Source organism: Pedobacter agri, assembly GCF_032678665.1.
GTDB classification, from domain to species: Bacteria; Bacteroidota; Bacteroidia; order Sphingobacteriales; family Sphingobacteriaceae; genus Pedobacter; species Pedobacter agri_A.
In genome coordinates this window covers 1-57,671 of the sequence record NZ_JAVTSH010000011.1, presented here as the reverse complement: position 1 = coordinate 57,671, position 57,671 = coordinate 1, and the positions used below count along the sequence as shown (strand labels likewise).

The window sequence follows — 57,671 nt, the reverse complement described above, 5'->3', positions numbered from 1 at the left end:
CCTAAACCTTGGTCAAGAAGATGCTTTTGGGAGGTTGCCAGATTTTGCCACTATCTGGACCTGGGATATGACCTTCTGTATAATGGAAAAGATCATTTTTGACAATTATTCTAACCGCCTTCTCAAAATAATTTAAAGTCGATACAGGAATTGCGGGCGTTAAAAAACTACTCATGTCAATATTTTTGAACGGTAGCTGATCATCTCGCTCCTGATCATTATCAGTATGTGGTATAGAATTATAATGATCGTAAACGAATCCGAAAAAACTTAGGTTTTGATTGAGCTGCTTGTGCTCGTTAAAATGTTGAAAAAGCACAGGAAGCTTTATTAATTCCCTGAATTCTGTAGCGGAAAATAAATATAATAGCAGAATAGTAAAGGTGATACGCTTTTTCAATTCGCCAAAGTTAGCCAAAAAGTATTAACGACAAAAAATTCGTTTCCCACTTTTGTGTTACAACAGTAAATATTATCTTTTACTAGTTACCAATCCTGCTATTTAAAATGATTTCCAGCTGTAAGTTCATCCCAACAAATTATGCAGAAGTGGAAAATATCCCACGAAACACAGAAGCCATTTATAAACCCATCGAGGTGGCAATCTGAAAAACGGAAATTAACAATCACTTACATCATGTCTATTAAAAAATCATACTATACTTAAGAGATTGCTTGAGTAAATTCTATAAAAATCCTATAATAGCTTATTACGCTATATTGGATATATTATCCATGTGAAAACACCTGGATATGCTGTAAAGTAAATTGATGCTGGATACGAATCTGTCTCTGGCAAACAATTGAGCGCACGTATATTAATATACTATTGATATGATGGCGGGGGTCCGCTAGGTGGTGGCGATGGCACACTTAGCAAAGTAATTTTTGGCCCGTTCGCTTCAATCACGCAAAACTCTCCTTTTTTACCATATTTTTTAACGCCTTGCTCCGGAGTTAATATGATCATGTAATCCGATCCCTCCAGCCCTCCGATCGTTCCTGGCTCCATAGCTTTCCCGTTCACTACAATTAATCTTTTCGACATTGGCATGGCCTTCTTTATCGAGGAATCATATTTATAGCTTAAAGTAATCCTGCCTGCTTTAGCAGTATTGACGCCCTCGAGCACCATTCCAACTTTAAGCGTATCACCAGTTTGCTGTATTAAAGGATTATAATAATTGAAGTCATTGCTGGAATCATTTTCATAACTTATAGTAGCTTTCGCTAGACAATTTGCAGCAGCCGAAATTAGAAAGAAAATAAGCATTGCAACCCGCTTTGTGTTTGAAGTTATTTTTGCCATAAATTTGAGTTTAGATATGCAAGTAATTTAAAGATATTTTAGATTATAAGCAACAAAGCATAAGTTTATCAGTTTATCATAAAAAGCCTCTAATCTGGACCGTCAAAACAAAAGATTGATTGATAAGCATTCCTCCATAGCAGTTGTCCAGGCAAAAAGGCACTTAGCGCAATTCTAAGTTAATATCTGCAAAAGATTTTTCAATCCATATTCAAACCAGACAAAGTTGGATACTTTAACAAATGAATACATGTTCAAAGGCAAAAACGGATGTATATTGAATTATCGATTTAAATTTAGCCTTAAAAATCCGCGATTGACCATTAGCTTAATAAAGAAGGTATCATTCACTTTGCTATTTTCCATCTATTATATCAACAACAGCAATGTCTCAATGATGGTTGAAAAATCCCATCATTGTGTTTAATGAATTTTCACCGTGCATTTTATCACCATTTTCCAGTGATTTCCTCGCTGCATTTGCTGCCCTTTCCCACATTTTTATTTCATAAGATGAAATAGCCTCCTGTAGAGAACTATACCCTACCGAAGTCAGACATTCACTTAATTCAAGAGCGTCAAGCATCGCCATATTTGCTCCTTCTCCTGCAAATGGTGGCATTACATGCGCAGCATCACCGATGATGGTCAAATTCGGAAGTGTTTTCCAGTTTTGGGCCAATGGTGCGCAATAGATCGGACGGGGAATAAATGGAGTCGCTGCTTTCTTAAATATTTCATACCAGACATCACTCCAGTCGGAATATTCTGTTTTAAACCACTTCAGCACAGCGTTACGGTCTGAAAGGTCAATATTGCTATCTTTTGACCAGGTTTCATCGACTTTGAAACTCAGATAAAATCCAAGATCACCTCCCCCTTTCTGTCCCATCAGAATATTTTTTTCGTTTCCGAAAGCCATGATTTTTCCGCCGTTAATTAGCGAATACATTTGCGGAACCGCCTTCTTAGCATCATAAACATTACCTTCCAGCATGGTTATCCCAGAATAAAACGGCTTGATATCTGTGAGGTAAGGGCGGATTTTAGAATTGGCACCATCAGAGCCAATGACCAGATCTGCATAAACCGAAACACCGTCTTTGAAATGTAACATCCAGCCTGCTTTATGCGGTTCCATAGTAATAAAATGACTGTTCCAGACAACAGTTTCTGGTTCCAAAGAGGCTAACAATATTTTTCTCAACACACCACGATCAATTTCAGGACGGAAATGTTCGTTACCGAAATCTTCTTCTATATTCTTTTCATGATCACTGAAAAAAACCTTTGCTTGTTCATTTAAAATTAACGTTTTATCTGCACCCGGCATAAAATGAGTTTTGAATTCGGCTAACAGACCAGCTTTGATCAAAGCTGCCATCCCAGATGTTTCATGCATATCGAGTGGTGCGCCTTGCACGCGTGCATCCTTATTGATATCTCTTTCGTAAACCCGCACATCAGCTCCTTTAAGCTGTAACAGCCTGGCCAAAGTCAGTCCACCCGGACCACCGCCGATGATTGCTATTTTTTTATCATTGATTTGCATATCCTTAATCGTTTTGAATGATGCAAAATTATGTTGACCTGAAGGAAGATAATAGTATAAATCGGTCGTTTTTATTTTTAAAAAGTTCTTTGGGAACTACCCCGGAAAACTTTTTTATTTCTTTGATAAAATGGGTTTGATCTGCGAAATTAAGCTCCGGAAAAAGTTTTCCCTTTGCAATATGTTCCAGCGAAGCCCGGAAGCGGAGTAAATTGCAGAATAACTTTAATGAAATGCCGAATTGCTGATTAAAATACCGGTTCATCTGTCGGCTGCTCCATCCAGCTTTTTCAGAGAGTTCCTTTACGGTAATAGAACCATGCGTTTCATGGATAAAATCAAATAATTTCTTTTTGCGAAGATCAATTTCTTTTGGAATAAGAGATTTTATTTTGTGTGATGATTTTTCGCAAAAACTTTCAAAGCTATCGAGATCATCAGCACTCATATCCCAAAAATCATGAGACAATATCTTCCCGTTATCGACAATATCCGAAATGCTTTCCTGAAAAACATATTCTACGGCAAGCAGCTTAAAGCTTACGGCAAATCTCAAACTCTTAGCGGGGATTAAGCCTTCAGCATGGTATTGCGTACCTAAACCAAGAAGCACAATTTTGAAAGGTTGGTCATCTGACTTTATGAAAAATAAATCAATTCTTCCGTCCGGTAATCCGACAGTCTCCTTATCATTTTCCGAATCATTGCGCAGCAACCAAAAACTCTCCACAAAGTCTGAAAGTAATTCATCGGGTTTAACTTGTGTATAATAGATGCCGCTGGTCATGGTCTGTTTTGAGTAGTCTTCAGATACTAAAGTGCTTTTTATTTTGAATACCATTCAAATCTAACATTTTCAAAAAGCGAAAGAACCAATCCGGGCCATTTTTTATCGCTTTAATTTTCAGATTAGAAATGATAGACAGAAAAGCTTAAAAAAACGTTGGGCTGTAGTCAAATTATTGAAGTTGCTCGCAATGACATTTAACGGATTTGATAAAGGACGTAGCCCTGTGAGCGAAAAATTAAAACTTATCCGTTGAAGCCAGTGTTAAATAAAAACTAAATACTACGATGGAGACGCTTTTAAAACATTCAGAGACGCTTTTTTGCATTCCACCCAATAAGAATCTTTTGTTGACTGTTGTGATTCCAGTTAAAGATGAGGCGGAAAATATTGAACAAACGCTAGATGCATTAAGACTTCAAATAAATTTTTCAGGTCAACCGGTAGATCCTATGATGTACGAGGTATTGGTCCTCGCCAACAATTGCACGGACGAAAGTTTTCAACTTTGCAGAGCGTACATGAAGCGATACCCGCTATTCCAACTTCATTTAGAATGCATTAACCTACCTGCTCCGGATGCCCATGTGGGTGCTGCCCGAAGAATACTAATGGATGCAGCATATCGGAGGTTGATGAGGGTACGGGGTAAGCAGGGCATCATCGTCTCAACAGATGGTGATACTACAGCAGATGCTAAATGGGTAATACATATCCTTGACGAATTTTTGAAAGGCGCTGAGGTTGTAGGTGGACGAATTTTACCGCAAAACACACCCATCAATGCAAAAATACATCATTTGCGGGATGTTACTTATAGATTATATGTTACCAGATTGGAATCTATAATAGATCCCTGCCCCTCTAATCCCTGGCCAAGACATTTCCAGTGCTATGGACCAAGCCTTGCGGTCAGCTGTGAATGTTATGAACGTGCCGGACGGATCCCACCAATCCCCTATCTAGAGGATGAAGAATTCCGAAAGGCATTAAAAAGAGTTGATGCAAAAATCAGACATTCGCCAAATGTTAAGGTATTTACATCTGCCCGGATAGTTGGTCGCGTGGCGTATGGGTTTTCGGTTCAGCTTGGAAAGTGGGAAGAAATGAATTCAATTGGTGAAAAACAGATAGTAGACTCCATACAGGAACACATTTTCCGTTTGACGTTAAAAAATAAACTAAGGAAAATCTGGCAAGCTGTAAAATTCCAAAGTCATTATCAACCCACCCTCCAACAATTGGCAGATGAATTAAGCATCGACCTTACCAAATTGATAGATAAAATTATATTGGGTGAATATTTCGAATCGCTATGGGAGTGGACAGAAACACAGATTAGCCACCAAAATCCAGTAAAGTATGGAAAACAACCAATCGATGAAGCTATTCAATCATTCAGGTCATACTTTAGGGAATTAGAGTTGCCCAATTGATTTTTAATAATTGTATGATTTACCAAACCTTTTTTTAATAATGGACAATAAACCTTTTATTGTCAGGCGTTTGCTAAAGAAAATTTTCCAATGCTGACAGTATCAATTTCGGTATCATTGATCAGGTCTTTCCAATCATAATAAACCCTTAACCCCTGGTAGTCCATGAGAACGTTGCCAGTTTCCGCAATGGCAAAGACTTTAAAAAAATTTATCTTATTAAACCAGTGGTGAAGAAATTTACCAAACCCGCCGTAACCGATTATACCAATACAATAGGTTTTCATTTTTCTTAATTTATAGCTTTGATCCTATCTGACCGTTTCAATTTCTAAGATACAGGCATCTGGATGTATCAGCTCAGTTTCATTGTATCGCGCACTTGCCATGTAACCTACTTAAAACCTATTAGCCAAACCAGACTTCAAAATATATAATAACATTCCTTCAACTTCTAGTCATATGAACGAATGGTATTGAAATTGTATGCCAATGGCCTATAAATGTCAGACACAAGATCCTGCTCCTTTGGTATTACTAAGATATTGTCCAATAATTCTGTAAACCAAGGTAAATCAGGAAAACTTATTTGCGTTAAGTAGAACACATCATTTCCTTAATTGTAAGTGATTTGAGCATTCATTCTACATCAGGTTAGGGCGACGTTTGTATTTACGACCAACATCAATCATAAGCATCGTCCAACTTTCATTGATCACCATTATTCCGAAAGATCCTTTAAAACCGTAGTTGGCATATCCAAGTGTTTTCTTTTTTTTTAAGTGTTGCAATTTTCTTCGGATTTCCAAACTATTTCAAATTTTGAGTTTCCTTTAAGTTTTCTCTCAAAGCAGGTAATTTCTGCTCAGCCCAGTTTCGTACCATTCCATCAGAAACACCGCTGCTGGAAGCAGCTTTCACATGCAAAGCAATCATAACCTGATCGGAGTCTATTAGCGCCTTTAGTAGCCCCACTTCATCTCTAGTTCCGGACTTCTGATCTATTACCTGTAATGCTTTAGCTTGCTGAGCTGAAAGCGACACTTGCAAGGGAGGACTGGAAAGTTTTAAACTGTTTAGCTCTAAAATATAGTCTGCTGAAAACTTTCTTCTAGCATTAACCATTTGTTCTATTTTTTGGCTTGAGAGATTTTTGGCCAGACGTTCGGCCAAAGCCATTTGATAGGTCTGCTCCTGGAATACATTGACCATGAAATCCTGAGGTAGGTAGGCGTAATTGTCAGCATCTTCTTTATGGCAAGCACAAATACACAATACGCAAAGGATACCTACCTTTAGTGAAATAATCCTATTATAGAATATCGCTCCCATTCTCTATACTGCTTTTAAACACAGATCTTATTAATATTTCCTAGCGGTGCCTCCCGGGTTCACTTATTTTGGCCCTGAATGGAATCTTTTTTTACAGTATCATCCAAATCTTTTTAATGGTTTCCTTTTTCTGGATTATATTGAAACAACCCATAAGTGCCATCGTGATAACAGTGGGGCAAAATAATTCTGACTTTTCATCTGTTGATCGATCACGTAAGCGAGTACATAAATATCTGCAGTTTCATAAAACCACTGATTTTATGAAACTAACATGCACCTCAATAAGTTTGCAAAATACTAGAAAGGTTAGAATAAGCAGTATATATACGTACGATATTGAAGTGACTTGTATGAATAACGTCTACTTAAACCTTAGCCTTTATAATTGCTAATGCCTTTCCAGCAATCCTCCGGTAACTTCTGAGATTAAAGTACGTAGCTACCCGCAACCATTGAGTAAACAAAATTATTATTTTATTAAATTGCCAACCTAAAGGCGATAGTAACAAGCATAAACATTGATAGTGTGAAAACTATGAACCTAAATCCCCGCAGCGCGTATATACGACAAGATCAATTGAGTCCACCTTTCATCGCTATAGGTTAAACGAATCTTTTTATTTAATTGTCAATTGCCTTTGCTGAAAGTGCAACTGGGATAAGACTAAGCGCAGACTTCTCCATGACTGAGAATGCAGAAGTCTTTTTTAAAGGAGATAGTGTTTGTATGATGCCTTCGTTAAGGAAGATCTTTTGGGAATAGGCCCTGAATTGTTTGAAAAGTAAACCATGAAAAAAGAATATTTTTAGATCAGCCATAAAGCTTGCGGATAGTACCTGCTTTTCCATTTACCAATTACAGCATAGTCTGTAAATTCACGTTTCCAGGCAAATCTGTGTCAGCTACAAATGATCAAGTCAGCCAGATAATTGGCGTAAAAAGCTGATCAGCTGCTACCAAAAATGATGATGTGTGCAGTGAGTTTGACAGAAAACCTCTTTTCGAGGACAATGTAGTTCCTATTCAATTTAAGGATACTAACTCTGAGTGGGAAGATAGCCAGAAACAATCACTATAGATATTAATCAGGCTATGTTTGAAATAGTTAAGCTTAATAATTTTGCAATCAAAACAAATTAACAGCTCAAGAACCAGCAAAGTGCCGTGAAACTAACGCGTCCTTTAATATTTAAAATATTTTTTAAAGTTAGAGCTCATCGGTTATTTCTCCCTGAATGTTAGCAGATCTTTTTTTAAGTATTTTTTCATGAATTATTTTCTCGGATTGGTAATATCTCCCTGCACACGACTTAAAAAAATACAAACAAACACCGTTCTGTTTGAGCCTGGTATCGCTAGCTATGGTTATGTTTTGCGGGTTTCCTACCTTTGTCTTTAACAAAATGATACGCTAGGGCTACCCCAATGGCAAATAAAACATGTGCAGGAACCCGCTGTAAATAAAACCGGCGATAATTCATAAAAGGTGTTAGGGGATGTACTTTGAAGGTTGCCTTCCAAATCAGTGATCCGGCCACTCCGCTAACCAGACCTAAAAACGCTGCGTTTTTACCATCTGGCTTTAAAAAATTGTTTCTCCATAGATAGGTATAGACTAAAGAGAACGCCGTACCCATAGCATAATGTGCGCCCCAGCCTAAGCCATTACAAAGAGATTTTGAAATAAATGGTGCCAATCTTTTCATTAGTTTACCAAGTTGTGCCGGTTCCCTGAACTCCTGTCCTATGGTCGATGACATAATTGCACTTGATAAAGTCATTAAACTTGTTCCCGAAAGGCTACATGCCAAAGCTTTTGTTAACTTATTCATAATATAAATAATTTTATGAAACAAACACGGGTTGCTCCTGTATTCCCGACGCAATTTTAAATTCTGAACTAATTCACAATTATAATCACAAAATGAGCATGTGGCGTTTTTTACGATCAAGCACACGTGTTCATCAAAACTAACCATATTTATAGCTTAATCTTTTTGAAAAAAGCCGAAAATATTCCAAGATCAGTCAGCTGATCGACAAGTGTTTGTAACGTCTCAGAACTTTTCCAACTCGGTCTGGAGTACCTCAGGATAGCTACCCGTCAATGTCGCCTAAAGGCCATTTAATAAGTGAACATTAGGTAACTCCTTCTCGATATCTGAAATGAAAAATTCGAGCCCATCATTTGCAGTCCACTGGGTACTTTATAACTTCATGCTGCCTAACCAACCCGCATATTTACTTTCCTTATGACCAACTTAGCAATCTCCACTGAAACCCACCATTACTCAATAAGCTGTTTATCAGAGGTTTTTTTAAAAAAAAATCTTTCTATAGGTTGGCCGTCACGGTAGTACGGACTTGTTGAGTCAAATCTTTCTTTAATTTTTTTACGTCCATAGATCAATAAAATTGAAACAACTATAATAGCAATGCCACCTGCAAAAAATAATTCCAAAAGATAACTCATTAGACCCGTTGAGAAATTTCTATTCAATAGGCCCTACCTGTTAACACCCAATTTTATAATAGGTTTTAATAATTAGGATTAGAAATAATTACAAAAGCGGTGTCGGGAAGAGACGATCAACATCTGTATATCAATTCCTTGGCAAAGTCCGCAAGGGAGAAAATCTACCGTTTTCTTTCAAACCACTGATCGCGTTGAAATCGTATAACTAGTTGTTTTGCAAATACTGAAAAATGTAAAAATAAGGGGTATATATACTTGTTCGGACGTGCGTAATGACACCCAACACATAAGTTATCCAACTTAAATATAATAAAGCAATCCTGTACCGAAATAAATTTTGAGGTTTTTCGCAATAAAACCCGTATTTATCCGGCAAACTATGCTCCAACAAGGTGTGTTGTTTAATTGGTTAGCAACTCACAGATGAAAGAAAAAGATTGCTACTAATGATGTTACTAACCATGCTGTTTGGTGGCAAGCACAAAGTGGAACAATTAGTACAACCCCGCACAGGTATTGAAGGACTACTTTAACAAAATTGCAGACAATAGTCCAGTGCCCAAAAAACAATTAGCATTTAAAACGTAGTATTTGAGAAAGTCGGAAATGAACGATCGAAAATAAAACATCACCAAGACTATGAAATCAACAAACATGAACCCGCGCAGGGCGTTTCTTTCAACCACTATTAAAAGCAAACTATTGATTGCCGCTGGAGGCGGTTTTGCCGAAACAATTCTAAACCCTATTGCTATAATGGCTCAAACTACAGATAGCACTTTACAGGCAAAAATTGCTGCATTGGGAACAACATCCCTTCAAACGAGTAGGCTGGCGCTAAACAAAGCATCAAATGCTGAAGTGAACATGTTCGCGAAGTTTGAGGCCGCTGAACAGGAAGTAATGGGTAAAATCCTAAAAGACCTAGGCGATATAACCCCTGCGTTAAATGAGCAAACAAAAAGTTTACTTATAAGCTAGAGTCATCGAACGGTCCGGCTTTTGACAAAGCATACATGCAAGCCCAGGTTGATACACACCTGTTACTGAAGGAATCTGTGTCTGCACTCCTGTCCGCCAGTAGTCATAAGCATGTAAAGAATGTAGCGAACTTAGCGTTGGCAACAATCCAGGAACATACCGAAAGGAGTCAGTCGATATTGGCTAAAATTTAGCGTAGTTCCTCCTGTTAAGAGCAAGGATGTTTTTTCTAGAATTTTTAATTGCTAATTCATATTAATTTTAAATCATGGATAAGTTAACCAAAAAAAAACAGGCTACTACCGACGCACAGGAACCAGAGCCAGATTATCGAGGCATTGGTGGCAAGGCCAGCCTAAACGCCAAGAAAGCAAATATTAAATTTGTTAACACTCAGACTGAAGAAAATAAACAAGATGAGGAAAGTCCCCTTATCCGGGGCATCTGAACTGATTAGTTTTAAATAAATAATGAGCAAAAATTTAAATAAGATAGGTAGACTTCTGATCGAAAAAAAGCTCAGTATCGCATTTGCCGAAAGCGCGACTGGTGGCCGGCTGAGCACTGATTTTGCAATGATTGAGAACGCTGGCACATTTTTAAAAGGCGGAATCGTGTGTTATGACGCGAGCGTAAAGGAAGATCTTTTAAAAGTCGACCATGAATTGATTGAGACATTCACCCCTGAATCGTTTGAGGTGACCAGAGCGATTACCAAAGGTGCCAGTCAAATGATTCCTGCAGACATACATATTGGGGTAACTGGGCTTACCTGCCCGGGGGGAAGCGAAACCAAAGAAAAACCAGTTGGTACTATGTTCCTATATGGTCAACGGGGAAGTACAACGATATTTTCAGAACGTTTCAGATTCACCGGAAGTAAAAAACAGATTGTTGAATCTACGGTTGATGCCTGTGGGAAATTGCTACTTTCCTATTTGCAAAAGTTGGATAAGATGAGTTCAAGAAACCATTCAAACATAAAATAAAATACAGGCCCTAAACTAAAAATGATTTTAAATGATAACTATGGTCTTCCAAAATATAACGTATCGCACCATAGGGTGTTTACAAGAAAAAGATGTTCCAGGTGGAAACTATCGAATTACCCTTCATTAAGATAAGTTAAATACGTAGATGGCAAACCGGGCGATCAACTTACCTCTATCCCGCTACTAATAAGTGGATATTTTATATCCCATACATTTGATAAATTAAAATAAAATAAAGATGAGCATATGTATTGAAATATTTAGCAGGCTAGTATTAATGTATATCTTTTTGAAATGGTTTTTACACCTCGCTAAGGTTAAATCTTTGAGTGATTTAAATTTCGTTCAATTTGCATTGGTGGTAGCTCTTTGCTTTAGCCTCATGAGTTATGATTACCAGGGACCATCAGCCATTAAGCCATCAATATTCATTTATGCCATTGTATTATTTAGTTATTGGTTGATTATAGCTTATCTAAAGAAACGAATGAAGGGTAAAGAAACTAAAAAAGACGATTGTAGAAAATATGCTCTAAAAGATAATAGAAAGTAAAAAATTAAATTCCATTTTTTCATAAGGAAACTATAAATGGAAAATGAACAAAACCTTTGTGAAAAAGTAAGGTTGTAAGAAAGAAAGGAGAATGAATATGATGAAGAGATCAGTTAAATTGGATATAGTATCCAAAGGCAATTCAGACCCAGAATACGCGATGAAGGTTCACTCCCTAATTGGAGTAATACCTGCCGGCAACCAAAGTAAGACCGCGATAATGCGAAGGTTGACAAACACGAAGCCCATAATTAAAGGTGAGATAAAAGGGCTGTCTATACCTGTACCGAAAAATGGTCTCAACGGACTGTTGTAAAAAATTGGGCATTGAGTGCCAATTTTTTGCCATATAATAATTCAAGAAGTTTGAACTTTAACACCTCTGTCTACACAAGCTCAAAGCCTTGAGTTTAATAGGATAATTTAACAAATCAAAAGGGTTAAAATCTAATATCCTCTATTAGATCAATTGAAAGCACATGCCCGAAATCAACTTTCCTGGTACACGTTCATGAAAATATTGGTTCATCAACGATCAAATACCCTCACTAGCCTCTTCTCGGTCCTTTAATATTGAAAATGCGCCGTGAGATAACATTCTTCCCTCATCCCTCCTTTTCAATAAATCCAGTTATCAGTTCATCTAGCTCTTGGTGAGAAAGCTGGATAGCTAGAATTGTGGCACATCGAATAGCGTTTTTAGGATTTCATTTGCACCAAAACAAAACCCATTATACATCCTACGGCCATTTACTTACCTTTATCCCAAGGTATATCTAACTCTAATTCAATACATACCCATCTGTCTTAGTAAGTCAGTAGTTTTGAAGCAAAGACTTTCCCTACATCCTTAAGCGTGGCATGAAGATTTTCATAAATCCGACCCATGTGTCCTTGGATATTTGTAATGATAGTAGCAGGAATTTCATAGGTTAAAATCGCATATCCCCGGACAGCCTCTAATGAATACTCTTTTACTTTTACCTCGGAGAGATACATTTGCGATGGTTATTTGTCTACCTCACAATGTTGCCGCAGCTGCTTAGGTCCTTGTGGCCAAATATATGAGGTCGTTTGCTTTTTCCAGCCAATGCTTTTATAAAATCTGTCAGCACCAGGAGCGGCGGTAAGGTTAACAAAATGATAATCCACTAACTGATCATTAAGCGCCTGAACCAAATATTTACCAAGTCCTTGACCCTGGTAATCCGGATCGACAACAATATCGGCCAACATCGCATAGTATCTGCCATCCCCCACCACGCGGCCGAAAGCAATAATTAGCCCTTTATGATAAATAAAAATAGTGGCTGTACTATTTCTGAATGCGTTTTCAATCTCAACAGCTTTCCTGTGCTTCCATTCAACAGCTTTAAATAGATATAAAATGCGTTGCCAGTCAACTTCATTGAGATCGATGTTCAATTTATATTGGTAATCTGTATTCGGAAAGATCGTGGCCATGATAGTATATAAATTCAATGCAAACAACTAGTTTTTGATTGATAAAGTTTTGAGGATTTATACTGGATTTTATACATTCCGGTCGTTGATGCCTAATTTTTGATCGAATCCAGAACATGGTAAACGAAACATTTGATACCATTACTTTATAAAACGAAATCCATTTTTCGATTTTTTGGTAATAAAAGCAATCAAAACGTTTCAAAATATAATTTCCATTTAAGACAACTCAGAATCAAAATGATCAAGGTTGCTGTTCCGTTTTTAGTTTGGGGATAGGATGAAAATGGTCGGACATTAATATAGCTGTATCAATAGGCTTGGGAAACTTAAAAAGATTGATTAGGAGGTAGAAATGGGCACTATTTTTCCTCATGACAGGCATAAACTAGTCACGTATCGAAAAAAGAGTTACGGCAATGCTCAGGCTTTTTGTTATAATAGCAATGTTGCCTAAATAACTATATCAGATTTACATAGTCTTTAAGAATATTTGACCGCTTAAGAAATGAACTGTTTCGTTTACCTAAAATTCATACGGTTTTATCAGCATTTAAGGATTGTATCTGCTTCAGTTATTGTAAAACGTGTTTTGAATTTAGCTTGGATAATTACGATAAAATAAAAACAAATCCGCGGACTTAAGGTTGTGCAGTAAACAAATCACCTTAAAATGAACAATAACTCAAATATAGTCGTCGCCATCATTGCAGGACTTGCAGCGGGTGCTGCCCTTGGAATGTTATTTGCTCCCGATGAAGGCGGAGAAACGCAGGATCGTCTGTCGCGTGCACTGAACGATCTGAAGGAAAAGATCATGGATAGCGCTATGCAAGGAATCGATACACTGGCCGCTACCAGAGAAAATGTGTCACGCGAAATCGAAAACAAGGGTTTTGACCTGAAGGAAGAAACACAAAAGGAGTTTAATAAAAAAATAGCTGACGCATAATTCTCACTTATGACAGGTTTATCCGAACAAATTTCAGCGCTTTTAGAGAATGGGAAGCTAAATATTGAGCAACGGCTGGAATTATTGCAATACCGTTCGCTCATCTTCGTGTCCAAACTGGCGGCTAATCTGGTAACCAATATTATCATGTCGGTATGTATCCTGCTTGCCTTCCTCTTTGGCACAATAACATTGGGCTTTTTATTTTCAGATTTGTTCAATAGTTATACAGCGGGGTTTGGGGGACTTACCATCTTCTATCTGATCATCGCCACTGTCGTATTTTCCAAAAGAATCTCATTTATTGAGAAAATGTTGATCAATATTTCTATCAGAAAACTTATGCATAAATATTTTGATGATGAGCTTAAAAGTAAAGAACTTTAAAACATTAGAAGAACTTGAGGAGTACAACGTTGCGCTTGAAGATGATATCGCTTCAGGTGCATCAGAAATAAAGTATGGTGTGATAAGCCTGACCAAGCATCATCCGATTGAATTCGGGAAGGAAGTTTTGAAAACTGGTCTGGATAAAAGGATCGATCAGTTGAAAGACCCTAGAGGGAAGCTTATCCCAGATCTTGCCGCTTCGTTGCTTCAAAATACGGTACTTAAAAAAACCGGCTTTATCAGTAGATGGTTACTGACGCTGGCCGCAAAAAAACTAATCAGAACAACACTTAAAACTAAAACTACTGGCCGCGATAGCGATGATGTTAATCAGAAGCCAGCTATTCCTGCGTCAAAGCCCTACTTCAAAACACTTGAGCAACCTGCTGGCGCGGAAGTTTCCCAGGTAAAAAATTCTACTAAAAAAGAAAAAATCACCTTAAAAGGAATATGGGCCGTATTGAAAACTTCTTTCACTGGTTTTGGTGATCACAAGGTGACCAAAATGAGTGGTTCACTCGCTTACTACACTGTTTTCTCCATGGGGCCGCTACTGGTTGTCATTATCGCGCTTTGCGGAATATTCATGGAAAAAGAGGCCGCGGAGGGAAAAGTATTTGATCAGCTAAAAAGTTTTTTAGGATCAGAGTCCGCGATGCAGCTGCAGGAAACGATTAAAAGCGCTGGACTTGGGGATAAGGGAACGATCGCTTTTATTATAGGTCTTGGAACCCTACTCATTGGAGCCACAAGTATTTTCGCAGACATTCAGGATTCCATCAATACCATCTGGGGGATAAAGCCAAAACCTAAGAAAGGATGGCTGAAAATGTTACAGAACCGCTTCCTGTCCTTTTCCGTGATCGTTTCACTTGGATTTTTACTTCTTGTTTCCCTGGCTATAACAGCTGTACTTGATGGGTTTAGCGACAGACTGCAAAGTCGTTTTGATGATGTGTCTGTAATTGTTTTTTATGTCCTGAATACAGCGATCACCTTGACTGTAATCTCCTCAATCTTCGGCGTAATCTTTAAAGTCCTACCCGATGCCAATATCAAATGGCGGGATGTTATATCAGGGGCGATAGTAACAGCCGTGTTGTTTATGATAGGAAAGTTTGCCATATCCGTATACATATCGAAAAGTGATATTGGAGGGACTTATGGCGCTGCAGGATCACTCATCGTACTTTTACTGTGGACCTACTATTCCTCTATGATATTATATTTTGGGGCAGAATTTACCAGGTCTTACGCGATTGCCTATGGCTCGGAGATTCATCCCAACCATTATGCCGTGACCATTAAGGAAGTAGAAGTTGAACAGGCGAACAGGTCGTTACAGCAGGTTGACCGCCAATAAAAAACGTGATGGCGATTGAGCTCTTCCCTCGGCCCATGCAACCAATATCTTACTATTTATGACACCAGCGCTATCCCCGGAAAGCGCAGCTTATATCATACACGCATCTGTTAAATCGGTGTCATCCTGAGACAAGCCAAAAGTATCAATGACTTCGCGTTTGTAATCCCAGACAAACAAATTTCTTATATTTTAGATTTTTCCTTTCATTAATCGGTTGGTTACAGAAAAATGATTCGCTATTTTTGATTTAGTAAATGGTATTAAATTTCCCCTGCCATATCAATAACAGGGGATAAGCTTTCCTCGCGAAAGATGAGAATCGTCATCCATTGATTCTCAAGACACCATTGTCTACGCAATATTAAAAATTCCCATTAATAAAATCAAACTTCATATAAGTAAATATCTTCGCAATAAGCCGCCATCTTACTAGCTTGAAGAATCGTATGGGTAGTCATCAAACTTTAGGCATAGAAAAGAGATAGTATAGGCCAGAAAAATTACATGGAGTTTTGCTATTACCTGAAACAAAGCAATGATTGAAAATAACTATTTTCACCCACTGTTTATTCGTTTCTTAGTTATTGATAGACTTAGTAACTGCATAACCAAGGAGATTTTAACTAATTTCCCTTTCAATCAGAACCTGTCTCAGGACAACCTATGTCAAGTACAAAAACGAAAAAGGAAATTTCAGAATACGCATTTATTAATCTGAAAACCTGTCCAGCAAAAATCAAAGAATCAATCTGTTTAAACTACAACAATTCACAATAACTTTTGTTCAGTAAATATATGGGTGTGTTAAAAGTAAATTCAGAAAAATTTTCTCCACTGACAAAAAAACAATTCGATGTTTTACAGTTAGTTTCTGAGGGATTAACAAATTCAGAAATTGGAAATAAGCTTTTTATAAGTTGCCGAACTGTTGAAGGGATAAGGGCAGATTTATTGAGAGTCACCAGAACCAAAAATACCGCAGCTTTGATAACACATTGTTTTAGAAACGGTATTCTGGTATAAATGCAGATAGAATCAACTATCTGCATTCTATAAAGATGATATTGTATTTGTTTGGATGTGATCTAAACCAACTTAACATTTACAGCATTTGCCCCTCTTTTACCTTGCTCAATATCAAATGTCACTTCATCACCTTCACGCAGTTCGTTCTTTAAAGCTGATGCGTGAACGAATACTTCCTCACCGCTTTCCGTTTTAATAAATCCGAAACCTTTGGTTTCATTAAAAAATTTTACTGTACCTGATGCCATTGTGTTTTTTATTTAAAACTAAATATTTTTTTTTAAAAAAAGTCTATAAAAAAAACTGAAATATTTCCATCATTTCATAGAACTAGCCATTTTTTGCGATGTTTATTGATTAAGTCCAGAAAATTGAAACTTTTTTATGAATTGAGAAGTATAGCATCGATTCCAATACTAAAGTAATCTTTATAGTTTCAACGTTTCCAGACAAGCTATTTGCATGAAGATGCATGTTCAAAAGACCCAGTCGTTTTTGGGGAGATAAACGGTATGCCAAGATCAGCAGCGCGTAGCACAAATAGAATCCCCAGGACCAACATGAACCATGGAATTAATTGTTGGGAATTGAAGCGGATGTATTTTTTAAGATAAATTCCACCCATAGAAACCATCATCATCAGTGGTGTTGTCCCTAAACCAAAAAGAAACATAAATGTTCCTCCCGAAATTACATCCCCTGTATTTAATGCTGTTGCCAAAGCTAAATAAACCATTCCGCAGGGGATGAGCCCATTTAACATCCCAGCATATAAACCCCAGATCTTTAGTGTAAAAACAGCAGACATTAACCTGCTGACAGGAATGAGCAACATATTCTGGATTTTAGAGAATCGGGATTGACACAGCTTGCTGAAACGCAAAGCGCTAAATATTAATATTATCAATCCAACAATTAAACTCAGTATTTTCTGATTGCTGAATACCTTGATACTACTCCCCAATACACCAACCCCAAAACCTAAGATCATATAAATCAAAACACGTCCGAACTGATAAAGTAAAAGTTGTAGTGATGATTCCAGAAAACTCTTTTTCTGAAATGGCATACCAAGCATAATCGGCCCGCACATTACCGCGCAATGCAGGCTACCAAAAAGTCCCATTAAAAAAGCCAGCGGGAGAATATTCATCATAGTGAGAGATTTTTCCTGAATAGGAAGTCTTTTCCTTTCACGCTCCATTGAAGTTTCAAAAACCACAAACCACTTGGGAAATCGATGCGTTCAATCAGAATTAGATTTGACGGCCCAACCGTCGAACCATTTAACGTTTTATCATCCTTATCATTTGATGCCCGTTTTAAATTGAGATGGTAAGTGGCCGAATCCTTTAATTTTATGATGATCTGACTGGGCGAAATAACAATTTCAGGCACGGCATTGGCATCTAACATGTTCCTGGTCGCGTTAAATTCAGTATTATAATTCATTCCTTGCTCATAATAATCGTCTTCAATTAATGCATCCCGACCATGGACGTAAAACATATAACTAACCATCGCGATAATAAAAAGCATAAAAGTGATCATGCCCATAACTATTTTTGTTCCCCAATTCATTGTCTCATTTTTTGACTATAGCGCCCCACCCGGACCAGGAATCCAGCTATCCTTTTTTTTACTCTGGTTGCGCAAAAAAACTGGTACTGGCCTCACTAACTACTTTTCCATTTACCAAAACCTCAAAAACAGCTTCCGACTTATATTCTTTTATGGTTTTATTTTTCCTGATTAGAAAAAAAGTAACCTGAGTACTCCCCTCCTTTGGCAAAATTCTGGCATCCTGGATAAACTCAATTTTGTCATTAAGATTTTTTGATTTTAACTGAAATTTAATATCCCTATTTGTTTTATTCACCAGTTGTGCATTGTAAAGATTGCTGGTTTCCTGATTTTTTCGCTCTTGAAATAGCGTTCCGCTAGCTCTTAAGACCGTTGTCTCTATGTCTTCTCTCTTATAAATTAGCGATGAAAAAACAATTATCACCAGAAATAAAACAGCTGCATAGCCATAGGATTTAAACCCGATTTGATAGGCTTTACGATCTTGCAAAAACTCCTGGTTATAGAACCCGATCAGCCGTGACGGTTTGTTAATTTTAAGCATCACTGCGTCGCAGGCATCGATACAGGCGGTACAATTTATACATTCAGCTTGCGTACCGTTTCGAATGTCAATACCTGTCGGACACACCTGAACACAGAGCCTGCAGTCTATACAATCGCCTTTATGCGTGCCAAAACTTTCTTTACGCAAACTACCTTTTGGCTCTCCCCTTAAGAGATCATAGGCAACAACCAGGCTTTGGTTATCAAGAAGCACACCTTGTAATCTACCATATGGACAGATTACGGTACAAACAACCTCTCTAAAGTGCGCAAAAACCGAGTAGAATATTATCGTAAATAAACAGATAGAAATGAATCCAGAGATGTGTTGCCTTATAGGTTCCGTAATAATTGTAAATAACACTTCAGAACTGATCATATAAGCTAAAAAAGTATTGGCAATCGAAAAGGAAATCATTAAAAACATTACATGCTTGATACCTTTTTTTAAAAACTTTTCCGCGTCCCAATCCTGGGCATCTAATCTCTTTTGTTTATTGGCATCACCCTCAATCCAGTATTCTATCCTTCGGAAAACCATCTCCATAAAAATAGTTTGAGGGCAGGCCCAACCGCACCATAGCCTGCCCAAAACAACTGTAAAACAAAGTATAAATATGGCAAAAACAAGCATTGCCACTGCAAACAAATAGAAATCATGAGGAGTAAATATCAATCCAAAGAATACAAATTTGCGTTCTAAAAAATTGAGTAAGACCAACTGATCTCCATTGAACTTCACAAAAGGGCAAGCGAATAATAATACCAGTAACGCATAGCTTAACCATTTCCGCCGGGTATATAATTTACCCGACGGTTTTTTAGGGTATAAAGATTCCTTTGCTTTTATTTTAATTTTTTGTTGCATCTGAAGCGCTCAAACTATCTCCAACACTTTTCATTTCATTATCCTGAGGACTCTTCTCTTCATATTTGTCACCTTGCGGCGCCTTTGCCCCGGCAGGCTTGCTGTCTTTTAAAGACATAATATAATTGGAAACAGCACTGATCTGCTTGGGACTGAGCATTTTTTCCCAGCTGATCATCCCTTTATCCGGAACACCATATTTTATGGTCTTGAAGATATTGTTGATCCCACCACCATGAAGCCAAAATTCATCAGTTAAATTGGGACCAATAATTCCCTGTCCTCTATCTCCATGACAAACCACGCAATTGGTATTAAAAATGCCCTTACCTTCTTCCAAAACCGTTTGCGTATTGTCAAATTTTACCGAGTTTTCATCGATTGTATTGGATGATTTTTCCAGGAATGCAGCTTTCTCTTCCTGTGCTTTTAGTATTTCATTTGCATATTCCTGATCCTGCAAATCACCGTAACCACCAATATGGTAATAGAACAGATAGCAAATGGCAAAAACCATGGTGCCAAAAAACAAAATGTTAAACCAGGCAGGAACAGGATTATTAAGTTCCTTGATCCCGTCGTAGGCATGATCTATTTCCAGGTCCTTTTCCTGTGAAACAGGTTTTAAGCCCAACATTTTTTCCCAAACCGACGGTTTGTTTTTCTTTTGCTTTAGCCATGAATCATAGTCCAGAACCGGTGCTTTCTCGGGCGGTGAATATGGACGTGGATTCAACTGTTCCCAATACATTACTTTAAAAGCGTTGAGCAAGGTAACAGATACAAAAAGCAAGACGAATGCAAATACTAATGAAATAACGATCAGTAAATCTGACTGGCTTAAGCCCAGGCCAGGTGCGGACGAACCAACAGCAACTATTTTTTCATCCGCAGCAAAGACTGCAGAACCAAACAAAGTGCTGATTGTGGTTAATTTAATTTTCTTCATATCCCTCAGTTTTATTTTCTCGAATGGGCATTTCACGCATGATTTCAATGTGTTTTTTACTGAGCTTTAGTAGGTAAATTCCGACGATTAGAAAAAAAACCATAAACATCAGTAGTGAACTGATGAGGTAAATCTCGCCCCCATCCAGGTTTTTAATTTGGCTGAACATATTGCTTATTGATTAGATGGAATAATGTTTTTATTAGCTTTAATATCGGTCCCTAAACGCTGCAGGTAGGCAATAATGGCTATAATCTCTTTATCACTGTTAACCCTGATATTGTTCTGCTTAAGTTCTGCAGCAATACCAGATGCCTGAATTTTCAAGTCTTCGATGGCCCTTTTGTCATAACCATCCGGATAAGGAACACCCAAAGTCTGCATTGCCCTGATTTTAGCTGGTGTTGTGGATACGTCAAGTTTTTGGGCTACAAGCCACGCGTAAGGAGGCATGATACTTCCCGGCGACATGGAAGCGGGATCAACCAAATGATTGTAATGCCAGGCATGAGAATACTTGCCCCCCAAACGATGCAAATCTGGCCCAGTACGTTTACTACCCCACAAAAACGGATGATCATAAACATATTCTCCGGCTTTGCTGTATTCTCCGTAGCGTTCTGTTTCTGACCGGAAAGGCCTGACCGTTTGTGTATGGCAGTTTACACAACCTTCCCGGATATATAAATCCCTTCCCTGCAGTTCTAAAGCTGAATATGGTTTTACACTTGTGATGGTTGGCACATTGGATTTGATGGTAAAAGTCGGCATCATCTCCACCATTCCGCCAATTAAAATGATGATAAGAGAAAATACCATAAACTTCAGAGGTTTACGCTCCAACACCCTGTGCCAGGCTTTATCTGCAGCAGAATGATCAACAATCTCCTTTGACAGCGACATCGCTTCTGCCGGTTCGTTCGCCACCAGTTTAGCGGCTAACATGGTTTTGGCTAAATTATAAGTCATGGCGATTACCCCAGCTAAATACAGCGCACCTCCGATTGAACGCAGCACATGCATTGGAATAATCTGCAGGGTGGTCGCCAGAAAGTTTGGATATTTCAACAATCCCTCAGGTGTAAACTCTCTCCACATTAATCCCTGGGTAAAACCTGCCCAATACATTGGAATTGCATAAAAAAGTATTCCCAATGTTCCAATCCAGAAATGAAAACCGGCCAGCTTTTTAGAGTACAGTTCAGTTTTATATATTCGTGGAATTAACCAGTACAACACGCCAAAGGTTAAAAAACCATTCCAGCCCAAAGCGCCGACATGGACGTGCGCCACAATCCAGTCAGTAAAGTGTGCTATTCCATTAATTTGTTTCAGCGATAACATTGGGCCCTCGAAAGTAGCCATTCCATAAGCAGTAAGCGCTACCACCATAAATTTTAGCGTTACATCATCACGAACCTTATCCCAGGCACCTCGCAGTGTCAGCAAGCCGTTAATCATTCCGCCCCAGCTTGGAGCAATAAGCATGATGGAAAATGCGACTCCCAGCGATTGTGCCCAACCTGGCAAGGACGTGTACAGCAAATGATGCGGACCCGCCCAGATGTAAATGAATATAAGCGACCAAAAGTGTAGAATACTCAACTTATAAGAATATACCGGACGATTCGCCATCTTCGGCAGATAGTAATACATCATGCCCAAATATGGAGTGGTCAGGAAAAAGGCAACGGCATTATGGCCATACCACCATTGAACCAATGCATCCTGAACGCCAGCATATACATAATAACTTTTAAGGAAAGTGATGGGTAATTCGAAAGAATTAACAATGTGCAGGACTGCAATCGTTACAAATGTGGCGATGTAAAACCAGATGGCCACGTACAAATGGCGTTCCCTTCTTTTGATGATCGTGCCGAACATATTGATACCAAAAACTATCCAAATTACAGTGATGGCGATATCAATTGGCCATTCCAGCTCGGCATATTCATGCGAGGTTGTAAAACCCAGTGGCAAAGTGATGGCGGCTGCAACGATAATCAATTGCCAACCCCAGAAATGGATTTTGCTCAGCACATCGCTAAACATTCTGGCTTTTAATAAACGCTGAAGCGAGTAATAAACGCCCATGAAAATTGCATTGCCTACAAATGCGAAAATTACCGCATTGGTGTGTAATGGCCTGATTCTTCCGAATGTGGTGTACTGGCTACCCATATTCATGGCGGGTTTAAACAACTGCATGGCTACCAGCAGGCCAACGGTCATCCCAACAATTCCCCACACAAGTGTGGCAATTCCGAAGTTGCGGACAATCTTGTTATCGTAAGTAAATTTTTCTAACTGCATAGAAGGAAAAGTTTTTTTTGTTTTGTAGCTCAAAGGTATCGTGCCGGTATTTTCCGGAGCATGATGGTGCTTAGTTCAAAAAGTGATCTTCTTCACTTTTTTCATCCTGTGTTTCATCATCAAAAAGGATTCTGTAACCAGGAGTATGCACATCGTCGTTTTGTCCTGTTTTGTATGCCCAAAAAAAGGCACCTAGGAAAATCAGTGCCATCAGCACACTTGAGCCCACTAAAAAATACAGAATATTCATGATGTTAGAGGTTTTGGCTGGTTGGATGGTGGTGAATTCGTTAATTGGTTAAACCTCTTTTTCTGGCAAAAAACCGGGTCGCAGAAGTGGTAAAACAGATTATCGTTATGGTGCTGATGGGCATTAAGATTGCTGCAATCAGTGGATACAACGTTCCCTGAACGGCAAAGTAAATCCCCACAAAATTATAAGCCGTGGCAATTGCAAAACTCATTTTAACCACCTTCAATCCATCTTTACTGAGTTGAATAAAATTTGGTAAATAATGTAACGCATTGCCTTTCAAAATGGCATCGCAACCCGGGGTGAAGTTATTGATGTTGTCCGTCAGGGCAATGCCGAAGTTGCTTTGTTTTAAAGCGCCTGCATCGTTCAACCCATCACCGATCATCAAAACTTTTTGACCGCCCTGTTGCAGTCCGAGAATGGTGTTTAGCTTATCGTGAGGACTTTGACGGAAGCTGATCTCTGTTGAGTCCGGAAAGATGGTATTTAACATCCATAAATCTCTGTCGGTATCCCCTGATAAAATTCGCAGCTCATATTTAGAGAGTTTTGCCATGAGCTGGCTTAAACCTGCACGCCATTGTAACGCTACATCAAAATATCCTTTATACACATGGTCAATTACAATGTGGACCCCCGATTTACCAGGACTTTCTACCGTAAATGGCAAAAGGGAAAGATGTCCGGCGTAAACACTGTGGCCATTGACCCTTGCGGTTAATCCTTTACCCAACACTTCACGGTAACCTTCGAGTTCATGAAATTCATCAACGTTTAAGTCTTGGATGATCTGCCTGCTTAAGGGATGAACAGAATTACGAAGAAGCGAGGCAATGAGCACTTTTTCCTCGTCCTTTAAAAGTCCGCTGCAGCTAATACGCGCATGCTCAGTGCTTGTTAACGTTCCGGTTTTGTCGAAAACAATGGTATTACAACCGGCTAAAGCTTCAACTGCATCCGTATTTTTTACATAAAATCCTTTTCTATCGAAAGCGGATAAAATCGCTGATAAGGTAAACGGCGTACTTAATGCTAAAACACACGGGCAAGCCACAATGATTACCGCGGTAAGTGCCGACCAGGCTTTATGGCTATCGCCTCTAAAAAGCCAGTATGCTGTTGCGGCAAAAGCAATCACAAAAACAGTAATGCTGAAGTATCTTGCGACGCTATCGTTAAAAGTTTCCCTTTCAACGGGATCCTTGTAAATATCATTGTTCCACAAACCAGTCAGATAACTTTGTGATACCGGCTTGATGACTTCAAGTTCAATGGCCGCTGTGGTTTGACGGCCACCGGCATAAATAATCTCCCCCAGGACTTTGTGGATAGGTTCAGACTCACCAGTTACAAAACTCATATCCATCCAGGCATCACCCTTCATCAAAATGGCATCAGCCGGAACGAGTTCCCCATTTCTGATCCACAAACGATCGCCGGTTTTAATCTCATTAATAGGCACCGGCTTTTCCTTTCCGTTTTCCAGGGTGGTCACGGCAATTGGAAAGTACGAGCGATAATCACGATCGAAAGAAATATGATGATAAGTACGTTGTTTTAACCATTTTCCCACCAAAAGTAAAAACACCAAACCTGTCAGGGTATCAGCGAAACCAGGCCCGGTATTTAAAATGATCTCAAATGCTGTTCTGAAAAATAACACCGTGATAATTAACGCCAGGGGTGTATCGAGGTTGATGTGTTTGTGTTTTAAACTGGTGATGGCCGAAACGAAATAATCCCGACCGCAATAAAATGTGGCAGGAATGGAAAAAGCAAGATTGAGCCAGCCGAACAGATATTGAAAATGCTTTTCTAAACCTGAAAGCCCGAAATATTCAGGAAAACTAAAAAGCATCACGTTTCCCATTAAAAAGCCGGCAACCGCAATTTTCAATACCAAAGCTTTGTCAACCGAACCACTATGCGCCTTTACAACATCCTGCAAGCTGATTAATGGTGCGTAGCCAATTTCATTCAGGATTTCAACAAGTTTTCTTAACGAAATTTCCTCATGGTTAAAACTGATGGTAACTTGTTTTTTAAGAAAATCAATTCTTGAGTTAAATATTGCTGGGTTGATTTTATAAAGATGTTCCAGTAACCAAATGCAAGAACTGCAGTGAATAGCCGGAATGTAAAAGGTCACAATACTCGAAGTTTCATGTTTATAATCTAAAAGTTGCGTGATGATATTAGGTTCATCGAGGTACTCAAGATGGCCTTCAGCTTTAGAGTGCTGCCCGGGGGTATTGTTGTATTGGTAATAATTGCAAAGGTTGTTTTCTGCCAAAATTTTATAAACCCCACGGCAACCGGCACAGCAGAATTTGCGCTCGTCAAAATTGAAACTCAGCTTCGGCAAATTTTCGCCACAATGAAAACATAATTTTTCTGCGGTTGGATTCTTTTGATCATGCATTGTTTAAATAATTAAATTGATGAACTGAATAATTGGTTTTCGACCTGTTTTGTCCATAACCGTTCATCGAAAACCATACAAACATTCCTGATATATGATTTTCCCAGGTGAGTCAACTGAATGGTATTTTTGTCAAAAACAATTAATCCATCTTCCGATAGCGGCCATAATCTATCACTGATGTGTTCAGGAATTCCATTTTTGAAGTATGTTTTCTCTCTGCACATGATCCCCAGAATATGTTTCCTGTTTTCCAAATCCTCACAGGTAAGGATATGACCTTTCTCTACCGGGATCATTCTTTCGGAAATCCTGCTCAGGTAAGCGTCCACTGTGCGGGGGTTTTGCGCAAAGCCATTCCAGCCATCACTGATGGATGAAACTCCCAGGCCAATGAGCAAATGCGTATGCTGATCGGTATAGCCCATAAAATTTCTGTGTAGCGATTTTGCCTGACTTGCCTGATACAGGGAATCGTTTTTTAACGCAAAATGATCCATTCCCACATCATGAAAACCACCATCAATTAGCATTTCCCTACCTTTTTGATACAACGCAAACTTTTCATCGCCGACAGGCAAATCCTTTTCAGTGAAATGGCGTTGACCAGGTTTCAGCCACGGTACGTGGGCATAACTATAAAACGCAATGCGGTCAGGTTTTAACTGGATCACCTTGTTAATGGTCTCTGCTAAACCTTCTACATTTTGACCAGGCAATCCATAAATCAAATCGAAATTGATGGAATTGTAACCCAACAAACGGGCATGATTGGCTACCCTGGAGACCTGTTCGGGTGTTTGAAAGCGGTTTATCATTACCTGTACCTTTGGATCAAAATCCTGAATACCCAGGCTCAGCCTTTTAAATCCAAGATTATAAAGCGTCTTTAAATGGTCGGTTGTTGTATTTGCCGGATGTGCCTCGAAAGAAAGTTGGGCATCTTTAGCAACACGTGCATTTTTTAAAATCCCCTCTATCAGCCAGGCTAAATTTGCCGCACTGAAGAATGTTGGTGTACCGCCGCCTAAGTGGAGTTCTTTAATTTTAGGTTTTGAGCCCAAAATATCACAATACATTGCCCACTCTTTCAGTAAAGCCGTGATGTATGGTCCTTCAACCCTATGATTTTTGGTAATCCTCGTATTGCAGCCACAATAAGTGCACAAACTTTCACAATAAGGCAAATGGATATAAAGGCTTATGCCTTCGTCAGCATGGGAAATGAAAGTTTCTGAGATTACCTTAGTCCATTTTGCTACGGAAAAGCTATCCTGGTCCCAATAGGGTACGGTTGGGTAACTGGTGTAGCGTGGAGCTGAAACATTATATTTTTGAATGAGTGAAGCTTCCATCATTTCAAAGCTTTAGCTACACCACAATTATTTTGACAGCAGCAGGCCTTGCCTACACATTTACCGGAGGACCATTGATCGAGGTTTTTAATTACCTGCTCCATCCGCATTCGAGGCGTTTGAGATTTTTCACTCCAGGGAACATTTGCAATTTTCATTCCGGCAATGCCAGCAGCTTCCAGATCCAGATGATCAGTTTCAAAGGAAGCAGTAGCGATATATTTCAGACCAAGCAATCTCAGCTTAGCAATCATTTCGGCAGTGAGGGCATCATTGTTAAATACCAGTAATGCTTCCTTTCCATTTGCAAAAGCAAGCGTATCAGCGGTTAAACTGTTGGCAATAATGGTGATATCATGCTTCTTGTAGTTGGCTAGCACCAACCACTCTTTTTCGTCGGATTTGATATTATATACTATAGCTTTCATACATTATTTTATGCATACAAAACTATAGTGGAACGGGTTGCCTACGCGTGAGGACGCTTAGAATAAAAAATGATTATGGTTATATTTTTCTCCCAGCAGGAATTATTAGTGTTTGATATTTCTAAGTTTTTCTATCGATAAAATATTGATGGCATTACCTGTTTTGTCAATCAATTTTTCATCTTTAAAGTCAGCCAGCATCCTGCTTACGGTTTCACTGGCCGTTCCTACCAAAGCGGCTAAGTCATCTCTGGATATCTTGATGGTACAACTGTCACTGGCATTTTTCTCAAACTTATCCGCCACCTGTACCAACGCATTGGCAACTCGTTTTCTGACTGATGAATAAGCCAGTTGTAGCATCTGTTTACCTTTATCACGCACACTCCCGGATAACAAAGAAATAAACAATTTTGATATGGCCTGATGACTGAGTAAATATTCCATAAAATCTGACTTATGGATTTGAACGATTTCAGAATCAATCAATGTTGCGGCATTGTCGGCATAAAACTCCCCATTACAAAGGGCTTCATAACCAAAGAAATCTCCATCGTTATAAAGCGCCGAAGAGAGTTCTCTTCCATCTTTAAAACGTTTATAGGTTTTGATCTGACCTTTTACAACATAATAAATATGGCTTGGTTCATCCTCCTCTACGTAAATAACCTGTTTACCAGCTATTGACCTGGATTTTCCCTTTTTTATGAATTCATCTATAATTACTTGATTATTCCCTGTTTCAGGAGTAAAATTACCTGATTGTTGTTTTTTCTTAAACCGGCTTTCAATCGCTTTAAATAACTCAATATCATCAAAAGGTTTGGTGAGATAATCGTCAGCACCCATTTCCATACCCTTTCTCATATCGGCCCTTTCAGATTTAGCAGTAATAAAAATGAACGGAATATGAGCTGTTTTTATATTTTTTCCTAACAGATAGAGTACCCCGTAACCATCTAATTCCGGCATCATAATATCACATAAAATAATATCGGGTTGATGAAGTAATGCCATCTCCACCCCAACTTTTCCGTGTTTTGCAGTGATGGGGTGATAACCTGCCAGCTCCAGTACCTCTGCTGTACCTTCGCGGATATCGTCATTATCCTCTATGATGAGTACTTTTCTATTCATTATGATAATAAAATATTTAAATCGTCTGGTTGAAGCATAATGTAAAGACGGTGCCTTTGTTTTGCTCGCTGATGCAACTTACGGTGCCGCCCATTAACCCCACGTAGCGACTGACAATATTGAGTCCCAGACCTGTACCTGGAATATCACCCGTATTGTGTGCTCTAAAAAAGGGTTCGAACAAGTTTTGTTGGTCCACTTGGGGAATACCAATCCCATTATCTTTAACCTCGAGTATTAATTTCCCATTCATTAAACGAGAATTAAACTGAATTAATGTGTCCGCACCAGAGTATTTCACCGCATTGGAAATTAAATTGATGACGCAATTCCTGAGCAAGTTAGAATCAAGAAAGACACTCGCTGTAACCCCCGAATGCTCATAAATGATGTGCTGATTCTGCTTGGTCATCATTTGCATTTCTTCTGTAATTTCTTCAGCAAAGCTTATGATATTAAACCAATTGGCTGCAGCTTCAACTTTACCTGCCTCCAACTTTTCCAGCGATAAAAAATCGTTTAAAATTGTCGTGAGGTTGTTAATGGAATTTTTAATTTTCGAGGTGTGCTTTTCAACATTTGCTCTATCCTGCTTTTCGGTGTATTTATCAATCAGCGAAGCTGACAGCTGCATGGTGCTTAATGGCGTCCTAAATTCATGTGATGCCATCGAAACAAACCTTGTTTTTAACTGATTGAGTTCTTTTTCTTTCTGAAATAGAGCCCTCATATTTTCTTTGGCCGTCTCCAGTTCTGACACCAGCTTGACCAGATCTTGAGTGCGCTCTTTGATCTTAACTTCTAATTTTTCCGTATAGCTTTTTATTTGCTCTTCGTTGGCTTTCTCCTTACTCAGGTCGTGAATAAAACCGGTGTAAATTTTACGATCACTGAATTTGACTTCGCTCACCCCCAAGCGGAATGGAAAGACAGAACCGTCTTTTCTCTGGCCGTGGACTTCTCTTCCGATGCCAATAATATGTTTCTGACCAGTATTATGGTAATTTTGAATATACCCATCGTGCCTGGCTTTATCTGGCTGAGGCATTAAAACCGAGACGTTTCTACCGACTAATTCCTCTCTTGAAAAACCAAAAAGTTCCAATGCCGCCGGATTGAGGTGCTCAATGATTCCACGATCATCTATCGTAATGATTCCATCGATGGCATTTTCAATTATCGCATCCAAAAATTTTGATCTGTCCATGTAATTTCACTCGTTTGTATATTGGAGGTAAATATAGAAATTTAGCTTGCGCTTATTAAATTATCATCAGTTGATTAAGTTTGAATCGAGATGTTTCCAGTAAATTAAAGCATTCTTTAATGTTCGGGAATGTTGAATCAGGCACCTGTTTGAAAAGATTTTTATAATATTCAATGCCTTCATTTAGCTGCATTTTAAAATTGGCAAGTTGCTTTCTTTTTTTATCAGTTAAGCTGAAAAGCTGATCTTTAATTTCTGACTGCAGGTAATTAATATATAAATTCAACTCATTGATAAAAACATGTGGCCGATGATTATCACCAAGAAGGTTTACCTTGCCATATATATGGCCTACCATATCATGAAGGGCATAGAAATTATTAAAATAGGCTAAATTCGGTCCCGGACAAATTGAAACTGCTTCACTCTCCTTAGGTTGAATCATTTCATATTTAAGGTATGCCGAAGCGCACAAACCCTCACAAAGACATACTTTTTCTGTCACCTTATCAAATTCTGCCTCATATTCAGCTATTGTTAATGCCGCAGACTTGAGCTGTTTAATTTTGAGATGCTGATATTGCCTGGAAGCTGTACAAATCGGCTCTATGGTAAATTCAGTATTGTTGCATAGATATTTTTTTGTACAAGCACTGCCAGGCCTACCTTTTTCAATTCGCTTCATTCTTTGAAAGTCTGCAGTTGAATTTTTGAAGCTATTAAAGCGTACATCAAGAGGCGAAGAATTACTGAGGTAAAAATCTTCTTCTTTAGCCGCAGCTAAGCGATCTAAAGTCCGTTGATCTACGTTAGTCACTTCGGGTACAAGCAGGAAAGGACTACCCCACCCTGTTGTGCTCAGCTGATAATGCTTTAAAAGAAAAACTTGTTCTTTCGCTGTACCAATTCCGCCCTGCACGCTAATTTTCTGAGCGGGTTTTTGATTGAGATCGATTCCCCGCTGCAACAGTACACGTTGATAAGTGGTAAACAATTCATCTAGCAACTGTATTTTTTTATTTTTAAACTCTTCCAAAATCGGACCCAGTAAATATCCCTCCGTAGCAAAAGCATGGCCGCCACAATTTAAGCCGGATTCAATTCTAAACTCGGAAACCCAAACACCTTTTTTCGCCAGAAATTTAGCTTGTATAGATGCTGATCTAAAATCACTCACCTTTAAAATAATCTTCTTTCTAAAGCGTGCATGATCATCTGGCAAAAATTCATCAAAATGTTCAATGTAGCTATATAACCTGGGATTCATTCCGGCTGAGAGAATAACAGAGGAATTTAGAGAGCTGTTCGCGAAACCTCTAAAAGCAGCCATTGCATCAGAATTTTCATCGCCCGTATAAGAGCCGTTAACAAAATTCAGTTTATCAACCTTTGCCATAATATTAACATCGGCAGCACCGATTTTCATCGCTTTCCTCAACACATTCTGGAAAATACGTTTGCTTTCACCTTCCGGATAGTCCATCATTAATTCATAACCGTGTTTCAGCGATGATGATTCAGGCAAAAGCTCAAAGTATTTACAAATTTCACTCCCAGGAGTAAAACTGGACTGTTTTAACCTATCAAATTGATCATTAATTTCTTGATTTAAAAAATTTAGATAAGCAGTTATTCGTTTTGATCTGTAGTCAGCTTCTGTTTTGGGTATTGGAAAATATTGCTGGCCACTTTGGGCCATATGGTATGCCCTCATCCGTTCAATTAAATCATCATCAACAATAGACAATGTGGACGAAATACCATAGCGGGCTACTTTTAATGGCGTGTCTATGGAGTAGCCTAAGCCAAGAACAGGGATATGAAAAGTGTGTGACATCAGTTATTTTTTGATTGCTCAAACCTACTGAAGCAACACTAAAGCTGTTAAGATCTGATTTACTTTAAAAAATGATAAGAATCATTTTTATACAGACTGAAAATTGTAAAGGTTTTTTACTCAAGTGTCAAATCAAGACAATAGATAGCCACGGGGGTAGTGCTACCTGTTTCCAGCGATTTAAGTCATCTTGGACTTATCAGAAATCTTATGCTTTTAAGTTTGACCTGCGACTAATTATGCGACAATTTTATATTTTATCAAGGTTCACATATTTGTCTCCAATAAAGAAACTGGTATAGTGCTTTCTCAAGACTGATGGCATTTTACCATCGATTTTTTTCTAATGAAAACAGCGAACTAAAACAGCAAGTAGTGGGTATGCACATGCATTTTTCAATGACTTTTTAAAAAAAAGCATTTGGAAAAAGAATTGTTAGAGGACTGGCAAGCGAATATTGAATGGATGAATTTGTATGTGACCTATAATGCCTGGCAATGATTATATCGACAGAAGGCTGTTTACGTTGTCCGCAAGCAACTCATAATCAAAAGGTTTTAACATAACCTTATCTGCAAGGATCGGAAGGGCATATATCTGGGATTCGAGCATCGCAGTAATGAGCAGTATAGGAATATGTGCGGTTTTAACAGACCTCTTTAAGCCCGCACAAAGGATTCTTCCATCACAATGATTAAGCAAAATATCCATAACGATTAGTTCCGGATGGAACTGATCAATTGTTTTTTCTAAAAGGGATGCATCTATTATCGTCTTCACATCGTGAGCTTGGTCTGTTAATTCTAGATGAATCACGTTTGCATTTCCCGGATCATTCTCGAGTACTAATATTTTAGCCATCATCACGTTTTGAGTATTCTAAATTATAAAAAATCCCCTGAAAGTTCAATATCCCATTACTGGATTTAGACGATCAGGAGAAAATATGATACTGACCATGTACATTTATTAATTAGGATGTTCATCAATGCAAACAAGGCTGTTCAAAGAACTTACTTGAGAAGGCAATAAGCATTTCCAGGAGTCGCCGATCTATTCAGGAAAACCGAAAGTGTCCAGTTATGAGCCACATTATCAATACTTATCGGGTTAATTTTAATATGCATTCAAAAGACATTATTTATAAGCTGTCTTTTCAATGTTATCATTAGTTGACTAACATTGCCAGCGAAACCTTTGACCCACTTTTGTCAACTACAGGAACTATATTAATAGCTTTCAGCGCATTGTCAACAAAACCAATGGAAAACCTCACCACATCGAGTACCTTGAACATCACCTCTGGATGATCGTTATAAAACCTGATTTTTTGTTTATTGCCATCTTTAATGACGCCACATCTAATCACACTGTTATAGGAAACTATGACTCCTGTCCTCATGAGAAATTAATTTAGTGATACATTAATTAGCGGGACCAGATAAAGATAACATAAAAACCAATAATTTAAAAATTTTAACTAGCGAGGTGCTCGTCGGGCGTCTAAAGATTCATAACCGCAGCTCACCGCATCCGAGGGAGGAGTAAACGTCATAGATGGGATTAAAACATCCCATCACCTGCAAAAAAATAGCGCTGAATTAAAATGGAAATCTGTAATCAGACCGGTTGCGACTGATAACCTTATTGTTTTCTTTTTGCATAGTGAGTCTATTATTGCATCAGCTTTCCGGACAGAATATCAAAAATATCCTGCATATACCTATATGGTTTGATTACCAAATAGTGCAAAGGCAATATCTACTTAAGACGTCTATTATATATTATTACTAAATACTTCCTTCAATTTCTTTGGATATATGCTGGTAAATGCTGTTATTCGGTAATCAAACTATACTTGAATGATGCCTGATCCTGCTTAAAGTTTCCTCTCTCATTGCCAGGTAGCTGGCTAAAAATTTGCCTTGAATTCTATCTGGATAAGGAACAGATTTACAGAACATATTATACCTGGAGGTTGCATTTGGAATTCTCGAAATTGCGGACTGATAATTCAAATCAGATAATTTCCGCCTAAGTATTTTATCAAATAAAACAACGGATTCTTTACATTGCGTTTTCAATTTTTCCAGCATTACGTAGGGCACAAATATTACCGTAGTTTTTTCAAGCGTTTGCAAGCCTATACGGTTGTGTTCAAAATAGCATTCATTGATAATATCAGAACCAAAAAGGTCCTTTTCAAATACAAATCCCAGTGTAATTTCCTTGTTTTCAAACATGCTGTATTTCCTGATCAATCCGTTGATCAAAAAAAACACACCCGAATGTCCGGCTAAGAAATCACCAAGGTCTGTATTTTTTTCAACTTCATGGATGGATGCAATGTTTTTTATCCGTTCAATAAGTTTATTAGATAAATGCTGGTGTTGCTGACAATAGGTGATTAGTGGGGATATCATCTTATTCGGGGACTATATACATCAACATAATCATTTTAAACCACATTTACAAATACTGCCACTCATAAATTTTCTATTATGACCTTTTTTTTTGAAAACCGAAAATTAAGCTTTCACATTCATAATCCAAGAATATTTAAAATTATCTTAACATAGCTTGGTACTAACTGGCAGCGGAAGCTACCGTAACATTCTTTTGCGTTATGAAAAAATTTAAAAACCTATAAACTGTCATCACCCGGCCCAAGCAGTTTTAGGATTTGGAAGCCTCCTTAAAGTGCCCATTATGAAAAGTAATTGTCTTGAAAAGGTTTCAAAAACTAGTCGCAGGTCACCATCTGACATCGATGCCTGATAGTGATTCAAATTATATCGTGTATAGAGATGATTTTACAGAATGAAATTATTAGAGAGTTTAGAAAATATTTACAAAGGAGTTAGAAAGTCTATAAGGCATATTTACGCTACAGAAAGGGTAAACAATGTGATGATTTAAAGCGACTTAATTCTGACAGCAATTAGTTCATGGATTTATTCAGGCCATGGATACTCAAAAGAAAAAACATGATATTTTTGCAGATACTGTGATAATTAGTGTGTTTACTTTTTCCTTTTCCTAATGTACAATCGAACAGGAAGCACCAATCAATGCAGCAGTTTCACCCTTTGAGGATATATATACAGGCGCAGCAATGGCCATTGTTTTTAAATAATACTTTAACTGTGGCAAAAACAGCGATGATGCCTTAGCTATATTCCCTCCAAATACCACACAATCGAATTTATGTTTTTTGTAAAGCTGCGTCAGGAAAACCCCCATGTTCATACTAAACTCATCGAACACCTGTAGTAGAGGTCCCCCCAGCTCGACATCGCAAATCAGTTCCTTAACATTGTTTACCTTTAAACCCGAGTATTTATTATAGGTTGATACAAACCATCTGGAAGAAAAAAAATCCTCACATATCCCACCCATGAACGGATAACACCAATAATCTGCATCCAAAGCCAGTCCACCCTTAGCTATTGCAGAGCCAAATCCTGTCCCCAATGTAAAACCCACAACTTCCTGATAGTCCGCGGCAGGTCCATGACTGACCTCCCCCTGCAAGAAACAGCCGGCATCGTTAATAAAATGAATTTCAGTTATACCCTCTGACAACTGAGCGCATAAAAGATCACGGACATTCATGCCATAAAGCGCATCATATTTCCCCATGCTTTTCATATAAGATATACCATTCTGATAATCAAATGGCCCAGGCATTGCGATAGCAATTTTTCCTGAATTTCCGGCAAACCGAAGGCTTTGAGTCATTACCGTACTCCACGCCTGAATAATATGGTCAGCACCTTCCGCAGAGTCAATTTTTTCTCGTTGTATAGAGCCTGCCACAATGGTGCCATCACCCGTATCCACCAATGCCGCAGTGATGTGTGATCCACCAATATCAACACCAAGAACAATATTATCGTTCATATAAAATAGGTTAGTTATTCAAATTTAATAAGCCAATTCTACCATAAAGCTCAGCAATGCAAGCTTCATCAAGTAACCATTTTGGTTTTCTTTTTGAAGTTTCGTCACTCGCCCACTTGGCCGTTAAAAAACCATACTGGTCAACAGATTTTGCCCAGGCCCTGTCTAAATCCCTAGCAACTGCCTGAATGTATTTCGGGTCATGATCTATTTTGTACAAAGCTTCATAGCCCCTAAATAAAACGGTAACAAACCATGGCAAATCGATATTAAAGGACCGTAAACCGTTTTCTGCCATGGAAAAAAACTGATAAGAACTTGCTGCAACAAATTGCGCCTCTTTCAGGTAGGCCGGATCTTTCGTAAACTCATACAGCAAAACCGCAGATTCAAGCATCGAACCCGTGTTGTAAGTATAATAAGTTGCGTTGGGTTTGCCATCCATTTTGACATCGTTATAATAAATTCCCTGGGGATTTCTTAACCTCGCCTGCATCCATTGATAAAAACGTTTCGCCCAGTTTAAATAAACCGGATCATTGCTCGCCTGGTAGAGTTTAAGCGCAGCCAGGGTAGCCATCCCATTACTACATGCTGGTTTCTGATCTTTGTGGCCTTCCAACCAATACACCCCACCATCCAGCTTTTCATCCCAGCCACTAATGATAAAATTGAAAACCTCTTTAGCTTTATTTATATTAATAGCATCTTTTGTGTTGAAATAAGCTTCAGCATAATCTATGCATACCAAAGCGTTGTCGTCGTAATATCGGTCAGATTTTTCTAACATGGCAGGGTAAGCCTGATAACCTACTGGCATACGGGTAGTATCCCGGTATTTCCAAACACCAACCGCTAAACTATCCAGATATTTTGCATATTTTTTCGTCAGATCAGGATACCTGAACAATACATTTGCAGCCGAATACATACCCGAAAATGGCCATAAAAAGCTTACTTCTTTTTCTTTGACATTTGAACCTTGAAAGTAATCCAGGTCTACCTTTTCTCCGCCAGGATAATGTTCGCTAAATAATCCTGGATTTTTTTCCAACCGATAGTTTTTCCATACCTTCTCGAAAAACAAATCAGCCCGATGTTTATAGATGCTATCCGACTGAACATTTTGGGTATAGCCTTTCCACGACAACACCATGAAGGTGATGATCAATAAGTTTTTCATGTGTTTTGGCATATCAGTTTTTAGTAAAAGACAATTTATTTACTGATTTGAAGGCGGTGGAACGCTTATGCCCCAGGACATGTTGGGTTTGTTCCCCATAATTAAAGTCAATGTGCCACCTTCTATGAGTTCATCACGATAAAGCCAGGCTTTGCTGAGCACTTTTCCGTTCCAGGTAGCAGACTGAACAAATACATTGCTTTTGCTATTGTTTTTTGCTTCGATGGTCAAACGTTTTCCATTTCCAAGGCTAACTACTGAACGATCGAACATCGGACTGCCAATCTGGAGGGTTGGTCTCGCGTCGGCCAGGCCTTTCACATCGAACAGTCCCAACGATGCCATCACATACCAGGAACCCAGCTGCCCCTGATCCTCATCCTGCCCATAACCATAACCATGAATGCTTTCTGTACCGTAAAACTCATCACAAATTGCCCTTGTCCATTTTTGAGTTAACCAAGGCGCCGCTGAATAGTTAAACAACCAGCTGATGTGCAAATTAGGTTGATTACCATGGTTGTATAATGATTGAATACCCGCAAAGGCATCAATCGTTTTTCCGCCTCCAAATGCATTTTTCTGAGAGGTTTCGAAAATGTTATTCAAACGCTCATTAAAAGTTGTTTTACCGATCTCTTGAATGAGGCCCTGAGGATTTTGTGGTACATAAAAAGTGTATTGCGTCGCATTTCCTTCCTGGAATCCACGCCAGGCTTCCAGCGGGTTAAACTGATCAATGAATTTTCCATCAGCTGTTTTAGGCCTTACCAGTTTGAGTTTTTGATCAAAGATTAACCGCCAGCCATCAGATAATTGAATAAGCTTTTTATAGTCTTCATTTTTACCCATTTTTTTTGCCATTTGCGCAGCGGCAAAAGCACTGTAACTGTATTCCAAAGTATGCGAACCTGAAAAATGTGATCCTGTTGAATCCGTTTTATCGGCCTCCAGATAAGGCACATAACCTTTGGATGTAAAACTTTTTGTATCCATTTTCCCTGAACCCACCAATCGTTTTTGATAACCTAGCTCATTGCCCAATACCGCTTTGTAAGCGAGATTCAAATCATAATCGCGGATACCTGCCTGGTAGGCTCCGGCAATAGCAAGTCCAACAAAATTGGTTCCGACGCCTGATACAAAGTTGCTGTTAGCGATGCCATCGCCAAACCAGCCACGTTCCTTATAAATTTCAAGCTGCGTATGTACAAAATCGCTGTAGTGTGATGGATAGGATAACGCCCACAGTTGCGTCAAATTCCAGAACCCTCCCCAAATGGCATCCGTATTCATAAAGTTGTAACTGAATTTGCCTTGGGCATCTTTTGGCAGTTGTCCGATGCTGCCATCATGTCGCGGGAAATTTCCGTTAACATCGCTCGCTATTCCCCTACCCAATAAGGCATGATATAGCCCGGTGTAAAACTTAGTTTTGTCGGCCTCTACTTTTCCTGAAACTTTTAATTTTCCAAGTTCGGATTTCCATTCTTGCTGGGCTGCAGCCTTCGCACTTTCAAAAGTGAGGTTGCGTGCCTCAGTTTCAAGGTTTAGTTTCGCATTTGCAACAGAGGTATAAGAAAGTCCTACTTTAATTTCGACGCTTTCGTTTTCCGAAGTTTGATAGTTTAAAAATAACCCTGCCCCTATTCCTTTAGCATATTTTTGATTCACAACCGCAGCGTCTTTACTGATTGCACCAACTTCAGCAGGCTTTTTATTCAGTGCTCCATAGAAATACATCGCTACACGACCGCCTTCATCATATGTTTTCACATATTTTGGATAAGTGATTACAAAGCCCTGAAAATGGACATCGTCAATCATTTCTACCGAAGCGTCGCTTACCGGACCGCTTTCTCCCTGCACATTTCCTATTGATAACATTATTCTGGAGCTATTGCTTTTCGGAAAGGTGTAACGATGAAATCCAACCCTTTTAGTAGCGGTAAGTTCAGCTTTGATTTTAAAATCATCGAGTATTACGGAATAATATCCAGGCTGGGCAACTTCATTTTTTCGGTCAAATGCAGAGCGATATCCGCTCCCCGCTTTTTCCAACTCACCCGGAACGGTTTTTAATGTTCCCGCAGTTGGCATAAAACTGATTCCACCCACCTGCCACTCATGGAAATGAACGAATCCTTCTATCGAATTGTGCCGGGTATCATAACCTACCGCTTCCCAGCCCTGCAAGTTACCATAGCTTCCATTGGTTGATGGGGCAAGCTTTGCCATGCCGTAAGGAACTGCTGCCGGTGTATAAAAAAACCATCTGCTGTGAGCTGTGCCAATGTTTGGATTCACATATTTTAACAAATCCTGCGCAAAGGAAGTAACGGCTGTGATAAGGAAAAGAAGAAGTATAAATATTGATTTAAAGCCTATTTTCATAATTGAAGATTCTGATTATTGGTATTTTGACAACATCGCCTGAAGGCGCTGCATCCAGGCCTGGTCAACAGTTTCCATCTCGGTAGAACGATTTTGCCCGTCGAAGCCAGCAAAAAAATAATAACCCAGGTTAGCCGTGTTCCGGTTTGCAATATTCAGGCGATTGATATTTTCCTTTGCATAAACCAGCCAATCTGGGTTTTTGTCCGCCTCGTAAAGGCGAATCATGGCCTGAGAACCCCAGGCGCACCATGCCGGATTGATCCGTGCTTCGGCGGTATTAAAAACATAACCTTTGTAAATGGCATTCCATAATGCACTGTTCATCGCCTTGCCCAGGTTTTGGGCTTTGGTTAAATAAGAAGGATCGTTCATAATTTTACTGTACAAGATAAAAGCCTCAACCATAATCGCATTATCATAGGTAAATTTTTGTGTATGCTTAATCCCCTCACCAGCTCCATCTATCTTCCAAATATACAATCCCGTATTGGCATCGAACATCTTGGCCGTTAACCAGGCATCTACCTGCCTAGCCCAATCACGGTAAACAGATTCTCCCGTTAAACTATACAATTTCAGAAACAATTGTAAGGTAAGTCCATTGGTTTGAGTGGGTTTTTCGGGTTTGAGTGTATTCCAGTAAAATCCTCCACCATACACATTATCCCAGAGCCCGCTATTGATCAACCAATCGCCACAAGCTTTAGCCTTTGCGAGATAGGCCTGTTTATCAGCACCGGTGGTAATATCATAAGCCTCCAGGTATACCATTCCACTTAAGGCATTGTCATCCACATATTTATCGCCGCCGGCACCGGTACCATCAAGGTTCACTGATGCGAAATAGCCACCCCTCAAATCCTTTTTATCCCACATGTTATCCATGAACTTGAAGGTATTGTTCATGTAAACCAAATAGCTGGTTTCCCCAGCCGCCACCATGGCTGCATCTGCATAGATCTGGCTTACATTGTACCATTCAAAACAATTATTTGATTTTGAAGTGGTGTTTGCCCTGTAGCCGTAACTTGCCGTAAGCAGGTTATTGACCGTAAAGGTATGCGTGTCTTTTGCTTGCTGCAGATAATTTACCGAAGTACCTGGAACCACCGGCGGAACAACTGGCGGTGGTGTTACAGGAACAGGATCTCCTCCCTTTTTACAGGAGACAGCAGCCAGGAGAGCGAAAATCAGGAATGTATTTTTTAGTATTTTTTTCATGGCGTAGGTGTTATCTTCCGGCATAATATACCGGAAGTGCAAAATTTACTGGGTTACAATCGTGTGGCTGTACGGACCATCAGCGCCTAAATTTACCGTTGCTTTTATGCTTTTATTATCAGCTGAAGGATTGAATTTATAGGTATTATTCCACTGATCGTTGGTTACGGAATTGAGGTAAAAATAAGACGCAGCCTGGCCAACCGGACTGACATTGTTTACGTTGCTGCTGCCCATATACTTAACACCGGAAGAAGTATGGATTGCGAATTTATACCGCTCATCTCTACCCCACGAAAACTGATAAAACACAACTGGAATAATTCCAGACTGCCAGGTACCTGCTGAAGTATAATTCAGCTGCCCGATTTCGTTTCCATAAGCCGACATATACAGGCCAACGCTTTGCACTTCACTTACCTCAATCACACTGGCTACATTGAAATCGTATTTCAGGTAATAAGCTTTTGTGCTGCCAGATACCGTAATACTTGTCGTTCCCTCTTTTATGGAAGCACCCTCAGCGAAAAATTTTCTTCCTGCCTGAGTGGATTTATCGGTAAGCATATAACTTCCTGCTTTTAGCGAAGTATAAAGTTCGAATACGCCCTCTTCCAGTTTTTTAAATTTAACCGCTTTAGATAGGTCATCGCCACCTTCACTTGCCGATCCGGTTAAATAAAGATCGGTTGGCACTTCGGCAAATCCGGCAGGGCGCTCCAGCTGAAGCGTCCTTATCTCTTGGCCAGCCTTGCTATTACTCACTTTCGAGGCAATAACGGTCCAGTTTACCTTACCCGTAGAAGAAGAGTTGATGCCACAAAGTGCCGCGATCCTGGTTAAATCTTTGTGTGAGATGGTTACTTGTGGTTGCACACCTCCGCCATCGGAAACCACTTTAAAAACCGGTTTTGAAAAATTCCCACCCTCTTTATCAAAAGCCACTTCATAAAGGATCAAGCCACCATCTTCAGGTGTTGCCGATGACCACTTAAATTGTTGCGAAGCTGCAGCATTGGAAGGCGTAAGTTTAATGGAGGCCTGATTTACGGGCAAACTTAAAGTGCCAACCGGACTGATGTTTTCATTTAGGTCACGTTCTTCCTTTTTGCAGGAAGCAACTGCAAGACATACAAGCAGCATTAAGGCGAATATTCTATTTAGATTTTTCATGACTTGATTCGTTAATAACCTGGGTTCTGTGTTAAATTTTTATTTAAGCCGATCTCACTGGAAGGCACTGCCCATAAATAGTCACGCTGTGGATTGAACTTACGTTGTTGCGTTCTGATATAACCCCCATCTACATTTTGATCGGTGGCAAATTTAGCACCATGAGCGAAGCCATTCATGGTGGTTTCAGCCACTTTCCATCGCCTGATATCATCCACTCTTAAACCTTCCATGGCCAGTTCAGCTCTGCGTTCACGGCGAATGATGTTAGTCAAATCACCTGATGGAAAACTTAAGGCTCCGGCATCAGTAAAACCAGCTCTTGAGCGAATGGTACCAATTGTTTTTGCCCAAATTGCTGCATCCATTTGCCCTAAACTATTTTTGGCTTCTGCATAAGTAAGCAGCACTTCCGCATAGCGGAACAGGTGTAAATTATTTCCGGAGACAAAACTTGATAAAGCAATAGGATCGAAATATTTACGCCAGTAATAACCAGTTGCCGAAGCACTCTGTGAGCCTGGTGAATATTCATCCAAACCAGGCTGTACCGGGTCTGACCCAGGTTTAATGTAAATGGTTTTGGTGGTGTTATTCGGATTAACCCAGCTGTATCGATCGTAAACTACTGTAGCGGTAAGTCTCGGATCGCGGTTTACATAAGGATTGCTTTCTACATAACCTGAACCTGCATCTTTAATTCCTCTTCCATTGAGCATAATATAATCATCTACCAGTTCCTGGGTGGGTGCCATGGCGCTTACCCTCCCGCCCACTGTTCTTGGTGCAAAATCCCAAAAGTTCTGCCAGGTACGTACCGTTGGCACATATTGCAGTGATAATAAACTTTCACTATTGGTTTTATTAGTAGCAGGATCGCTAAACAACGCACTGTAACTCGGCGTTAACGCGTACGTTCCATAAGTAGCCTGATTGTTGATCAGTTTTTCGCAAACCGCAACTACCTCAGCCATTTTATTGCCCTGATAAAGCAAGGTTCTCATTTGCAGGGCCAATGCGGCGCCTTTTGTAATCCTGCCATTTTCACTGACCGGAAGCTGGTCCTTACTCGGCAGGTTTGGGATAGCCGCTTCCAGCTGTGCGATGATATAGTCGCTAACTGCAGCTTTAGAAGTACGTGGAATTACCTGCGCTTCTTCAGGCGTTAGATCATGATCAGGTAGCGGCACATCGCCATACCATTTGCTCAGATTAAATAAGGCGAAAGCACGCATAAACTGGTTTTCTGCTTTCATTCTCGCAATGGCTGCCTGGGGCAAGGTTTTATTCTGGTCCACGTTTTCCAGGAAAATATTTACCGATTTGATTGTCCGGTAATAACTTGCCCAGTCTCCGGCAAATTTTGCCGCAAGCGAAGTTGCATTTCCGCTTGCGATCAGGTTTAAATCGCCTGATGGCGAATAAGCGTTATCAGAAAGTGCTTCGGGTTCAAAAAATAAACTACTGTTATAAAGCAAACTGTAGTTATTATTTAGGGCGTTGTTTACGTTAACATCCACGGTCCAGAAGGTTAAATCTGAAAACCGATCGGTGGGTGCAATATCGAGCTTTTTGCAGCCTGCAATAGTAAGCAAGGCAAAAGCTATAATTAGGTTTTTGAATGTAGATTTCATATGAGTTATGCTTACCGTAGTTATTAAAAGGTAATGTCTAAACCAGCACCGTAAAAAATAGGCAGCGGATACTGTCGGGCACTATTTGAACTTGAGCCTGTACTAAGGTTATTTCCAAATTCTGAGGTTTCAGGATCAATAAATTTAAGTTTACTTAGCGTAAAGAGATTTTGACCGATCAGTGAAACACGCAAACGGCTGATTCCTGCTTTGCTGGTTATGGCTTGCGGCAATGTATAACCAATGTTTACATTTTTCAAGCGGGCGTAAGCGGCATCATATTTATATAAATCTGAACCTGTTCTCCAGTTATTGGTATTAGATGGTGATCCAATGTTCGCAAAAATTGGATAACGTGCATTAGGATTACCAGGACTCCAATAATCTGTCATGTGTTCATAAACTGTTGCGCCGTATCCATAGTGGAAAGGTTCTACCAGCTCACCACGCAGGAACGTTTCCCGTTTGCCAACACCTTGAATAAACAACTGAAGATCGAACCCTTTTACTGCCAAACGGTAAGTAAAACCAAATGTATAGCGTGGAAATGGGTTACCCAATACCGTTTTATCTTTTGCATCAATGACCCCGTCGTTGTTCAAATCTTTAAATTTTACATCACCTGGAACCACGGGATTTCCGGCAATTTTCGGTGAATTATTAATGTCGGATTGGCTTTGAAAAAATCCATTGGTTTCATATCCATAATATTGCGTGATGGGTTCGCCAACACGTCTCAGCAACTGAAATACATCCTGATTGATGATTTGCTCGGTTGCGCCGCCAGATAACTGCAATAATTTATTTTGGTTATCGGCCACATTCACACTGAAACTCTGGGTAACATTTTCTCCGCGGAGATTATACGTAAGTGAAGCTTCCCAACCTTTACTTCTTACTTTTGCCACATTGAAATCAGGCGTTGCTGCACCAAAAATTGCCGGAATATCCTGTCGGGGTTGAAGAATATCCCTGGTTACTTTATTGAAATATTCGAAGGTAGCCGTCAGCTTGTTATCAAAAAAGCCTGCATCTAAACCAATGTTGAAGGTTGAAGCTTTCTCCCAGGTCAAATCGCGGTTAGACAACAAAGTTCCGGCTCCACCAACAGGAATGTTATTGAATCCATAGGCACTGGCGTAATTGAAGTAGGTGGTCTGGTACTGGAAATTACCAACGTTCTGGTTTCCGAGAACACCGTAAGAAGCACGGATTTTTAAACTGTTCACTGTATTTTTTATCGACTGCATGAAATTTTCCTGTGAGATTAACCAACCTGCGCTAACTGATGGAAAAAAACTTCCGCGGTTGCCTTTAGCAAATTTTGAAGAGGCATCATAACGGGCAGTAGCTTCAAGCAGATATTTATCTTTAAAAGCATAGTTTAACCTTCCGAATAAAGAAAGTAGGCTATTAGAATTGATAGCCAGGCTATTGTTCGAATTAATCGGATCGACTATAGTACCGGTTGTAGGGGTTCCCAGTAACTGATCAGTTAATGTTTTCTGCAACTGAAATCCTCGTTGAGAATAATTTTCACTTGATGCGCCAATCTGCGCTTTGAAGTCATGATCAGCGATTTTCTTTCCGTATTCCAGGTAAACTTTGGTATTAAACAGTTGTGACTTGCTATTGGCATCCAGCACAGAACGGTCATCTCCATACACACCTGAAGGCAGATAATTTACCTGCGTTCTTCTGAAAAAAGTACCGTTGTTTTGAAGCGTACCACCAAACTGACCTGTCAATATTAAATCTTTTGTAATTTCGAATTGTCCATTGAATGATCCAAAAATCTCATCATTATCTGCCTGATTAAAGCCTCCTTTTTCCAGCACACCATATTCGTTATATTGTGATGCAAAAGGATTTGTCAGGTAATTTCCATTTTCATCCTGCCAGTTAAAATTTGCCGGAACCCGGTTGGCATCAGCGAAAATATTGTTATCGCCCACACTATTGGTTTTGTTTCTGGTTTTGGTGTATAAGAGGATGACATTCGTTTTTAGCTTACCGATTACATTGGTTTGATTTAACCTTAAATTATATTTCTGATAACCAAAATTTGCGCCTTCACCTCCATTACCAATGAAATTGCTTTGTTGATCCTGATAACCCGCAGATACAAAAAATGAACTTTTTTCACCACCACCGGCAATGTTAACATTGTGTGATTGCTGTGGCGCAGTACGCAAAAGGTTTTCAATGTTCCAGGTACCATCGCCCTGATCTTTCAATTGCTGAATCTGATCAGGCGTGTACGCAGGACTCAGACCTGAGTTCACCAGGGATTCATTTTTAAAATAAGCATTTTCCCATGCCGGAACTTTATGAACCAATACGTTCGCATCCTGAACACCGTAACTTCCGTTATAAGAAACTGTAGTTTTCTGATTCAGCTTACCCGCTTTAGTGGTGATTAAGATCACACCATTTGCTGCCCTGGAGCCATAAATGGCTGCTGCACCTGCATCTTTCAATACAGAAACGCTGGCAATATCATTCGGATTAATCGTATTCAGATTTCCACCAACAATACCATCTACCACAACCAGTGGCGTGTTGTCGCCAAGTGTGCCTACCCCTCTAATGTTTACTGTAACATTACTGCCCGGATTAAGGTTAGTTTGCTGAATAATTAAGTTCGGCGATTCGCCCTGCAATGCCTGATACGCATTAAGCACTGGTTTATTTTCAATGTTTTTTGCATCTATCGTACTTACCGCACCCGTAATTGACACCCGCTTTTGCGTTCCGTATCCAACCACTACCACATCATCCAGCGCATTTTCTCCTCCAGCCTTCAGTTGAACATTGATAGTTTTTCTGCCAGCAATAGCAATATCCTGACTTACATAACCTAAATAGGAAAATGTAAGGCTTCTGGATGCTAAATTATCTGGTATAGAAAGGCTGTAAAGTCCATTGCCATCAGTTACGGCTCCGATGGTAGTCCCTTTAATCTGTACACTTACACCCGGCAGCGCAATACCTTTTTCATCAACCACTTTTCCGCTAACAGAAATTTCACGGGTGTTGATCCGCATCAAAGGCGCTTTAGAAGTTTTTGCCACAACGTAGCCGGGACTGAACGGAACCAGCATTGATACTAGCACCACCAGCTGCCTGAGCGGCAGTCGCTTTAGTTTTTTAATTTGGTAAAGTTTATGTCTCATAACATTTTGATTAAGGATGATGCGGTCATGGCATCTGATATATTAGGTTAGTGGTTGAGAATGAAGTATTATTTATTCTTGAGATGATCTTCCTGCCAATAGGCGTCAATTTCTTCCAGTGAGCGGCCCTTGGTTTCTGGAATAAGTTTCCAGGTGAGATAAAGTGCCGGTGAGCAACAAATGGCGAATATCCAGAAGGTCCACGACGAACCCAAGCCCTGAAGCATCACCGGAGTAAGCTGACCAACGAAGAAATTTCCAATCCAAAGGGTTAACGTTGCTAAAGACATTGCTTTACCCCTAATTCCATTGGGAAATATTTCGCCAATAACGACCCAACAAACCGGGCCGAAAGAAAATGCAAAGCAGGCAATGAAAGCCAGAATAAAAATCAGTATCCATGGACCTGAAATGATGCCAAACTGAAACAACAGACCGATAATTATTAGTGAAATTACCGCTCCGCCAATCCCTACATATAGCAATGGTTTTCTGCCCCATTTATCAACTGTAAAAATGGCTACGAACGTGAATACTACATTTACCAAGCCGATAGTCACCTGTCCGCCAAGGGCATTATTTAGGGTAAATCCTGCTTGTTCCAATATTCTCGGTCCGTAGTAAATCACAGCATTGATACCACAAACCTGCGACAAAAAGGGCAATAATAAACCTATCCACAAAGCCTTGCGATAAACCGGTTTGAATAATGTGCTCAGCGAACCTTCTTCATTTGTGATATTTTGATGAGCGAAGACATCAAGTTCTTTCCTTGCCGCAGCTTGCCCATCAATCTTGATCAGGATTTTTTCTGCCAGATCTTTTTTTCCACTTGATAATAGCCACCTGGGAGATTCAGGCACCAGAAATAATGAGATGAGAAAGATTAGCGCCGGCAGTGCGCCAAGGCCAAGCATTGCCCGCCATACTTCCTGAGAAAATATTTTTTCGGCGTCAGCTCCGGAAAAATTTTCCCCGCTGTGATTAGCCAGATAGGCATTGGTAAAATAAGCCGTAACAATACCAATGGTTAAAGCCAATTGATACAGGGATACCATGGTTCCCCTAAGTCTTGATGGTGCAAATTCAGATATATAAAGTGGAGAAACCATTGAAGCCACGCCAATGCCAATTCCGCCAATTAACCGGAATGCAATTAATGTGGAGAAATCACCTGCGTACATGCAGCCTAGTGCAGAGGTAAGGAAAAGAAATGCCGACAAAATGAGCACGATTTTCCTCCCGAATTTGTCACTCAACTTACCTGAAATGATAACGCCAATGATGCAGCCTAAAAGTGCACAGCTCACAAACCAGCCTTCACTTATCGCATTTAATCCGAAGTCTTTAGTCACCAGGCTGATGGTTCCGGAAATTACAGCGGTGTCAAATCCGAACAAAAACCCACCTAAAGCTGCTACCAGACAAACCAGGTATAGATAGGAACTGCTCTTTTCTATTGACGTATGTTGTTCTTGTCTAATCATGGTAGTTACTTTAAGAAAGCTTTAATTACTTTCGCTTGTTGGTTAGACTGATTAACGATTGTATAACTGCCGGCAGCGGCTGGAATAACGAAGGTTTCGGCGTACTGAAAAATCATGCTTGAACCGTCTGCTGTGGTTACGCTGATCGATGAGCCTTCTACCAGCATCAATACATGACAAACTCCATTAATCTCTACTGCAACGGATGCATCAAAATCTAATCTGTGTACATCATAAAAATGATCCTGATGCGTAGGCAAGTGATAACAGGTATAGCCATCTTCCTGCGCAATAACAGTTGGTTTTGAAATCAGTTCCTGTTGAACCTGTGCTCCTTTCCTGGAAAAGTCAAGGTTTTTAAAAGCATGTTCAATATTAATCGGCCGGGGTTTGCCATTCAAATCCAACCTTAACCAATCATACATTTTAAAGGTGAAAATATATGGTGTCGCACTAATCTCAAGGACAAGGTTTTGGGCGCCTGCGCTATGGATGGTGCGGTTAGGAATAAGGAACAAGTCATGTTTTTTAGCTTGATGAACCTGAACATATTTTTCAATGTCAACCTCGATTCCGTCCTGGTTACTCTCTTCTAAGACTTTTCGAAAATCATCTTCGTTGATATCATCCTGAAAGCCCAAATAAACCTTTGCATCTTCTTTGCAATCAAGTATATAGTAGGTTTCATTCTGGGTAATGGTTTCTCCAAACTGTTGTTTAATGTAATCAAGGCTGGGATGACATTGAATGGACAGGTTTCCGCCATCAAAGGTGTCCAGAAAATCAAATCTGATTGGGAACTCCGCCCCAAACTTCTCAGCATGGCGACCCAGGATATTCTCATTTTGTGTAAACATCAACAGATCGAAAGAAACTTCGAGCAGCAAACCGCTGCTTTGCAGTACAATTCCATTTTCAGGTACAATCAACTCGAAAGACCAGGCGTAGTTCACTTCATTCTGATCCAGTTGCGGCATGTGCTTTTTCATCCACTGTCCACCCCAAGCGCCAGGAGCAAACCAGGGCCTCGCCCTGAATACGGTGTTCGACATCTTCTCTAACCCACCACGAACATCATCACCAAATGCCCAATTGATTTGCGCTTCCCATTGTGCATCAACAAATACATCAATCTGGCTGCACAATTGCCTTTTATGTTCATTAAGTATTACCCAATCAATAAAATAGAAGCGCTTGTACATTTCCATCTGTTCCTGCGGAACACGCATACCCAAATTGCAAATTGAACCTGCACTCATTCGGTGCTGAAGCTCATTTTTGGGCACATCTACGTAAATCACTTTGGCCTCCCAGCCTGCAAGTTTTGCTCCAGGGCCAATAAGAATATTAACAGCAACATCTTTATCAGGCAGTATAGATTTTAAAAGATCTTCCGCAAAGTAATCGCGAAGTGTTAAGGTTGTCTTATTGCCCCAAACCGAATCTTCCTGCCCCATAAAAGGTGCAGTTAGGTTGATAATCTCCTCTTCGGATTTCATTGCGTTGCTGAAATCAACCAGGTTTATCTTTATACTTCTCGATTGAAATTCATTCGAAACGGCACTTATCAACCTGTCCCAGTAAACACCAACATAACCGTCGATGGCCACAGTCTGGTGTTCAATAATATAATTGCACAAAGACGCAACCCCCGAAAATATTTTATCATCTCCCAGGTCGAAATATGGATAGATGTCATATCCTTCCACAGTTTTAATTTTATTGATGCGATCAGGCATAATCTCCTGCTCCGTTTTTCTTAATGGTTCTTCTATTGACATAGCACTCTTGAAAAAAATATTAGACTCTGAAATTTCCTGCTGCATATTCTATTTGTGTGTACATATTAAAATTTAAGGTTTTAAGTAATGTTCATGATTGTGTCCATTTACCTCACAGCACTGGAATAGGTAACCTTTTGTTAAAATCAAATACTTTTGAATGAATGATCCAATTCTCCCATAAATGGATAAATCGAAATGATTGGCTAGCATTATCTGCCTGGGATGACTCATATATTTTGAAAACTTGGTTAGACCATACATTCAATAGTATGTACATACAAATGTATTATTTAATAATTATTCTCCAAATATTTTTAAAGAATTTTTAATAGAAAGCCGCAAAACCATTAACTGGCTCGCTCAACAAACTTATTTATGTACACACATACTTTAAAAAGGTATTTTTTTTTTAATATTGTGATGATTATGAAACTTAAAATCGATCATAAAAGTCAGGTACCATTGCATGTTCAGGCTGAGGAACTACTCAGAAAGTTGATTGAGTCTCAGGAATATATTGATGGAAAACTTCTTCCAAATGAGGTAGAGTTATCGAAAGACCTTAACATCTCCAGGACCACCTTGAGGCAATCAATTAATAAACTGGTTTATGATGGTTTATTAATCCGGAAAAAAGGTGTTGGTACCAGGGTTGTTGAATCGAAATCCCTGAGTTCAAAATCGAAAAACTGGATGAGCTTCTCGCAGGAAATGAGCGCCCGTGGTATACCGATCAAAAACTTTGAATTACATGTAAGCTGGGTACTTCCTGATAAACGGATAGCAAGCTTCTTTGGAATCAAAGAAGATAAGAAAATATTAAAACTTGTGAGGTTAAGAGGTCGCCCCGAAGGCCCATTTGTTTACTTTGAATCTTATTTTCACCCCATTGTCGGACTTACTGGAGAGGAAGATTACAAGGCGCCTCTTTACGAAATGCTTGAAAAATCCCATGGGATTATTGCCATGGTATCAAAGGAAGAGATAAGTGCCCTTCTGGCGGATGAATTTATTGCTGCCAAACTGGAAACGGATACCGGATCCCCAATTTTGTTCCGCAAAAGGTTTGTATATGATATAGAAGAAAGACCAATTGAATACAACCTGGGTTATTACAAAGCCGATAGCTTTATTTACACAGTAGAAAGCCGCCGGGAATAGTGCCATCAAAAAGACATCTACATACAATCACATACCAAATGAAACAAGCATACCTAATTGTAAGCATTCTCATCGCATTTATCACGACTACTCATGCTGATGAAAAGCTCAACCTTAAATCTCCTGACGGCGCCATCCAGGTTTCCATCAACATTGGCGAATTCATCACCTATTCAGTAAGTTATCGCAACGATCTGCTTTTCAGCAACAACAAACTTGCATTAAACTTGAAAAATGAAAACCTTGGTAGCCCTGCAAAACTGCTGAATTCCAAAATCACGGCAGTATCAAATACACTCAAACCACATGTGCCCCTAAAATATTCAACAGTAGTATCAAGCTTCAATAAACTCCTGATGTCTTTCAAGGGAAATTACGCTATTGAATTCAGGGCCTTTAATAATGGGGTTGCCTACCGGTTTATTACCAATAAAAAAGGAGCAATAGAAGTTTTGAATGAGCAGGTTGACCTGAATTTTCCTTCGTCATATGATATCCATGTTCAGCAGCCTGCAAGTTTCAAAACAGCTTACGAAGAAAACTATTCTACGGTAAACTCAGCAAACTGGAATGCTAAAATGAGTACTTTACCCATATTAATCGACACGAAAAAACAATATAAGATACTGGTTAGTGAATCAGATCTCTCTGATTATCCCTGCTTATTCCTAAAAGGAAATGGAAACAATAAGATTCAGGCAGCATTTCCAAAATCTCCACTCCGCTTTGCCCCTGATGGCGACAGGAGTTTAAAGATTATTGAGGAAGCACCTTACATTGCCAAAACCACCGGAAAAAGGAGCTTTCCATGGCGCTACTTTGTGATCAGCACAGAAGACAAACAGCTTCTTGAAAATACCATGACGCTGCAACTCGCACCGGAAAGCCAGATCAAGGATCCGAGTTGGATTAAACCAGGACAAGCCAGCTGGGAATGGTGGAACGATGCTTCGCCTTACGGACCGGATGTAAACTTTGAATCGGGATATAACCTCGAAACCTATAAATACTATATCGACTTCGCTGCGAAATTTGGCATCAAGTACATTATCATGGATGAAGGATGGGCGAATAGTACCACGGATCCTTACACTCCAAACCCTAAAGTAGATGTTCATGAATTAATCCGCTATGGTAAGGAAAAAAATGTTGGCGTAGTGCTTTGGCTTACCTGGCTCACGGTTCACGAAAACATGGACCTTTTCAAAACTTTTAAGCAATGGGGTGTGAAAGGTCTGAAGATAGATTTTATGGATAGAAGCGATCAATGGATGGTAAATTATTATGAACGCATTGCGAATGAAGCTGCAAAAAATGAATTGCTGGTTGATTTTCATGGTGCTTTCAAACCTGCCGGCCTGGAATATAAATATCCTAACGTGATTTCTTATGAAGGTGTTCGGGGAATGGAACAAATGGGCGGTACTTTACCAAAAAACAGTTTATTTTTACCGTTCATGAGAAACGCGGTCGGGCCAATGGACTACACTCCCGGTGCAATGATCAGCATGCAGCCGGAGTCCTATCGGGCAGAGCGGCCAAATGCAGCCAGCATTGGCACAAGAGCCTATCAAATGGCGCTATTCGTTGTATTTGAAAGTGGATTGCAAATGCTGGCCGACAACCCCACCTTATATTACCGAAATCCCGACTGTACGGAATTTATTACTTCGGTACCCACCACCTGGGATGAAACCATAGCGCTGGAAGCTAAAGTTGGAGAACTTGCGGTAGTGGCTAAAAGAAAAGATAAGAAATGGTTTATCGGCGGCATCAATAATGACGCAGAAAAAATCAGGAAAATTTCCCTTAACCTTGATTTTCTTGAAGCAGGAAGAACATACAAAATGACCTATTTTGAAGATGGTATTAACGCTGCTCGGCAAGCAATGGATTACCGCAAAAAAACGATAGCAGTAAAGAAAGGGGATAAAATCGATGTACAAATGGTTAGAAATGGTGGCTATGCAGCTGTAATCAGTTTAGAATAAAGCAATAAATTCCACACATATAATTTGTTCGGCTGCACCGTAATTCAAGCAATAATAATTAGCATTCACAACATGTGCTTAGGTAATGTGATGGTAATGAAAAAAGGCAGTTGTTTGAACGGTGCTTTGTAACCCTGTACAACTCATTCCATCCTGGACAATAAGATTAAATTTCCTAAGCCCCCCTCATGACACCTTTTGCCAGAGAATGCAGAGCGCAAAAACAACTTAACCTTTTCTCTTTTTTATATCTATAAAAAAATTTGCCATCAACATGTACATACGAGAAAACATTAAACCTCAGGTTTGAATAACCTAGTCACTGACTTATAAATCATAAATTTGTGTTATTGGCACACATTTGCGGGTTTCTTTCACCGCAGTTGTCATCAACCTTAAGTAGCGCAGTCCACACCTAACTTCTTCATAATATACGTTTTAGTGAAGCGAGACCCGCTATGAGAGCGATGGTTCAGACTAGCCTTCAATAGACTAGATTCAAAACAAAAATATTGGATTTACTATCGTGGTCCGAAAAACGACAAGGTTTCCTATTTAATCTTTCATAAAACCAATCTTCAGGCCCCGGGATTATCATTTATAGACACTTTGGCTTTTTACATAATAAGACTTACGAGTTCCCTTTTTATCTATCAGGATTGTTTCTCCTTTTGGCGTTTGTAATTTATCCGGCAAATGAACCTTCATAAAACTACGATTCTCACCCGTTATTCGATCCGGGTCCAACATACCTATTCTTTCAATGGCTTGAATTAACACAGTTCGCATGGATTTAAAAAGCTTTTCGGCAGGCACCTTATTTGCAATTGAATGTGGAGCGATACCTGCATCATAAAGAATTTCATCTGCGTATGCATTTCCAATCCCTCTGATATTTTTCTGGTCAGTCAAAACAGTTTTGATATCGCTCTTTTTTCTCTCTAACATCTGATGAAAGAAAGTAAATGAAACGTCCAGTGCGTCGGGCACTACTACAGGGTCTGGGTTAAGTATTGGTCTAGCCTGACTTTGAAAGTCCGTTAAACACAATCGCATACCACCAAAATCAAGTTCGAATATTGGAAATTTCGGGAATTCTGCAACCACTAATCTTAATTCCCCATGAAGCATTAAACGCAATGCCAGTATATGATCTCCTATTTCAAGATGCAAATCTTTTCCCTCCCGACATATGGATTTGATTTTATGATTGACCAAGGCGCCGTAAAAACCATTTTCAGTGGCATTCGCACTTTTACTAACGTGCAGCACCACATCTTTTACAGTATGATTAACAATTCTTTTTTCGAGATTTTTAGCCATTACGGCCAAGTCCGGAATTTCTGGCATGGGATAATTTTTATCCTAAAATAATAGAAAATTGAAATATTACAATGATTTTTCCATTAAAGTTCCACGTCGGAAACATGTTGGTATCGCTCATAGTCGGTTATCAAAAATACATGAAGCGAGGCTTTGCAGAGAATGCCTGGGTGAGGTTCATAAATAATATGAACTGCTCAAGTGGTAAGTTGAATTGGATCATTCACTTAAACCACATAACCTTGTTATTCCGGAGGCTCAACCGAAAAACTTGAGGCATGATGCGCTATTGTGATTTTTAGTTAAAGCCTTTTTTAAGTGAGGCTACTCCCACTTGACAAATATTCCCTGGAATTCTATGAAAAAATGCATGGTTAGATGAGCGGCAGTTGAACTTTCCCAGAATGCAAATTGTTTTAGTGCGCGAAATCGAAGCTAACCCTCAGTTTAACGAATGAAATTTATTCATGCACCGATCACATTTATACCTTTTTACTGAAATAAAAGTCAAAATTTTCTTAAATACAAAACCTCTTGGTATCCGATAGGTTTCAAAGTTTTTACAACGCGGACAGCTGTGCCTGTTTACCGTTCCGGTAAACTTTTTTAAGGTATTCATAATAATAAGGATAGAACATTCAAATAACTGGAAAACACAAAAAATGTTTTAAACTAAGCAGGAACCGTTCACACTAGATATCACTGCAGCTAAAAATTCTATATTTTTAAAACAAAATATTGAGATTACAGTTTATCTATCACCTATGAAAAACATGATCTGATACTTTGGTTAGTTGATCGATCATCAAAGGGGGAATATCTTTCATGCTATCCCCCTTCCTAAATACTTTGTTAGTTTGGTTTATAATAATTTAAGGCTGTCGTGAGATGGCCTTTTTCGTTTGCTTTCGCCAAGGGACAAAATTAAAACTAAATTAGAAATTCGCCTGTTGATACAGTATCCGGTGTCATGAACGGATGTTTAGTAATGATTTAGCGGTTAGGCGGTAGCTGCCTGACCGCTTATTCAATATCATCATTTAAGTACCTTATATCTCTGCTGACAGGTAAAACAACATTATATATCAGGTATTTAGCGCGTTCTAACTACCTGATTTAGCCGGATTTCTCTGTTCAAGTCATTCATTCACTTACCTTTCTTTTTCTTGTGGATACCTTCGCATACCAGGTAGTTCATTATGAGAAGGTTAATGTTATTTTTATATCTTTTGATGAGTTTGATTGCTATTGAAGCAAAATGCCAGTCAGGTATCGGATGCTTCCGGGCTTCAGATGGTTTTCTATATTCACAAAAGAATATTTTCGGTTACTATGAACTTTTGGGCAACAGATACACAACAACACCAAATGTTTGCCCGAGAAGCCAATTGGGAACAACTACAGGAGTAAAATGTCAATTTGTTCTGGGTGGCACACTACATGATGAGTACAATTATATTTTATACACAGCGACGGGACCTGTACAATGCGATCTTGATCAATATGTTTATGCCGTATTAACAATAGCCGGATTTTTAGTCTTTAGAAAACTCAGAAGGATTTAAAATAGCCATTAACTTAGGGTGTTTTTCACCGCCAACTCGTGAAGTGTCTGATCACCCTTATTCATAACCTTTAGTAGGTTAGCTTTCTCAGTAAGATAAACCCGGGCGAAATTCCGGTCATGCCGGACAATCGATTTAGTGTTATCGATCAAATCACAATATTTTATTGATTGACTATTTGCGCTGATGGTTGCCAGTCGCTCCACCTCCATTGCTTTCCTTTGCTTTCTGTTGAAATTTGGATAATCAGCCGATATAAATTTATCAGTTAAATCCCACGTTCCTTGCAGGATGAAATCAATCTCGTTTGTCATGTATCCATAGGCCTCCAACGCAGTTCTCAGTTGCTGATCCGTACAAGCGGTGTCCTCAAATAAATCATGACATAGTCCAATTTCATATCCAAACTTCAAGTTGTTTGCTTCGGCGCATTCGGCTACAGCAACCAGGTGAACAGTATATGGTTCACCGGTATATTTTCGCTTCTGCTCTCCATGCTGAACAGTTACGAAGCTTAAAAAGTTAGTTTGACATGTTGCGCTCATCTCGCTAAATTACTAAAAGCCTTTTTAATCTCTGTGTTGACCATTTGGTTAAACAACTGCTAATTAAAATGCCACTATCAAAAAACTAGTATTATGAAGTAGTGCCAAATCTATATTTTACTTCTTGCTATTTATGGGTATTTCATATTAGTCCTGATACCGTGAAATTGCCTTCCGTTTTCATCGAATCAGGTAAGGATTGAAGATATGATGAATTTGTTTAATTTTGCGCAATGCACTCAAAAATTACACAATATCCCGTGTCATTCCTATTTATCCTGATTTCTTTGGTTGCTGTTTTTACATGTTTCATCGCGTTATATTTCCCATTTATAAACAGGAGAATTACGAAAGCGCAGTTAAAATACGAATGCAATGGGTCTGCAAAATGCGATAGCCTTTATATCTTCATGCGCTATGAAATTGTGGATTAGTCAAACAACTGCATTCCTATTTATGTTTAATTTACATGTCACCATTTAAAGCAACAATATTAGTAGGCGTAACAATTGGCCTGGTTTCATTTGTAGGCATCAGGTTATTGGTAAGTGGTCAGATTGATGGAGAAGATCAGACATTATTTATCTAACAAGATCCACTTTTAGCTTCTGTTATCCGGTTTAAGTTACCCCGTAAATAAAACAACTGAAATCCATTAGTGGAGTGATTGAGAATGTTGTGTATTTTAGTGCTTCTCAAAGCTACAAAGCGCAATATCAAAATAACGTCACCTACACTCCACTTTTGGAATTACGCACCTGACCTAAGTTGCTACTACATAAATACAGCTGGAAACTTTAAGCAGAATCCGAAAGGTAATCCACATCAGAAGAACATCAAATAGGCTTCTACATACTGATGAGTCCTGATTTTCCGATAAAGAACTAAAAAATCAAGCGTTGAGCAAAGCACTCAACCATTTATCGACAGCTTATGAGCTAATACCAAACACCTGTTGTAACACGCTAGCCACCTTCCCATCGGGATTGAGTGGATGAACCCTAGACATCTTCACCTTTCGATAGGTAATTGATACCCTTCTTTCCCGTTGATGGATAACACCATTTATCACGTCTTTCTTCCTTGGAGGTATGCCATGACTCCACTTTTTCCGGGCATCGTCCTGCATCACATATATAGAACGCCTTGGGATCTCAACATCTATTGTCTCCAGTTTCGCACCTTTTATAAATCTCATTACACAACCGCTCCCCAGATTCACCCCGCATATCTGATTTTCGTAATAGTTGCGGTCTTTATGTGGCCTGATTCCTTCACCCGGCATATATTCATTAATGATAACCTGGTCAGATAAATGATCCAAAATACCTTGTCTGGTAATATTTTCTGACAACAGGCGGATTTGATCCGGAAGTGGCACCGGGAACGGTACCAGGTCATAAGGACTTTCCAACTCATTTCTGTATCCGTAGTACTGTAGCCTACGGGCGTAATCCACCATCCATACTTTGCTGTCTATCTCATCAAGAAGATCTTGTTCTTTTCTTTCATCTATAAAATCCGGAAATAGAAATAATCCTGGCACCGCTGTTTTCATAGCATAATAATGTGTAAAATGCAAAAACTGTTTTACCTGTTGAG

50 protein-coding genes are annotated in these 57,671 nt (G+C 39.3%); 12 read left to right on the top strand and 38 right to left on the bottom strand.

Annotation, left to right across the window (positions count from 1 at the left end; all coding sequences use genetic code 11):
* Position 1: 1 nt before the first annotated feature.
* From R2Q70_RS19855 to R2Q70_RS19840, 4 genes are all read right to left on the bottom strand, one after another.
* Entirely contained in the window at positions 2 to 400 is a 399-nt protein-coding gene (locus R2Q70_RS19855) for a hypothetical protein (RefSeq protein ID WP_316809292.1), read from the bottom strand.
* A 426-nt stretch (positions 401 to 826) separates the two neighbouring features.
* The gene (locus tag R2Q70_RS19850; RefSeq protein WP_316809291.1) at positions 827 to 1,309 is read right to left on the bottom strand and encodes a hypothetical protein; all 483 of its coding nucleotides are present in this window, start codon (positions 1,307 to 1,309) and stop codon (positions 827 to 829) included.
* Positions 1,310 to 1,700: 391 nt separating this feature from the next.
* Positions 1,701 to 2,861: an NAD(P)/FAD-dependent oxidoreductase gene (locus tag R2Q70_RS19845; protein ID WP_316809290.1), complete on the bottom strand. Its 1,161-nt coding sequence runs from the start codon at positions 2,859 to 2,861 to the stop codon at positions 1,701 to 1,703.
* 28 nt (positions 2,862 to 2,889) lie between these two features.
* Positions 2,890 to 3,702, bottom strand: a complete 813-nt coding sequence (locus R2Q70_RS19840) for an AraC family transcriptional regulator (protein ID WP_316809289.1) — start codon at positions 3,700 to 3,702, stop codon at positions 2,890 to 2,892.
* A gap of 233 nt (positions 3,703 to 3,935) precedes the next feature.
* Between R2Q70_RS19840 and R2Q70_RS19835 the strand changes: the two genes are divergently transcribed.
* The gene (locus tag R2Q70_RS19835; RefSeq protein WP_316809288.1) at positions 3,936 to 5,084 is read left to right on the top strand and encodes a glycosyltransferase family 2 protein; all 1,149 of its coding nucleotides are present in this window, start codon (positions 3,936 to 3,938) and stop codon (positions 5,082 to 5,084) included.
* 62 nt (positions 5,085 to 5,146) lie between these two features.
* On the opposite strand, the gene R2Q70_RS19830 is transcribed toward R2Q70_RS19835, so the two are convergent.
* The 4 genes from R2Q70_RS19830 to R2Q70_RS19815 all read right to left on the bottom strand — a co-directional run bounded on the left by R2Q70_RS19830 (position 5,147) and on the right by R2Q70_RS19815 (position 8,252).
* The gene (locus R2Q70_RS19830; protein WP_316809287.1) at positions 5,147 to 5,371 is read right to left on the bottom strand and encodes a hypothetical protein; all 225 of its coding nucleotides are present in this window, start codon (positions 5,369 to 5,371) and stop codon (positions 5,147 to 5,149) included.
* Between the two features lie 357 nt (positions 5,372 to 5,728).
* Entirely contained in the window at positions 5,729 to 5,875 is a 147-nt protein-coding gene (locus R2Q70_RS19825; RefSeq protein ID WP_316809286.1) for a hypothetical protein, read from the bottom strand.
* Positions 5,876 to 5,894: 19 nt separating this feature from the next.
* On the bottom strand, positions 5,895 to 6,416 hold the full coding sequence (locus R2Q70_RS19820) for a hypothetical protein (RefSeq protein WP_316809285.1): 522 nt from the start codon (positions 6,414 to 6,416) through the stop codon (positions 5,895 to 5,897).
* A 1,359-nt stretch (positions 6,417 to 7,775) separates the two neighbouring features.
* Complete coding sequence (locus tag R2Q70_RS19815) at positions 7,776 to 8,252, bottom strand: hypothetical protein (RefSeq protein WP_316809284.1); 477 nt, start codon at positions 8,250 to 8,252, stop codon at positions 7,776 to 7,778.
* Between the two features lie 1,298 nt (positions 8,253 to 9,550).
* Here R2Q70_RS19815 and R2Q70_RS19810 point away from each other — a divergent pair.
* The 5 genes from R2Q70_RS19810 (at position 9,551) to R2Q70_RS19795 (ending at position 11,422) form a co-directional block, all read left to right on the top strand.
* Positions 9,551 to 9,877 (top strand): hypothetical protein, encoded by a 327-nt coding sequence (locus R2Q70_RS19810; RefSeq protein ID WP_316809283.1) that lies wholly within the window; start codon positions 9,551 to 9,553, stop codon positions 9,875 to 9,877.
* A gap of 35 nt (positions 9,878 to 9,912) precedes the next feature.
* Positions 9,913 to 10,071 (top strand): hypothetical protein, encoded by a 159-nt coding sequence (locus tag R2Q70_RS21935; protein ID WP_410478391.1) that lies wholly within the window; start codon positions 9,913 to 9,915, stop codon positions 10,069 to 10,071.
* A 74-nt stretch (positions 10,072 to 10,145) separates the two neighbouring features.
* The gene (locus tag R2Q70_RS19805; protein WP_316809282.1) at positions 10,146 to 10,325 is read left to right on the top strand and encodes a hypothetical protein; all 180 of its coding nucleotides are present in this window, start codon (positions 10,146 to 10,148) and stop codon (positions 10,323 to 10,325) included.
* Positions 10,326 to 10,347: 22 nt separating this feature from the next.
* Positions 10,348 to 10,866 (top strand): CinA family protein, encoded by a 519-nt coding sequence (locus R2Q70_RS19800; RefSeq protein ID WP_316809281.1) that lies wholly within the window; start codon positions 10,348 to 10,350, stop codon positions 10,864 to 10,866.
* Positions 10,867 to 11,107: 241 nt separating this feature from the next.
* Positions 11,108 to 11,422 (top strand): hypothetical protein, encoded by a 315-nt coding sequence (locus tag R2Q70_RS19795; protein WP_316809280.1) that lies wholly within the window; start codon positions 11,108 to 11,110, stop codon positions 11,420 to 11,422.
* A 1,008-nt stretch (positions 11,423 to 12,430) separates the two neighbouring features.
* On the opposite strand, the gene R2Q70_RS19790 is transcribed toward R2Q70_RS19795, so the two are convergent.
* Positions 12,431 to 12,886, bottom strand: a complete 456-nt coding sequence (locus tag R2Q70_RS19790; RefSeq protein ID WP_316809279.1) for a GNAT family N-acetyltransferase — start codon at positions 12,884 to 12,886, stop codon at positions 12,431 to 12,433.
* Positions 12,887 to 13,559: 673 nt separating this feature from the next.
* Between R2Q70_RS19790 and R2Q70_RS19785 the strand changes: the two genes are divergently transcribed.
* The 4 genes from R2Q70_RS19785 to R2Q70_RS21930 all read left to right on the top strand — a co-directional run bounded on the left by R2Q70_RS19785 (position 13,560) and on the right by R2Q70_RS21930 (position 16,617).
* Positions 13,560 to 13,838, top strand: a complete 279-nt coding sequence (locus tag R2Q70_RS19785; RefSeq protein WP_316809278.1) for a YtxH domain-containing protein — start codon at positions 13,560 to 13,562, stop codon at positions 13,836 to 13,838.
* Between the two features lie 9 nt (positions 13,839 to 13,847).
* Positions 13,848 to 14,225, top strand: a complete 378-nt coding sequence (locus tag R2Q70_RS19780) for a hypothetical protein (RefSeq protein WP_316809277.1) — start codon at positions 13,848 to 13,850, stop codon at positions 14,223 to 14,225.
* The gene (locus R2Q70_RS19775; protein ID WP_316809276.1) at positions 14,197 to 15,591 is read left to right on the top strand and encodes a YihY/virulence factor BrkB family protein; all 1,395 of its coding nucleotides are present in this window, start codon (positions 14,197 to 14,199) and stop codon (positions 15,589 to 15,591) included. The genes R2Q70_RS19780 and R2Q70_RS19775 overlap by 29 nt, the downstream gene beginning before the upstream one ends.
* Positions 15,592 to 16,389: 798 nt before the next feature.
* Entirely contained in the window at positions 16,390 to 16,617 is a 228-nt protein-coding gene (locus R2Q70_RS21930; RefSeq protein WP_410478392.1) for a LuxR C-terminal-related transcriptional regulator, read from the top strand.
* Between the two features lie 62 nt (positions 16,618 to 16,679).
* Here the strand turns inward: R2Q70_RS21930 and R2Q70_RS19770 are convergent, their stop codons facing one another.
* From R2Q70_RS19770 to R2Q70_RS19645, 26 genes are all read right to left on the bottom strand, one after another.
* Positions 16,680 to 16,868, bottom strand: coding sequence for a cold shock domain-containing protein (locus tag R2Q70_RS19770; protein ID WP_316809275.1), 189 nt, complete (start codon positions 16,866 to 16,868; stop codon positions 16,680 to 16,682).
* A gap of 206 nt (positions 16,869 to 17,074) precedes the next feature.
* Positions 17,075 to 17,824, bottom strand: coding sequence for a sulfite exporter TauE/SafE family protein (locus R2Q70_RS19765; RefSeq protein WP_316809274.1), 750 nt, complete (start codon positions 17,822 to 17,824; stop codon positions 17,075 to 17,077).
* Positions 17,773 to 18,201, bottom strand: coding sequence for a FixH family protein (locus tag R2Q70_RS19760; protein ID WP_316809273.1), 429 nt, complete (start codon positions 18,199 to 18,201; stop codon positions 17,773 to 17,775). Before R2Q70_RS19760 ends, R2Q70_RS19765 begins: the two co-directional genes overlap by 52 nt.
* A gap of 58 nt (positions 18,202 to 18,259) precedes the next feature.
* Positions 18,260 to 19,618 (bottom strand): cytochrome c oxidase accessory protein CcoG, encoded by a 1,359-nt coding sequence (ccoG, locus tag R2Q70_RS19755; protein WP_316809272.1) that lies wholly within the window; start codon positions 19,616 to 19,618, stop codon positions 18,260 to 18,262.
* Entirely contained in the window at positions 19,602 to 20,567 is a 966-nt protein-coding gene (locus R2Q70_RS19750; RefSeq protein ID WP_316809271.1) for a cbb3-type cytochrome c oxidase N-terminal domain-containing protein, read from the bottom strand. The genes ccoG and R2Q70_RS19750 overlap by 17 nt, the downstream gene beginning before the upstream one ends.
* The gene (locus R2Q70_RS19745; protein ID WP_316809270.1) at positions 20,554 to 20,736 is read right to left on the bottom strand and encodes a hypothetical protein; all 183 of its coding nucleotides are present in this window, start codon (positions 20,734 to 20,736) and stop codon (positions 20,554 to 20,556) included. The genes R2Q70_RS19750 and R2Q70_RS19745 overlap by 14 nt, the downstream gene beginning before the upstream one ends.
* 5 nt (positions 20,737 to 20,741) lie before the next feature.
* Positions 20,742 to 22,883 (bottom strand): cytochrome-c oxidase, cbb3-type subunit I, encoded by a 2,142-nt coding sequence (gene ccoN, locus R2Q70_RS19740; protein WP_316809269.1) that lies wholly within the window; start codon positions 22,881 to 22,883, stop codon positions 20,742 to 20,744.
* A 70-nt stretch (positions 22,884 to 22,953) separates the two neighbouring features.
* Entirely contained in the window at positions 22,954 to 23,133 is a 180-nt protein-coding gene (gene ccoS, locus R2Q70_RS19735) for a cbb3-type cytochrome oxidase assembly protein CcoS (protein WP_316809268.1), read from the bottom strand.
* Between the two features lie 40 nt (positions 23,134 to 23,173).
* The gene (locus R2Q70_RS19730; RefSeq protein WP_316809267.1) at positions 23,174 to 25,561 is read right to left on the bottom strand and encodes a heavy metal translocating P-type ATPase; all 2,388 of its coding nucleotides are present in this window, start codon (positions 25,559 to 25,561) and stop codon (positions 23,174 to 23,176) included.
* Between the two features lie 11 nt (positions 25,562 to 25,572).
* A complete protein-coding gene (gene hemN, locus R2Q70_RS19725) occupies positions 25,573 to 26,919 on the bottom strand; it encodes an oxygen-independent coproporphyrinogen III oxidase (protein WP_316809266.1) in 1,347 nt (448 codons plus the stop codon).
* Complete coding sequence (locus R2Q70_RS19720) at positions 26,916 to 27,344, bottom strand: lactate dehydrogenase (protein WP_316809265.1); 429 nt, start codon at positions 27,342 to 27,344, stop codon at positions 26,916 to 26,918. The genes hemN and R2Q70_RS19720 overlap by 4 nt, the downstream gene beginning before the upstream one ends.
* 105 nt (positions 27,345 to 27,449) lie before the next feature.
* Positions 27,450 to 28,481 (bottom strand): response regulator, encoded by a 1,032-nt coding sequence (locus R2Q70_RS19715; protein ID WP_316809264.1) that lies wholly within the window; start codon positions 28,479 to 28,481, stop codon positions 27,450 to 27,452.
* Positions 28,482 to 28,497: 16 nt separating this feature from the next.
* The gene (locus R2Q70_RS19710; protein ID WP_316809263.1) at positions 28,498 to 29,688 is read right to left on the bottom strand and encodes a PAS domain-containing sensor histidine kinase; all 1,191 of its coding nucleotides are present in this window, start codon (positions 29,686 to 29,688) and stop codon (positions 28,498 to 28,500) included.
* A 55-nt stretch (positions 29,689 to 29,743) separates the two neighbouring features.
* Positions 29,744 to 31,525: a hypothetical protein gene (locus R2Q70_RS19705; protein ID WP_316809262.1), complete on the bottom strand. Its 1,782-nt coding sequence runs from the start codon at positions 31,523 to 31,525 to the stop codon at positions 29,744 to 29,746.
* A 502-nt stretch (positions 31,526 to 32,027) separates the two neighbouring features.
* Positions 32,028 to 32,390 carry a response regulator transcription factor gene (locus tag R2Q70_RS19700; protein WP_316809261.1) on the bottom strand — a complete coding sequence of 121 codons (363 nt, stop codon included), beginning with the start codon at positions 32,388 to 32,390 and terminating at the stop codon, positions 32,028 to 32,030.
* Positions 32,391 to 32,694: 304 nt separating this feature from the next.
* Positions 32,695 to 32,928 carry a hypothetical protein gene (locus tag R2Q70_RS19695; protein ID WP_316809260.1) on the bottom strand — a complete coding sequence of 78 codons (234 nt, stop codon included), beginning with the start codon at positions 32,926 to 32,928 and terminating at the stop codon, positions 32,695 to 32,697.
* Between the two features lie 445 nt (positions 32,929 to 33,373).
* Positions 33,374 to 33,949 (bottom strand): hypothetical protein, encoded by a 576-nt coding sequence (locus R2Q70_RS19690; protein WP_316809259.1) that lies wholly within the window; start codon positions 33,947 to 33,949, stop codon positions 33,374 to 33,376.
* Positions 33,950 to 34,565: 616 nt separating this feature from the next.
* Positions 34,566 to 35,429 carry an ROK family protein gene (locus tag R2Q70_RS19685; RefSeq protein ID WP_316809258.1) on the bottom strand — a complete coding sequence of 288 codons (864 nt, stop codon included), beginning with the start codon at positions 35,427 to 35,429 and terminating at the stop codon, positions 34,566 to 34,568.
* 10 nt (positions 35,430 to 35,439) lie between these two features.
* Complete coding sequence (locus R2Q70_RS19680; protein ID WP_316809257.1) at positions 35,440 to 36,612, bottom strand: glycoside hydrolase family 76 protein; 1,173 nt, start codon at positions 36,610 to 36,612, stop codon at positions 35,440 to 35,442.
* A gap of 39 nt (positions 36,613 to 36,651) precedes the next feature.
* A complete protein-coding gene (locus tag R2Q70_RS19675; protein WP_316809256.1) occupies positions 36,652 to 39,006 on the bottom strand; it encodes a GH92 family glycosyl hydrolase in 2,355 nt (784 codons plus the stop codon).
* Between the two features lie 15 nt (positions 39,007 to 39,021).
* Positions 39,022 to 40,230 (bottom strand): glycoside hydrolase family 76 protein, encoded by a 1,209-nt coding sequence (locus R2Q70_RS19670; protein WP_316809255.1) that lies wholly within the window; start codon positions 40,228 to 40,230, stop codon positions 39,022 to 39,024.
* A gap of 45 nt (positions 40,231 to 40,275) precedes the next feature.
* Entirely contained in the window at positions 40,276 to 41,403 is a 1,128-nt protein-coding gene (locus tag R2Q70_RS19665) for a SusE domain-containing protein (RefSeq protein ID WP_316809254.1), read from the bottom strand.
* 11 nt (positions 41,404 to 41,414) lie between these two features.
* Positions 41,415 to 43,037, bottom strand: coding sequence for a RagB/SusD family nutrient uptake outer membrane protein (locus tag R2Q70_RS19660; protein WP_316809253.1), 1,623 nt, complete (start codon positions 43,035 to 43,037; stop codon positions 41,415 to 41,417).
* 23 nt (positions 43,038 to 43,060) lie between these two features.
* Complete coding sequence (locus tag R2Q70_RS19655; protein ID WP_316809252.1) at positions 43,061 to 46,213, bottom strand: TonB-dependent receptor; 3,153 nt, start codon at positions 46,211 to 46,213, stop codon at positions 43,061 to 43,063.
* Positions 46,214 to 46,281: 68 nt separating this feature from the next.
* Positions 46,282 to 47,700, bottom strand: coding sequence for a sugar porter family MFS transporter (locus R2Q70_RS19650; protein ID WP_316809251.1), 1,419 nt, complete (start codon positions 47,698 to 47,700; stop codon positions 46,282 to 46,284).
* A gap of 5 nt (positions 47,701 to 47,705) precedes the next feature.
* Positions 47,706 to 49,481 (bottom strand): class I mannose-6-phosphate isomerase, encoded by a 1,776-nt coding sequence (locus tag R2Q70_RS19645; RefSeq protein ID WP_316809250.1) that lies wholly within the window; start codon positions 49,479 to 49,481, stop codon positions 47,706 to 47,708.
* Positions 49,482 to 49,910: 429 nt separating this feature from the next.
* Between R2Q70_RS19645 and R2Q70_RS19640 the strand changes: the two genes are divergently transcribed.
* A complete protein-coding gene (locus R2Q70_RS19640; protein WP_316809249.1) occupies positions 49,911 to 50,645 on the top strand; it encodes a GntR family transcriptional regulator in 735 nt (244 codons plus the stop codon).
* A 38-nt stretch (positions 50,646 to 50,683) separates the two neighbouring features.
* The gene (locus R2Q70_RS19635; RefSeq protein ID WP_316809248.1) at positions 50,684 to 52,636 is read left to right on the top strand and encodes a glycoside hydrolase family 97 protein; all 1,953 of its coding nucleotides are present in this window, start codon (positions 50,684 to 50,686) and stop codon (positions 52,634 to 52,636) included.
* Positions 52,637 to 53,230: 594 nt separating this feature from the next.
* Here the strand turns inward: R2Q70_RS19635 and R2Q70_RS19630 are convergent.
* The 3 genes from R2Q70_RS19630 to R2Q70_RS19620 form a co-directional block, all read right to left on the bottom strand.
* Positions 53,231 to 53,986 carry a DNA-formamidopyrimidine glycosylase family protein gene (locus R2Q70_RS19630; protein ID WP_316809247.1) on the bottom strand — a complete coding sequence of 252 codons (756 nt, stop codon included), beginning with the start codon at positions 53,984 to 53,986 and terminating at the stop codon, positions 53,231 to 53,233.
* A 1,546-nt stretch (positions 53,987 to 55,532) separates the two neighbouring features.
* Complete coding sequence (locus R2Q70_RS19625) at positions 55,533 to 56,069, bottom strand: hypothetical protein (RefSeq protein ID WP_316809246.1); 537 nt, start codon at positions 56,067 to 56,069, stop codon at positions 55,533 to 55,535.
* A gap of 931 nt (positions 56,070 to 57,000) precedes the next feature.
* On the bottom strand, positions 57,001 to 57,671 hold a 671-nt coding region (locus tag R2Q70_RS19620), incomplete at its 5' end, for an alpha-ketoglutarate-dependent dioxygenase AlkB (RefSeq protein ID WP_316809245.1).

What these genes read in the sequence shown, in the direction of transcription:
- R2Q70_RS19850 (WP_316809291.1), bottom strand. Translation starts at nt 1,309, where the DNA reads ATGGCAAAAATAACTTCAAACACAAAGCGGGTTGCAATGCTTATTTTC.
- R2Q70_RS19845 (WP_316809290.1), bottom strand. Translation starts at nt 2,861, where the DNA reads ATGCAAATCAATGATAAAAAAATAGCAATCATCGGCGGTGGTCCGGGT.
- R2Q70_RS19840 (WP_316809289.1), bottom strand. Translation starts at nt 3,702, where the DNA reads ATGGTATTCAAAATAAAAAGCACTTTAGTATCTGAAGACTACTCAAAA.
- R2Q70_RS19835 (WP_316809288.1), top strand. Translation starts at nt 3,936, where the DNA reads ATGGAGACGCTTTTAAAACATTCAGAGACGCTTTTTTGCATTCCACCC.
- R2Q70_RS19830 (WP_316809287.1), bottom strand. Translation starts at nt 5,371, where the DNA reads ATGAAAACCTATTGTATTGGTATAATCGGTTACGGCGGGTTTGGTAAA.
- R2Q70_RS19820 (WP_316809285.1), bottom strand. Translation starts at nt 6,416, where the DNA reads ATGGGAGCGATATTCTATAATAGGATTATTTCACTAAAGGTAGGTATC.
- R2Q70_RS19815 (WP_316809284.1), bottom strand. Translation starts at nt 8,252, where the DNA reads ATGAATAAGTTAACAAAAGCTTTGGCATGTAGCCTTTCGGGAACAAGT.
- R2Q70_RS19810 (WP_316809283.1), top strand. Translation starts at nt 9,551, where the DNA reads ATGAACCCGCGCAGGGCGTTTCTTTCAACCACTATTAAAAGCAAACTA.
- R2Q70_RS21935 (WP_410478391.1), top strand. Translation starts at nt 9,913, where the DNA reads ATGCAAGCCCAGGTTGATACACACCTGTTACTGAAGGAATCTGTGTCT.
- R2Q70_RS19805 (WP_316809282.1), top strand. Translation starts at nt 10,146, where the DNA reads ATGGATAAGTTAACCAAAAAAAAACAGGCTACTACCGACGCACAGGAA.
- R2Q70_RS19800 (WP_316809281.1), top strand. Translation starts at nt 10,348, where the DNA reads ATGAGCAAAAATTTAAATAAGATAGGTAGACTTCTGATCGAAAAAAAG.
- R2Q70_RS19795 (WP_316809280.1), top strand. Translation starts at nt 11,108, where the DNA reads ATGAGCATATGTATTGAAATATTTAGCAGGCTAGTATTAATGTATATC.
- R2Q70_RS19790 (WP_316809279.1), bottom strand. Translation starts at nt 12,886, where the DNA reads ATGGCCACGATCTTTCCGAATACAGATTACCAATATAAATTGAACATC.
- R2Q70_RS19785 (WP_316809278.1), top strand. Translation starts at nt 13,560, where the DNA reads ATGAACAATAACTCAAATATAGTCGTCGCCATCATTGCAGGACTTGCA.
- R2Q70_RS19780 (WP_316809277.1), top strand. Translation starts at nt 13,848, where the DNA reads ATGACAGGTTTATCCGAACAAATTTCAGCGCTTTTAGAGAATGGGAAG.
- R2Q70_RS19775 (WP_316809276.1), top strand. Translation starts at nt 14,197, where the DNA reads ATGATGAGCTTAAAAGTAAAGAACTTTAAAACATTAGAAGAACTTGAG.
- R2Q70_RS21930 (WP_410478392.1), top strand. Translation starts at nt 16,390, where the DNA reads ATGGGTGTGTTAAAAGTAAATTCAGAAAAATTTTCTCCACTGACAAAA.
- R2Q70_RS19770 (WP_316809275.1), bottom strand. Translation starts at nt 16,868, where the DNA reads ATGGCATCAGGTACAGTAAAATTTTTTAATGAAACCAAAGGTTTCGGA.
- R2Q70_RS19765 (WP_316809274.1), bottom strand. Translation starts at nt 17,824, where the DNA reads ATGGAGCGTGAAAGGAAAAGACTTCCTATTCAGGAAAAATCTCTCACT.
- R2Q70_RS19760 (WP_316809273.1), bottom strand. Translation starts at nt 18,201, where the DNA reads ATGAATTGGGGAACAAAAATAGTTATGGGCATGATCACTTTTATGCTT.
- ccoG (WP_316809272.1), bottom strand. Translation starts at nt 19,618, where the DNA reads ATGCAACAAAAAATTAAAATAAAAGCAAAGGAATCTTTATACCCTAAA.
- R2Q70_RS19750 (WP_316809271.1), bottom strand. Translation starts at nt 20,567, where the DNA reads ATGAAGAAAATTAAATTAACCACAATCAGCACTTTGTTTGGTTCTGCA.
- R2Q70_RS19745 (WP_316809270.1), bottom strand. Translation starts at nt 20,736, where the DNA reads ATGTTCAGCCAAATTAAAAACCTGGATGGGGGCGAGATTTACCTCATC.
- ccoN (WP_316809269.1), bottom strand. Translation starts at nt 22,883, where the DNA reads ATGCAGTTAGAAAAATTTACTTACGATAACAAGATTGTCCGCAACTTC.
- ccoS (WP_316809268.1), bottom strand. Translation starts at nt 23,133, where the DNA reads ATGAATATTCTGTATTTTTTAGTGGGCTCAAGTGTGCTGATGGCACTG.
- R2Q70_RS19730 (WP_316809267.1), bottom strand. Translation starts at nt 25,561, where the DNA reads ATGCATGATCAAAAGAATCCAACCGCAGAAAAATTATGTTTTCATTGT.
- hemN (WP_316809266.1), bottom strand. Translation starts at nt 26,919, where the DNA reads ATGATGGAAGCTTCACTCATTCAAAAATATAATGTTTCAGCTCCACGC.
- R2Q70_RS19720 (WP_316809265.1), bottom strand. Translation starts at nt 27,344, where the DNA reads ATGAAAGCTATAGTATATAATATCAAATCCGACGAAAAAGAGTGGTTG.
- R2Q70_RS19715 (WP_316809264.1), bottom strand. Translation starts at nt 28,481, where the DNA reads ATGAATAGAAAAGTACTCATCATAGAGGATAATGACGATATCCGCGAA.
- R2Q70_RS19710 (WP_316809263.1), bottom strand. Translation starts at nt 29,688, where the DNA reads ATGGACAGATCAAAATTTTTGGATGCGATAATTGAAAATGCCATCGAT.
- R2Q70_RS19705 (WP_316809262.1), bottom strand. Translation starts at nt 31,525, where the DNA reads ATGTCACACACTTTTCATATCCCTGTTCTTGGCTTAGGCTACTCCATA.
- R2Q70_RS19700 (WP_316809261.1), bottom strand. Translation starts at nt 32,390, where the DNA reads ATGATGGCTAAAATATTAGTACTCGAGAATGATCCGGGAAATGCAAAC.
- R2Q70_RS19695 (WP_316809260.1), bottom strand. Translation starts at nt 32,928, where the DNA reads ATGAGGACAGGAGTCATAGTTTCCTATAACAGTGTGATTAGATGTGGC.
- R2Q70_RS19690 (WP_316809259.1), bottom strand. Translation starts at nt 33,949, where the DNA reads ATGATATCCCCACTAATCACCTATTGTCAGCAACACCAGCATTTATCT.
- R2Q70_RS19685 (WP_316809258.1), bottom strand. Translation starts at nt 35,429, where the DNA reads ATGAACGATAATATTGTTCTTGGTGTTGATATTGGTGGATCACACATC.
- R2Q70_RS19680 (WP_316809257.1), bottom strand. Translation starts at nt 36,612, where the DNA reads ATGAAAAACTTATTGATCATCACCTTCATGGTGTTGTCGTGGAAAGGC.
- R2Q70_RS19675 (WP_316809256.1), bottom strand. Translation starts at nt 39,006, where the DNA reads ATGAAAATAGGCTTTAAATCAATATTTATACTTCTTCTTTTCCTTATC.
- R2Q70_RS19670 (WP_316809255.1), bottom strand. Translation starts at nt 40,230, where the DNA reads ATGAAAAAAATACTAAAAAATACATTCCTGATTTTCGCTCTCCTGGCT.
- R2Q70_RS19665 (WP_316809254.1), bottom strand. Translation starts at nt 41,403, where the DNA reads ATGAAAAATCTAAATAGAATATTCGCCTTAATGCTGCTTGTATGTCTT.
- R2Q70_RS19660 (WP_316809253.1), bottom strand. Translation starts at nt 43,037, where the DNA reads ATGAAATCTACATTCAAAAACCTAATTATAGCTTTTGCCTTGCTTACT.
- R2Q70_RS19655 (WP_316809252.1), bottom strand. Translation starts at nt 46,213, where the DNA reads ATGAGACATAAACTTTACCAAATTAAAAAACTAAAGCGACTGCCGCTC.
- R2Q70_RS19650 (WP_316809251.1), bottom strand. Translation starts at nt 47,700, where the DNA reads ATGATTAGACAAGAACAACATACGTCAATAGAAAAGAGCAGTTCCTAT.
- R2Q70_RS19645 (WP_316809250.1), bottom strand. Translation starts at nt 49,481, where the DNA reads ATGTCAATAGAAGAACCATTAAGAAAAACGGAGCAGGAGATTATGCCT.
- R2Q70_RS19640 (WP_316809249.1), top strand. Translation starts at nt 49,911, where the DNA reads ATGAAACTTAAAATCGATCATAAAAGTCAGGTACCATTGCATGTTCAG.
- R2Q70_RS19635 (WP_316809248.1), top strand. Translation starts at nt 50,684, where the DNA reads ATGAAACAAGCATACCTAATTGTAAGCATTCTCATCGCATTTATCACG.
- R2Q70_RS19630 (WP_316809247.1), bottom strand. Translation starts at nt 53,986, where the DNA reads ATGCCAGAAATTCCGGACTTGGCCGTAATGGCTAAAAATCTCGAAAAA.
- R2Q70_RS19625 (WP_316809246.1), bottom strand. Translation starts at nt 56,069, where the DNA reads ATGAGCGCAACATGTCAAACTAACTTTTTAAGCTTCGTAACTGTTCAG.